This window comes from Pseudarthrobacter albicanus, assembly GCF_018224015.1.
GTDB lineage: Bacteria > Actinomycetota > Actinomycetes > Actinomycetales > Micrococcaceae > Arthrobacter > Arthrobacter albicanus.
Genome location: NZ_JAGPOT010000023.1, coordinates 1 through 56,515, shown reverse-complemented (window position 1 = coordinate 56,515; position 56,515 = coordinate 1). Strand labels below are relative to the sequence as shown.

47 protein-coding genes, 4 tRNA genes, 1 pseudogene and 1 riboswitch are annotated in these 56,515 nt (G+C 69.6%); of the genes and pseudogenes, 24 read left to right on the top strand and 28 right to left on the bottom strand.

Going from position 1 to position 56,515, the window contains the following annotated elements:
• Nucleotides 1-9 precede the first annotated feature (9 nt).
• The 6 genes from J9611_RS07230 to J9611_RS07205 all read right to left on the bottom strand — a co-directional run bounded on the left by J9611_RS07230 (nucleotide 10) and on the right by J9611_RS07205 (nucleotide 5,659).
• Nucleotides 10-477 carry a hypothetical protein gene (locus J9611_RS07230; RefSeq protein WP_211878917.1) on the bottom strand — a complete coding sequence of 156 codons (468 nt, stop codon included), beginning with the start codon at nucleotides 475-477 and terminating at the stop codon, nucleotides 10-12.
• Nucleotides 478-484: 7 nt separating this feature from the next.
• Nucleotides 485-1,183, bottom strand: coding sequence for a bacterial proteasome activator family protein (locus tag J9611_RS07225; RefSeq protein WP_211878916.1), 699 nt, complete (start codon nucleotides 1,181-1,183; stop codon nucleotides 485-487).
• Nucleotides 1,184-1,330: 147 nt separating this feature from the next.
• Complete coding sequence (locus J9611_RS07220) at nucleotides 1,331-1,522, bottom strand: YbdD/YjiX family protein (RefSeq protein WP_211878915.1); 192 nt, start codon at nucleotides 1,520-1,522, stop codon at nucleotides 1,331-1,333.
• A 13-nt stretch (nucleotides 1,523-1,535) separates the two neighbouring features.
• Nucleotides 1,536-3,836, bottom strand: coding sequence for a carbon starvation CstA family protein (locus J9611_RS07215; RefSeq protein WP_211878914.1), 2,301 nt, complete (start codon nucleotides 3,834-3,836; stop codon nucleotides 1,536-1,538).
• Nucleotides 3,837-4,004: 168 nt separating this feature from the next.
• The gene (locus J9611_RS07210; RefSeq protein WP_211878913.1) at nucleotides 4,005-4,541 is read right to left on the bottom strand and encodes a PadR family transcriptional regulator; all 537 of its coding nucleotides are present in this window, start codon (nucleotides 4,539-4,541) and stop codon (nucleotides 4,005-4,007) included.
• Between the two features lie 134 nt (nucleotides 4,542-4,675).
• Nucleotides 4,676-5,659 carry an NAD(P)H-quinone oxidoreductase gene (locus J9611_RS07205; protein WP_211878912.1) on the bottom strand — a complete coding sequence of 328 codons (984 nt, stop codon included), beginning with the start codon at nucleotides 5,657-5,659 and terminating at the stop codon, nucleotides 4,676-4,678.
• A gap of 161 nt (nucleotides 5,660-5,820) precedes the next feature.
• On the opposite strand from J9611_RS07205, the gene J9611_RS07200 reads away from it, so the two are divergent.
• A tRNA-Ser gene (locus J9611_RS07200) sits at nucleotides 5,821-5,908 on the top strand.
• A 177-nt stretch (nucleotides 5,909-6,085) separates the two neighbouring features.
• On the opposite strand, the gene J9611_RS21770 is transcribed toward J9611_RS07200, so the two are convergent.
• Nucleotides 6,086-7,033 (bottom strand): endonuclease domain-containing protein, encoded by a 948-nt coding sequence (locus tag J9611_RS21770; protein ID WP_246527488.1) that lies wholly within the window; start codon nucleotides 7,031-7,033, stop codon nucleotides 6,086-6,088.
• A gap of 336 nt (nucleotides 7,034-7,369) precedes the next feature.
• On the opposite strand from J9611_RS21770, the gene J9611_RS07190 reads away from it, so the two are divergent.
• Nucleotides 7,370-8,167: a VOC family protein gene (locus J9611_RS07190; RefSeq protein WP_211878911.1), complete on the top strand. Its 798-nt coding sequence runs from the start codon at nucleotides 7,370-7,372 to the stop codon at nucleotides 8,165-8,167.
• A gap of 109 nt (nucleotides 8,168-8,276) precedes the next feature.
• Here J9611_RS07190 and J9611_RS07185 read toward each other — a convergent pair whose 3' ends face one another.
• The gene (locus tag J9611_RS07185) at nucleotides 8,277-10,349 is read right to left on the bottom strand and encodes an FAD/NAD(P)-binding protein (protein WP_211878910.1); all 2,073 of its coding nucleotides are present in this window, start codon (nucleotides 10,347-10,349) and stop codon (nucleotides 8,277-8,279) included.
• A gap of 99 nt (nucleotides 10,350-10,448) precedes the next feature.
• Between J9611_RS07185 and J9611_RS07180 the strand changes: the two genes are divergently transcribed.
• From J9611_RS07180 to J9611_RS07170, 3 genes are all read left to right on the top strand, one after another.
• The gene (locus J9611_RS07180; protein ID WP_211878909.1) at nucleotides 10,449-12,752 is read left to right on the top strand and encodes a prolyl oligopeptidase family serine peptidase; all 2,304 of its coding nucleotides are present in this window, start codon (nucleotides 10,449-10,451) and stop codon (nucleotides 12,750-12,752) included.
• A 161-nt stretch (nucleotides 12,753-12,913) separates the two neighbouring features.
• Nucleotides 12,914-13,001: transfer RNA gene (locus J9611_RS07175), tRNA-Ser, on the top strand.
• Between the two features lie 211 nt (nucleotides 13,002-13,212).
• Nucleotides 13,213-14,718: an MFS transporter gene (locus J9611_RS07170; RefSeq protein ID WP_211878908.1), complete on the top strand. Its 1,506-nt coding sequence runs from the start codon at nucleotides 13,213-13,215 to the stop codon at nucleotides 14,716-14,718.
• On the opposite strand, the gene J9611_RS07165 is transcribed toward J9611_RS07170, so the two are convergent.
• The gene (locus J9611_RS07165; RefSeq protein ID WP_211878907.1) at nucleotides 14,663-16,876 is read right to left on the bottom strand and encodes a RecQ family ATP-dependent DNA helicase; all 2,214 of its coding nucleotides are present in this window, start codon (nucleotides 16,874-16,876) and stop codon (nucleotides 14,663-14,665) included. The two genes, J9611_RS07170 and J9611_RS07165, sit on opposite strands and share 56 nt — an antisense overlap.
• A gap of 110 nt (nucleotides 16,877-16,986) precedes the next feature.
• On the opposite strand from J9611_RS07165, the gene J9611_RS07160 reads away from it, so the two are divergent.
• The 4 genes from J9611_RS07160 (at nucleotide 16,987) to J9611_RS07145 (ending at nucleotide 20,726) form a co-directional block, all read left to right on the top strand.
• On the top strand, nucleotides 16,987-18,405 hold the full coding sequence (locus tag J9611_RS07160; RefSeq protein ID WP_211878906.1) for a phosphomannomutase/phosphoglucomutase: 1,419 nt from the start codon (nucleotides 16,987-16,989) through the stop codon (nucleotides 18,403-18,405).
• A 3-nt stretch (nucleotides 18,406-18,408) separates the two neighbouring features.
• Nucleotides 18,409-18,885 carry a hypothetical protein gene (locus J9611_RS07155; RefSeq protein WP_211878905.1) on the top strand — a complete coding sequence of 159 codons (477 nt, stop codon included), beginning with the start codon at nucleotides 18,409-18,411 and terminating at the stop codon, nucleotides 18,883-18,885.
• Nucleotides 18,886-18,905: 20 nt separating this feature from the next.
• A complete protein-coding gene (locus J9611_RS07150) occupies nucleotides 18,906-19,355 on the top strand; it encodes an RrF2 family transcriptional regulator (RefSeq protein WP_211878904.1) in 450 nt (149 codons plus the stop codon).
• A gap of 210 nt (nucleotides 19,356-19,565) precedes the next feature.
• Nucleotides 19,566-20,726 (top strand): globin domain-containing protein, encoded by a 1,161-nt coding sequence (locus J9611_RS07145; protein ID WP_211878903.1) that lies wholly within the window; start codon nucleotides 19,566-19,568, stop codon nucleotides 20,724-20,726.
• A gap of 213 nt (nucleotides 20,727-20,939) precedes the next feature.
• On the opposite strand, the gene J9611_RS07140 is transcribed toward J9611_RS07145, so the two are convergent.
• Entirely contained in the window at nucleotides 20,940-22,766 is a 1,827-nt protein-coding gene (locus tag J9611_RS07140; RefSeq protein WP_211878902.1) for a phosphoenolpyruvate carboxykinase (GTP), read from the bottom strand.
• Nucleotides 22,767-23,043: 277 nt separating this feature from the next.
• On the opposite strand from J9611_RS07140, the gene J9611_RS07135 reads away from it, so the two are divergent.
• Nucleotides 23,044-23,117: transfer RNA gene (locus J9611_RS07135), tRNA-Arg, on the top strand.
• A 108-nt stretch (nucleotides 23,118-23,225) separates the two neighbouring features.
• Here the strand turns inward: J9611_RS07135 and J9611_RS07130 are convergent.
• Complete coding sequence (locus J9611_RS07130) at nucleotides 23,226-23,957, bottom strand: FadR/GntR family transcriptional regulator (RefSeq protein WP_211878901.1); 732 nt, start codon at nucleotides 23,955-23,957, stop codon at nucleotides 23,226-23,228.
• Nucleotides 23,958-24,144: 187 nt separating this feature from the next.
• Between J9611_RS07130 and J9611_RS07125 the strand changes: the two genes are divergently transcribed.
• The 5 genes from J9611_RS07125 to J9611_RS07105 all read left to right on the top strand — a co-directional run bounded on the left by J9611_RS07125 (nucleotide 24,145) and on the right by J9611_RS07105 (nucleotide 29,873).
• Nucleotides 24,145-25,620 carry a dihydrolipoyl dehydrogenase family protein gene (locus J9611_RS07125; RefSeq protein WP_211878900.1) on the top strand — a complete coding sequence of 492 codons (1,476 nt, stop codon included), beginning with the start codon at nucleotides 24,145-24,147 and terminating at the stop codon, nucleotides 25,618-25,620.
• Nucleotides 25,621-25,767: 147 nt separating this feature from the next.
• A complete protein-coding gene (locus J9611_RS07120; protein ID WP_211878899.1) occupies nucleotides 25,768-26,481 on the top strand; it encodes an ABC transporter ATP-binding protein in 714 nt (237 codons plus the stop codon).
• The gene (locus J9611_RS07115; protein WP_211878898.1) at nucleotides 26,478-28,526 is read left to right on the top strand and encodes a YhgE/Pip family protein; all 2,049 of its coding nucleotides are present in this window, start codon (nucleotides 26,478-26,480) and stop codon (nucleotides 28,524-28,526) included. The genes J9611_RS07120 and J9611_RS07115 overlap by 4 nt, the downstream gene beginning before the upstream one ends.
• Complete coding sequence (locus J9611_RS07110) at nucleotides 28,523-29,209, top strand: TetR/AcrR family transcriptional regulator (protein ID WP_211878897.1); 687 nt, start codon at nucleotides 28,523-28,525, stop codon at nucleotides 29,207-29,209. Before J9611_RS07115 ends, J9611_RS07110 begins: the two co-directional genes overlap by 4 nt.
• Nucleotides 29,202-29,873, top strand: coding sequence for a hypothetical protein (locus tag J9611_RS07105; protein WP_211878895.1), 672 nt, complete (start codon nucleotides 29,202-29,204; stop codon nucleotides 29,871-29,873). The genes J9611_RS07110 and J9611_RS07105 overlap by 8 nt, the downstream gene beginning before the upstream one ends.
• A gap of 8 nt (nucleotides 29,874-29,881) precedes the next feature.
• Here the strand turns inward: J9611_RS07105 and J9611_RS07100 are convergent, their stop codons facing one another.
• The 4 genes from J9611_RS07100 to J9611_RS07085 form a co-directional block, all read right to left on the bottom strand.
• Entirely contained in the window at nucleotides 29,882-30,406 is a 525-nt protein-coding gene (locus J9611_RS07100) for a hypothetical protein (RefSeq protein ID WP_211878893.1), read from the bottom strand.
• Between the two features lie 114 nt (nucleotides 30,407-30,520).
• The gene (locus J9611_RS07095) at nucleotides 30,521-31,048 is read right to left on the bottom strand and encodes a SixA phosphatase family protein (RefSeq protein WP_211878891.1); all 528 of its coding nucleotides are present in this window, start codon (nucleotides 31,046-31,048) and stop codon (nucleotides 30,521-30,523) included.
• Nucleotides 31,049-31,383: 335 nt separating this feature from the next.
• Nucleotides 31,384-32,244 carry a winged helix-turn-helix domain-containing protein gene (locus J9611_RS07090; RefSeq protein WP_211878889.1) on the bottom strand — a complete coding sequence of 287 codons (861 nt, stop codon included), beginning with the start codon at nucleotides 32,242-32,244 and terminating at the stop codon, nucleotides 31,384-31,386.
• A gap of 586 nt (nucleotides 32,245-32,830) precedes the next feature.
• Nucleotides 32,831-33,745: a hypothetical protein gene (locus J9611_RS07085; RefSeq protein ID WP_246527486.1), complete on the bottom strand. Its 915-nt coding sequence runs from the start codon at nucleotides 33,743-33,745 to the stop codon at nucleotides 32,831-32,833.
• A 231-nt stretch (nucleotides 33,746-33,976) separates the two neighbouring features.
• On the opposite strand from J9611_RS07085, the gene J9611_RS07080 reads away from it, so the two are divergent.
• The 6 genes from J9611_RS07080 (at nucleotide 33,977) to J9611_RS07055 (ending at nucleotide 43,279) form a co-directional block, all read left to right on the top strand.
• Entirely contained in the window at nucleotides 33,977-34,717 is a 741-nt protein-coding gene (locus J9611_RS07080; RefSeq protein WP_211878887.1) for a response regulator transcription factor, read from the top strand.
• A gap of 3 nt (nucleotides 34,718-34,720) precedes the next feature.
• Complete coding sequence (locus J9611_RS07075) at nucleotides 34,721-36,358, top strand: HAMP domain-containing sensor histidine kinase (RefSeq protein ID WP_211878885.1); 1,638 nt, start codon at nucleotides 34,721-34,723, stop codon at nucleotides 36,356-36,358.
• A gap of 228 nt (nucleotides 36,359-36,586) precedes the next feature.
• Nucleotides 36,587-36,745, top strand: a riboswitch (cyclic di-AMP (ydaO/yuaA leader).
• Nucleotides 36,744-37,541, top strand: coding sequence for an aggregation-promoting factor C-terminal-like domain-containing protein (locus tag J9611_RS07070; RefSeq protein WP_211878883.1), 798 nt, complete (start codon nucleotides 36,744-36,746; stop codon nucleotides 37,539-37,541). It overlaps the preceding riboswitch by 2 nt.
• A 152-nt stretch (nucleotides 37,542-37,693) precedes the next feature.
• On the top strand, nucleotides 37,694-39,157 hold the full coding sequence (locus J9611_RS07065) for a bifunctional glycosyltransferase family 2/GtrA family protein (RefSeq protein WP_211878881.1): 1,464 nt from the start codon (nucleotides 37,694-37,696) through the stop codon (nucleotides 39,155-39,157).
• A complete protein-coding gene (locus J9611_RS07060; protein WP_211878879.1) occupies nucleotides 39,158-41,167 on the top strand; it encodes a glycosyltransferase family 39 protein in 2,010 nt (669 codons plus the stop codon).
• A gap of 6 nt (nucleotides 41,168-41,173) precedes the next feature.
• Complete coding sequence (locus J9611_RS07055) at nucleotides 41,174-43,279, top strand: ArnT family glycosyltransferase (RefSeq protein WP_246527485.1); 2,106 nt, start codon at nucleotides 41,174-41,176, stop codon at nucleotides 43,277-43,279.
• A 38-nt stretch (nucleotides 43,280-43,317) separates the two neighbouring features.
• Here J9611_RS07055 and J9611_RS07050 read toward each other — a convergent pair whose 3' ends face one another.
• The 3 genes from J9611_RS07050 to J9611_RS07040 all read right to left on the bottom strand — a co-directional run bounded on the left by J9611_RS07050 (nucleotide 43,318) and on the right by J9611_RS07040 (nucleotide 45,289).
• On the bottom strand, nucleotides 43,318-43,695 hold the full coding sequence (locus tag J9611_RS07050; protein WP_211878877.1) for a glyoxalase superfamily protein: 378 nt from the start codon (nucleotides 43,693-43,695) through the stop codon (nucleotides 43,318-43,320).
• Nucleotides 43,696-43,813: 118 nt separating this feature from the next.
• Nucleotides 43,814-44,449, bottom strand: coding sequence for a uracil phosphoribosyltransferase (upp, locus tag J9611_RS07045; protein ID WP_211878875.1), 636 nt, complete (start codon nucleotides 44,447-44,449; stop codon nucleotides 43,814-43,816).
• A gap of 12 nt (nucleotides 44,450-44,461) precedes the next feature.
• On the bottom strand, nucleotides 44,462-45,289 hold the full coding sequence (locus J9611_RS07040; RefSeq protein ID WP_307857037.1) for a phosphatase PAP2 family protein: 828 nt from the start codon (nucleotides 45,287-45,289) through the stop codon (nucleotides 44,462-44,464).
• Between the two features lie 61 nt (nucleotides 45,290-45,350).
• Here J9611_RS07040 and J9611_RS07035 point away from each other — a divergent pair, with 61 nt between their 5' ends.
• Nucleotides 45,351-45,869, top strand: coding sequence for a nucleoside deaminase (locus J9611_RS07035; RefSeq protein ID WP_211878871.1), 519 nt, complete (start codon nucleotides 45,351-45,353; stop codon nucleotides 45,867-45,869).
• Nucleotides 45,870-45,892: 23 nt separating this feature from the next.
• On the opposite strand, the gene J9611_RS07030 is transcribed toward J9611_RS07035, so the two are convergent.
• From J9611_RS07030 to J9611_RS07015, 4 genes are read right to left on the bottom strand one after another with little or no spacing between them, the layout of a single operon-like run.
• Nucleotides 45,893-47,221: a DNA glycosylase AlkZ-like family protein gene (locus J9611_RS07030; RefSeq protein WP_246527484.1), complete on the bottom strand. Its 1,329-nt coding sequence runs from the start codon at nucleotides 47,219-47,221 to the stop codon at nucleotides 45,893-45,895.
• 4 nt (nucleotides 47,222-47,225) lie between these two features.
• Nucleotides 47,226-48,386 carry a glycosyltransferase gene (locus tag J9611_RS07025; RefSeq protein WP_211878869.1) on the bottom strand — a complete coding sequence of 387 codons (1,161 nt, stop codon included), beginning with the start codon at nucleotides 48,384-48,386 and terminating at the stop codon, nucleotides 47,226-47,228.
• Nucleotides 48,387-48,393: 7 nt separating this feature from the next.
• Nucleotides 48,394-48,792: a 6-pyruvoyl trahydropterin synthase family protein gene (locus J9611_RS07020; protein WP_211878867.1), complete on the bottom strand. Its 399-nt coding sequence runs from the start codon at nucleotides 48,790-48,792 to the stop codon at nucleotides 48,394-48,396.
• Nucleotides 48,793-48,796: 4 nt separating this feature from the next.
• Complete coding sequence (locus J9611_RS07015) at nucleotides 48,797-49,819, bottom strand: zinc-binding alcohol dehydrogenase (RefSeq protein ID WP_211878865.1); 1,023 nt, start codon at nucleotides 49,817-49,819, stop codon at nucleotides 48,797-48,799.
• Between the two features lie 170 nt (nucleotides 49,820-49,989).
• On the opposite strand from J9611_RS07015, the gene J9611_RS07010 reads away from it, so the two are divergent.
• Nucleotides 49,990-50,079: transfer RNA gene (locus J9611_RS07010), tRNA-Ser, on the top strand.
• A 97-nt stretch (nucleotides 50,080-50,176) separates the two neighbouring features.
• Here the strand turns inward: J9611_RS07010 and J9611_RS07005 are convergent.
• Both J9611_RS07005 and J9611_RS07000 read right to left on the bottom strand, forming a co-directional pair.
• Nucleotides 50,177-51,118 carry an endonuclease/exonuclease/phosphatase family protein gene (locus tag J9611_RS07005; RefSeq protein ID WP_211878863.1) on the bottom strand — a complete coding sequence of 314 codons (942 nt, stop codon included), beginning with the start codon at nucleotides 51,116-51,118 and terminating at the stop codon, nucleotides 50,177-50,179.
• A gap of 189 nt (nucleotides 51,119-51,307) precedes the next feature.
• Nucleotides 51,308-51,646 carry a hypothetical protein gene (locus J9611_RS07000; RefSeq protein ID WP_211878861.1) on the bottom strand — a complete coding sequence of 113 codons (339 nt, stop codon included), beginning with the start codon at nucleotides 51,644-51,646 and terminating at the stop codon, nucleotides 51,308-51,310.
• 262 nt (nucleotides 51,647-51,908) lie between these two features.
• On the opposite strand from J9611_RS07000, the pseudogene J9611_RS06995 reads away from it, so the two are divergent.
• Nucleotides 51,909-52,090, top strand: a pseudogene (locus tag J9611_RS06995) (SMR family transporter); the annotation flags it as partial.
• An 86-nt stretch (nucleotides 52,091-52,176) separates the two neighbouring features.
• Here J9611_RS06995 and J9611_RS06990 read toward each other — a convergent pair.
• The 4 genes from J9611_RS06990 to J9611_RS06975 all read right to left on the bottom strand — a co-directional run.
• Nucleotides 52,177-52,896 carry a sulfite exporter TauE/SafE family protein gene (locus J9611_RS06990; RefSeq protein WP_211878858.1) on the bottom strand — a complete coding sequence of 240 codons (720 nt, stop codon included), beginning with the start codon at nucleotides 52,894-52,896 and terminating at the stop codon, nucleotides 52,177-52,179.
• A gap of 11 nt (nucleotides 52,897-52,907) precedes the next feature.
• Nucleotides 52,908-53,975 (bottom strand): YeiH family protein, encoded by a 1,068-nt coding sequence (locus J9611_RS06985; RefSeq protein WP_211878856.1) that lies wholly within the window; start codon nucleotides 53,973-53,975, stop codon nucleotides 52,908-52,910.
• Nucleotides 53,976-54,067: 92 nt separating this feature from the next.
• Complete coding sequence (locus J9611_RS06980; RefSeq protein WP_211878854.1) at nucleotides 54,068-55,153, bottom strand: phosphotransacetylase; 1,086 nt, start codon at nucleotides 55,151-55,153, stop codon at nucleotides 54,068-54,070.
• 61 nt (nucleotides 55,154-55,214) lie between these two features.
• Nucleotides 55,215-56,515: aspartate aminotransferase family protein (locus J9611_RS06975; RefSeq protein WP_211878852.1), on the bottom strand; the 1,301-nt coding region annotated here is incomplete at its 5' end.

Genomic DNA, 56,515 nt, shown 5'->3' with positions numbered 1-56,515 from the left:
AAGTCCTGCTCAGCCGGACTCCCGGACTCCCGGGGCGCCTTCAGCCAGCCGCCGTTCGGCGTCGTTGACCTGTTCCAGCACGGATTCCGCGCGCCGCCGCACCGACGCGGCGCCCGCAGGGACAGCCCCGAGGCCGAGCCTGAGCATGGCCGCCGCTTCCGCCGTCGTGGCCAGGGAGTTGCCGGCCATGGACAGCGAGCGGTGCACGGCCGCCAGCGCTCCCGGGTTGTCCAGACCGTCGCTGGGTGAGCGCCGCTGCGCCTCGACGCAGATCCGCCGGACCCGGTCCGAGACGGCGGACAGCTCGTCGGCGATGTCCACGAGTTCGGCGTAGTGGGTTTCGTCCTCCACCCCTTCCAGGACCTGGTGGTACCGGTCCAGCCCGCGCGTGAAGCGGCCGTGGGCACGCCGCCACAGGCCCTTGCCGAGTTCGGCGTCGTCTTTCCGTCCCTGCCGGGCGGCACTGAAGAATCCCAAGGGTGTCCTAGAGGTACTGGCCGGGGCCGTGGTCCGGGTCGGCGGGCACCGGACGCTGCGAGGGAGCCGCGCCGGGCCTCGGCGCGGCGGCGCGCTGCGGTTCACCGTTCTCCCCGATGATCACGCCGGGGGCGATCATGGTCCCGGGCGGCAGCTGGCGGAGCTGCATCTGCGCGAAGGCGTGCTCCCGCGCGGCGTGCTGCGCCGCGATCGCCGTCTGGATGCCGTGGAAGAGGCCTTCGAGCCAGCCGACCAGCTGGGCCTGGGCAATCCGCAGTTCGGCGTCCGAGGGGGTGGCGTCCTCGGGGAACGGAAGGTGGATCCGTTCGAGTTCCTCGACGAGTTCGGGGGCGAGCCCGTCCTCCAGCTCCCTGATGGAGCGTTCATGGATTTCGGCCAGCCGGACGCGGGCCGCATCGTCCAGCGGCGCAGACTTCACTTCGTCCAGCAGCTGCTTGATCATGGTGCCGATCCGCATGACTTTCGCCGGTTGGTCCACCAGGTCCTGGAGCTGGCTGCCTTTGGGCACAGCGGCCAGCCCGGCAGCGGCTGCCTGGGCGGAGCCGGGTGGCGTCGGGGTCAGGCGTGGCGTCGGGCTGAGGCCGTGTGGCGTCCGGCGCCCGTCGGCCACGGCCGGGTCGTCGTCCAGGGTGGTGCCTTCGACGGGCACATCGTCGCCGGTCTGGGGTCCGTTCGGATCGCTCATGCTTCATACTCTCACGGTGCGGTACGCACGGATCGTGTCGTCTTCCCCTGTTGCTTTCCCGCGCTGCCAAGCGCGTCACGAAACAGCGGAAGGCGCCGTCGGACACTGTTGTGCCGGACGGCGCCTTCCGGCGGCGGCCTCAACCGGTCAGCAGCACCGGCCCTGCGGGTTGCTGTCCTGGCGGTCGTTCCGGTCCCGCCAGAACTCACGCTCGGTCATCGGCGGATCCGTGTGCCCGGAGGCGGCATGATGCTCCAGGTATTTCTCGTACGCGTCCGCGCCCAGGACCCCGTTCAGGTAGTGGGCCAGCCCCCGGAATCCCGCCAGCATGGCATTCATCGCCGGCTCCGCATCAGTGGCGCCTGGCCGTCTCGAAACGCTGCCCGGCCGGCAGCTTGTCCCACTGCGCCATCAGCTCGCGTTCGGCGGCCGTCGGAATGAGGCCGGCCGGGGCGAACACCCGGGACGCGCGGGCCGGATCCTCGTGGTCGGCGTTCGGAATCCCCTTGGCTGCGTTGCGGAAGGACGTCACGGTGGCCGCGAGCGCAGTGACGATGACGATGATGCTGAGGACCACGAAGATCACCGACAGCCACCCCTGGATCATGGTGTTGCGGACCACTGCCTCCATGGCCGCGACGGTCTTGGCGGTTCCGAAGGACGTCTTGCCTTCCGCCAGCGCCTTGGAGAAGGCGGCGTTGTTGGCGAAGTAGCCCACAGCCGGAGTGGCGGAGAAGATCTTCTGGTAGCTGGCCGTGATGGTGACAACGGCCGCGAACGCCAGCGGGAGGGCCGCGATCCACAGGTACCTGAAGGAGCCTCGCTTGGCCACGATGGCCAGGCAGACGGCCAGCGCAATGGCGGCCAGCAGCTGGTTGGCGATGCCGAACAGCGGGAAGAGCGTATTGATGCCGCCCAGCGGATCCGTGACGCCCATCAGGAGCACGGCACCCCAGGCGCCCACCATGACGGCGGTGCAGAGCCAGGCCCCCGGCCGCCAGGAGTGCTCCTTGAACTTCGGCACGAGGTTGCCGATCGAATCCTGCAGCATGAACCGCGCCACCCGGGTGCCGGCGTCGACCGCGGTGAGGATGAACAGGGCCTCGAACATGATGGCGAAGTGGTACCAGAAGGCCATCATCGCGGTGCCGCCGATGAACTGCTGCATGATGTGGGCGAGGCCCACGGCCAGGGTGGGCGCGCCGCCGGTGCGGGAGATGATGCTCTCTTCACCGACATTGGCGGCCGTCTCAGAGAGCAGGCCCGGGCTGAGGTTCACGCCGGACAGGCCCAGGCTGTTGACCCAGGCGGCGGCGGTTTCCACGGTGCCGCCGGTCAGGGCAGCGGGAGCGTTCATCGCGAAGTAGAGCCCGCGGTCGATCGAGATCGCGGCCACCAGTGCCATGATCGCCACGAAGGACTCCATCAGCATGCCGCCGTAACCGATGTAGCGGCTCTGGCGTTCCTTCTCTATCAGCTTCGGCGTGGTGCCGGAGGAGATCAGCGCGTGGAAGCCCGACAGGGCACCACAGGCGATCGTCACGAACAGGAAGGGGAAAAGCGCTCCCGGGAAGACCGGGCCGTTGTCGCGGCTGGCGAATTCGCTGAACGCCGGGACGGTGATCTCGGGGCGGACCACGATGACGGCAAGGGCCAGCATCGCGATGACGCCGATCTTCATGAAGGTGGACAGGTAGTCACGCGGGGCCAGCAGCAGCCAGACCGGCAGGATCGCGGCGATGAAGCCGTAGACGATGAGGGCCCAGGCGAGGGTGACCTTGTCCAGGGTGAAGAGCGCGGCACCCCATTCGGTGCCGGCGACGGCGCCGCCGCCGATGATGGCCGCCAGGAGGAGCACGAAGCCGATCAGCGAGACTTCCAGGATCTTGCCCGGGCGGAGGTGACGGAGGTAGACGCCCATGAAGAGGGCGATCGGGATGGTCATGCCGACGGAGAAGACACCCCACGGGCTTTCGGCCAGCGCGTTCACGACCACGAGGGCCAGGATGGCAACGATGATCACCATGATCAGCAGGGTGGCGACCAGCGCGGCGGTGCCGCCGATGACGCCGAGTTCCTCGCGGGCCATCTGGCCCAGGGAACGGCCGCCGCGGCGCATGGAGAAGAACATGACCAGGTAGTCCTGGACTGCGCCTGCCAGGACGACGCCGATGATGATCCAGATGGTGCCCGGGAGGTAGCCCATCTGGGCGGCGATGATCGGGCCCACCAGCGGGCCGGCGCCGGCGATCGCGGCGAAATGGTGGCCGAACAGGACGTTGCGGTCCGTGCGGACGTAGTCCTTGCCGTCGGCTTTGTATTCCGCCGGGGTGGCACGGCGGTCGTTCGGCCGGAGCAGGTGGCGCTCAATGAACTTGGAGTAGAAGCGGTAGCCGATCAGGTAGGTGCACACTGCGGCAAACACGAACCAGATGGCGTTGACGGTCTCGCCGCGGACAATCGCCACCATGAACCAGGCAACGGCGCCCAACAGGGAGATCGCCACCCACAGTGCGATCTTTGCGGGCGTCCATTTCCGTTCCTCGGCTTCCCGTACGGCCTCGTCCACGGACGGGGCCGGAAGGGCCGGGTCCGGGGTCGGGCCGTCGTCGAGTCCTGCGCTACGCGGCTTGCCATCAGGCATTGTGCTCATGTCTCCTCCTTGGGGACCCGCTTAAAAAAGGCTAGCCCTCCTGCCGGGCCCATGGCACCCTACCAACCCTGCCTTCCCGGCGGAACGGTCCCGCGCCCGGCGCAAAGGTCCTGCGCCCGGCGGGGGTGACGGCGCGACGAACGGTCGGGGAGGCGCCCGACGGGGGCCCTATCGCGGCGGGTTCGCCAGCTGCATGAGCCGGGCTTCGCAGAGATCCAGCCAGCGGACCTCTGCTTCGGTCTGGAAGACGAGGGAGTCCAGGACCAGGAGCCTGGCGGTGTCGGCCGGCCGCTGCCGCGCCGACATGTCGCGCCGGGACTTGGTGTAGTCCTGCAGGGCCTTGATGGAGACGCTGCGCTGGGTCTGGATGATGGCTCCGACGTCGACTCCGGGAATGGTCAGGCCGAGGGCCAGTTTGATGGCCAGCTCGTTCCGCGGCGGATTGGTGCGGGCCACGGGGGAAGCGAACCAGCCGCCGGCTTCGGCCAGGCCGTCCTCGGTGATGCTGTAGATGACGTGGCCTTCGCCGTCGCCGCCCTCTTTGCGGACGAGGCCGTCACGCTCCAGACGGTCCAGGGTGGTGTACACCTGCCCGATGTTCAGCGGCCAGGACGAGCCGGTGCGGTCCTCGAATTCGGCCCTGAGCTGGTAACCGTAGCGCGGCCGGTCCTGCAGCAGGGCCAGGAGGCTGTGACGGATGGACATTGTGCTCCCGGAGGTAGCCGGACGACGGTATACACGCGCCCCAAGACGCGTGTATACCGCGTATATGCTCACAGTAGCGTCATTCAGGACGCCGAAGCAAAACGGGCGGCCGGACGCGTGGACGCCAGGCGGTCCTACATCACCAGCAGGACCTTGCCCACATGCTCGCCGGAATCGAAGTACTCGTGTGCGGCCCGGACCTGCTCCAGCGGGAAGGTCTTGGCCACCAGCGGCCTGATCCGTCCATCCGCAAGCAGCGGCCAGACGGCGTCGCGCACCGCGTTCATGATCACCGTCTTCTCCTCGACCGGGCGGGGACGCAGCGACGTGGCGATGATGGCGGCCCGCTTCTTCAGGAGCTTCCCCAGGTCCAGTTCCCCCTTGGCCCCGCCCTGCAGCCCGATCACCACGAGCCGTCCGTAATCGGCCAGGGCATCGACGTTCTGCTTGAGGTATTTGGCCCCGACGACGTCGAGGATCACGTCCGCGCCCTTGCCGCCGTTCTGCGCGCGCAGGCTCTCCGGGAAGTCCTCCTCGGCGTAGTTGATGGCGATGTCCGCTCCGAGGAACGCCTTCGCCGTGCCGACCTTCTCCGCGGTGCCGGCCGTGGTGGCCACGCGGGCGCCTAAGGCCTTCGCCAGCTGGATGGCCATCGTGCCGATCCCGCCCGTCGCCCCGTGGATGAGCACTGTTTCCCCCGGCTGCAGCTGCGCCGTCATGATCAGGTTGGAGTAGACGGTGGCGGCGATTTCCGGCAGCGACGCCGCGGTGACCAGGTCCACGCCGTCGGGAATCCTCAGCACCTGCCCGGCCGGAACGGCCACCTGCCCGGCGTATCCGCCGCCGGCGAGGAGCGCCACCACCTTGTCCCCCACCGAGAACGGTTTGCTCACTCCCGGGCCGAAGCCCGCGATCCGGCCGGAAACCTCCAGGCCGGGAATTTCCGAGGCGCCCGGGGGCGGCGGGTAGTGGCCCTGGCGCTGGTGGACGTCGGCGCGGTTAAGCCCGGCGGCAACGACGTCGATCAGCACCTCGCCGGGGCCCGGCACCGGGGCCGGGACCTCACGGACGTCCAGGGCCTCGGGGCCGCCGGGCTCTGAGATGTAGACAGCCTTCATGGAGAACTCCGATTTCTAACTCATTTCGTGCAGGAATGCGCCGGCGGCACACCGTGTCAGGAACGACGTCCCTCAAGACTATGTGGAGCGGCCGCGCCCGCCCGCGAGCCCGGCCGCGTTTTTTTGTTGCAGCCGACCGCCTATGGAACACTACTCGGTAGGGAAGGTTGTCCGAGCGGCCGATGGAGCTGGTCTTGAAAACCAGTGTGCGGTAACCCCGTACCAAGAGTTCGAATCTCTTACCTTCCGCGAACAATGCCCCAGGCTGCTGCGATTCCCGCAGGAGCCCGGGGCATTTTTGCGTCCGGGAGCGGCCCGCGGGACTGACGCGGGAGCGGGCACGGGTTGCGGGCAGATCAGGGCGGATAGGGGCCGCCGATTCGCCCTGATCTGCCCAGCCTCGACCGGTGGCATGGCATTCCCGGCTTATCCGGTCCAGCCCTGCGCCCGCAGGGCCAGCCGGACGCGGGTCAGCACCCAGTCCTCACCGTTCCGGACATCGACTTTGTTGATGACCAGCTGCCGCCAGCCGGCATCGGCAGTACGCTCGCGGCGCAGGGCATCGAGCTGCTGCTGGGCGGGCGTCAGGTGATGGGCGCCGTCGTACTCCACCGCCAGACGGTATTCCGGGCATGCCAGGTCTACCCACAACGGAGTGCCGAGGGAGTCCATGAGGACGTAGTTCGCTTCAAAGGCCGGCAGGGCGGAGCGTCCGAACAGCAGTCGGAGCCGGGTTTCGGGCGGCGAATCGGCGCCGACCCGAACCAGCTGGAGTGCGCTCCGAAGCAGCGGAAGCCCTGCCACGGGGCGTTTCTGCTCTGCGTAGCGAAGAAGCTCCCGCAGCGGTATCCGCGCTGCCCGCGGGTACCGGGCGCGCGAATGTTCGCAGATGAGGTCGTCGACAATGACCACGATGTCATCGCGGCTCAAGGTTCCCGTTCCCGCCAGATCGAGCAAGGTGCGGGGAATGGAGGTGACCGGAACGCCCTGCAGAATCACGATTTCGGTGGGCGCCAATTCGGAGCGGTGGCCGACGACCCCCTTTCGGCGCGGGGCGGCGGAGCCGTTTCTGGTCAGATGCAGGAGCCTTGCCGAAGGCGCCGACCCGGCGTTCACCGGGTCGCCGGGTAACTTGAAGCGGTGGATGTCGGCGGCCGAGTCGAAGCTGACGGTGTCGGCCGTCCCCAGCCGCGTGTAGGGGCGGGCCCGCGCCAGGAGCGGCTGTTCCCGCCCGGCCGGCACCCTGATCCCGCGGCTTGGCACGTGGATGTCCGCGGCCTTGGCCCGCCACGGGGAGAGTCCGTGGAGCCTGGCTTCGCCGATCGTGAACGAGGCCGCCGCCAGTGCCTCGGGCAAGGGTTTCGCTGTCGCCATTCGAACATTAGGCCACAGTCCGGCTGCCGGTGCCGCCGGTTATCCACAGACGCAGCGACAGGACGGCAGCGCGGAGGCAGCGCACGGCAGCCGTCGCGGGAAGTTGGCCGGCAATGTGGGCAGATCAGGGCGGATACGGACCGGTCCACCGCCCTGATCTGCCTCCGACGCCGGGTCCGCTGACGCGCGAATCGACCCGCGAACCCGGCGGCAATTCCGCCGGTCCATTGAAACCGTCAGTGCCCCGGCATAGTCTCTCTGTTGTCTCCACCCACCACCCGAAGCTGGCGGCCGCCACAACAAGTGACCGGCCGCAGGACAGAGCAGGAGCCCTACATGCCTACACCCGAGCACTCCAACGGCGCACCGTGCTGGATCGACCTGATGACATCGGACACTGAAAAGGCCAAGTCGTTCTACGGCGAACTTTTTGGCTGGACATTCGAGGCCGGCGACCAGGAGAAATACGGCGGCTACATCACCGCCTCCAAGGACGGAAAGTCCGTCGCCGGCGTCATGCAGAAGATGGAAGCCCAGGCCGCGATGCCGGACATGTGGTCCACCTACCTGCAGACCGGCGACGCCGCGGCCGCCGCCGCTGCCGTGACCGCGAACGGCGGCCAGGTCTACATGGAACCGATGCATGTTCCCGAACAGGGCCACATGGCCATCTTCGGCGACCCGTCCGGCGCCTCGATCGGCGTCTGGCAGCCCCTGGAACACAAGGGCTACCAACTGGCCGCCGAGCCCGGTGCCCCCGTCTGGCATGAGCTCCACACCAAGGACTATGACAAGGCGGTCAAGTTCTACCAGGACGCCTTCGGCTGGGACACCGCCGTCCTCAGCGACACCCCCGAGTTCCGGTACACCACCCTCGGCGCCGGAGACGCGGCCAAGGCCGGGATCCTGGACGCCTCCGGTTTCCTCCCGGAAGGCGTGCCCTCCAACTGGATCGTCTACTTCGGCGTGGAGAACGCCGACGCCGCCATCGCCAAGGCCGTTGAGCTGGGCGGCAGCGTTGTCCGGCCACCCGAAGACACCCCCTACGGCCGGAATGCCACCCTGACCGACCCGACGGGCGCCATTTTCATGATCAGCCAGGAACTGCCCCGCGGAGGCGGCGAGACCCCGTAGCGGGAGCCTGATTTCCAAACCCTTCACCCAGTGAGCATGCCCTCCCCCGGGCCGCAGCAGTGGACATATTGCCCAAATGTCCACTGCTCAGCCCGGGGGTGGGGCATGCTCATTTTTCGTGGGCGCGTACGTGGGGCATGCTCATTTTTTGGTGCGGCTGGAAACCGAGGATGCCGCGGGCGATCTCGTCGGCGTCGCGCAGGGTGCGCTGGCCGCTGCGGTAGGCCGGGCCGTTCTTCTGCCGGGCCTCGGCCGCGATCGCGGTGCCCCACTGTGCGGCGGAGAGCTGGAGCCCCAGAACGTACAGGCCCTCCGTCACGGAGCCGTTCGCGCCCAGTGGCCGGTACGGGTGCGGGGTGACGTCCAGGCCCGAGGTCTGCACCGGGGTGCCCTCCGCCGTCATCATCAGGCGCGGGCGCACGAGTCCCTCGGCGAGCAATTGTTCCAGCAGCGGTGACTTGTTGACGCTCACGCGGTTGGCCGGCGCGAGTGCCTCGATCATGGCCGCGGCCGCCACCGGATCGCCCACGACGACGCCGCCTTCCGCCCCGGCGTCCGGGCCGCCGCCGACCCACGGCGAGGCCGCGGTAAAGGTCCCCGCCTTGCGGTCGACGCCGAACTTGGGGTCCGGTCCGACGAACCGGACGACGCCAGCGCGGACCAGGGCCGCGAGCTGTTCGGCACGCAGCGCGGGCGGACCGCTGGCGAGGCCTTCGACGAACGATTCGAACCAGCCGCGGAGCCCCGCGACCCACGACTCGTCCGTGATGCCGCCGTCCGCCACGGCTGTTTTGAGCACCGCTCGGCCGTGATGCAGGGCGCCGATCGTCATCTTGACCGGGTCGTCCTCCCCCACCGCCGAACGCCGGGCGTCGTCGAGCAGATAGTCGACGACCGCCGCGTCCAGCTCCGCCCGGGAGCCGAAGGACCGCCCGGCCAGGGGCGCCGCGAGGCCCAGCAGGTCCAGGCGGTGGGCCGGCCGGACGTGCACATCGATCACGGAGTCCACGGCGCCCTCCCATTTGGCCGTGGTGTGCGCGTGCGGGCGCAGGGCCGCGTCCAGGGCGCGCAGGAATTCCGCGGGATCGGTGAGGATGGCCCCGGGCTGCGAGCGCGCCAGCGTGGAGTAGTAGGCCCAGAGCGCGTCCCGGTGCAGGAGCGGCCAGAGGTCGTGGTCGAAGGCCGGCCGGATCCCCGCCGCGGCGAACCTCGCCAGGGCGGCCTCCGTGCAGTACCGCAGCGACACGGCGGCAGGGTAATACCCGGACAGGGCGGCCTTGGCCCGGTACGGGGTGCCGCGGCGCGAGGCGGCGATGATGAGCGGTTCGCGGCCCGACGGCAGGTACCTCAGCCCCGCGCCTCCCTCCACGGCTGTGTCTGCAGCCAGGAACGTGCCGCCGCGCCCCTCGGTCAGCTGGCCCATCATGTCGAAGAAGTTCAGGCCCATGCCACGGACCAGGACCGGTTTGACCGCCGGGATCCGGGACCAGTCGACGTCGGCCGGGGCGGCCGGCGGGAAGTAGAGCAGCCCCAACTCCTCCGCCGCGGCCTGCAGCTCCCGCTGCTCCGGGTTCAGCCGCGCGTCAAGATGGCCCAGGGCCAGCACGACGGAGCCGACCGTGAGCACCGCGCCGTCCGCGAGCCCGACGTCGAACCTCACGTCCCCGTTCTGCCCGGCGCCTGCGCGCCGGACGGACGTCGCAGCGGTCTCGTGGAAGTCCACCGTGACGCCGGCCGGCAGGCGCGTGAGCAGTTCCTCGACGGTGCGGCGGAGGTAGCGCCCGTACAGGGCGCGGCTGGGGAAGTCCGCCGGGCCCAGCCCGGACAGTTCGTGACGTTCCTGCGCGGCCAGCGAGGGATGGGGGTGCCGCTGCTGCAGTTCACGCCAGCGGTCGAAGGTGTGTCCGGCCAGCGGTTCCGCGAGCTCCGGGTCCTCCGGGTCCTCCGGGACGACCGTGGGATAGAAGGACTGCGTGTTCATCAGGTACAGCCGGGACTGGCCGGGCTGCCACACGTGGCCGGGGCCCGCGGGATACGGGTCGATCACATCGATGTGGAGGGCCTGCGCGCCCCCGTGCCCGGCGCCGGCCTGTGCCCAGTTGGCCAGCAGCCGCTCCAGCACGCTCGTGCCCCGGGGACCGGCGCCTATCAGTGCCGTCCGGATATTCTGCGCTGTGCCCACGGGCTCCAGCGTATCGGCATCTGTGGTCCTGGCCTGACGTTCCACCTGGCCCGCCGTGTGACTTGCTACCGGCGCGAAGATGTTGCTTGGATGGGGGCCATGACCACCACTGAAGCTGACCATCAGCCCGCGTCCGGCCCCAACACCGCATCAACAGCGGGCGCCGGGGCCGGCTCCGAACCCGTCGACGAGAACATCTGGCTGGAGGACATCTACGGCGAGGAGCAACTGGCCTGGGTACGGGAGCAGAATGCCCGGACCGAGGAACTGCTGGAGGATGCGGACTACGCCGGACTTGAAGCCAGCATCCTCGAGGTGCTCGATTCCACGGACCGGATCGCCATGGTCGGCAAGCACGGCGAGTGGTACTACAACTTCTGGAAGGACCGGGAGAACCCCAAGGGCCTGTGGCGCCGCACCGGCTGGGAGAGCTACCGGGGCGGGTCACCCGAATGGGACATCCTCCTGGACGTGGATGCCCTGGCCGCGGCGGAAGGCCAGGAATGGGTCTTCCACGGCGCCACCTTCCTCCGCCCGGCCGCCGGGGAACCGCACCGGCGGGCACTGCTGGCCCTCTCCCCCGACGGCGGCGACGCGAACCGCCACCGCGAGTTCGACGTCGAGCGCCGCAGCTTCGTGGACCCGGCGGCGGGCGGCTTCGACCTGCCGACGGCGAAGGGCAACGCCTCCTGGCTGGACGCGGACACGCTGCTCGTGGCCAGCACCGCCGACGGGCTGCCCAGCACCACCTCCTCCTATGCCCGGACCGGCGTGAAACTGCGCCGCGGCGGGTCGCTGGCCACGGCCGAGCGGCTGTTCGAGATCCCCGAAGAGCACATGATGGCGCTGGTGGCCCACGATTCCACCCCCGGGTTCGAGCGGACCTTCGCCGTGGACTGGATCAGTTTCTTCGAGAAGAACACCTCGGTGCTGCGCGGGAACGAGTGGGTGCAGCTCGACGTTCCGGCCGACGTGAACCTGAGCTCACACCGCGAATGGCTGCTGTTCCGGCCGCAGCGTGACTGGACCGTCAACGGCGCAACCTACCCGGCCGGATCCCTGCTCGTGGCGGATTTCGAGGCGTTCCTTGCCGGCGAACGGGACCTGTCCGTGCTGTTCACCCCCGACGCGAACACCTCCCTGCAGTCCTGGAGCTGGACACGGGACTTCCTGCTGCTGAACCTGCTGCGGGACGTGTCCTCGGAGATCCGGGTGCTGGATCCGCAGCGTCCCGGCACGGACGCGGCCTGGGCTGCCACCGTGCTGGACGCCTGCCCACCGCTGCATGACGTGACGGCCTACGCCGTCGACGACGAAGACGACGCGGAGGGCTCCGACGACGACGGTACCGGGGGCGCCCGCGCGGTGACGGAGGAGGTTGCCCCCGGCGCGGGGAACGACTTCTGGCTCGTGGCCACCGGCTTCACCACGCCGAGCACGCTCACCCGTGGCACCCTGAAACGCGCCCCTGACAGTGCATCTGGCGATGCCGGCGCCGGCATCGCCAGCACGCACGAGGTGATCCGCTCCTCGCCGTCGTTCTTCAATGACGAGGCCTACGAGGTCCAGCAGCACTTCGCCGTGTCCACGGACGGCACCCGGGTGCCGTACTTCCAGGTGGCTTCCAAGGACCTCGTGCTGGACGGCCAGAATCCCACCCAGCTCTCCGGCTACGGCGGCTTCGAGATCTCCCGGACGCCGGCCTACAGCGGCGTGATCGGGCGGGCCTGGCTGGAACGGCGCACCGCGGAATCCGCCGGCGCCGACGGGGAAGCCCCGCATTCCCGCGGCGGGGTCTACGTCGTGGCGAACATCCGCGGCGGCGGCGAATACGGGCCGGCGTGGCACCGGGCCGCGCTGCAGGAGAACAGGCACCGGGCGTACGAGGACTTCGCGGCCGTGGCGCAGGACCTCATCTCCCGCGGGGTCACCTCGCGGCAGCGGCTCGGGTGCGTGGGCGGTTCCAACGGCGGCCTGTTGGTGGGCAACATGCTCACCAAGTACCCCGGGCTGTTCGGCGCCGTGTCCTGCGGGGTGCCGCTGCTGGACATGCGCCGGTACAGCAAGCTGTCCGCCGGGTACTCCTGGATCGCCGAATACGGCGACCCCGATGTGCCGGAGCAGTGGGACTTCATCAGGACGTTCTCGCCCTACCACCTGCTCAAGGACGGCGTGGACTATCCGGAAACGTTCATCTGGACCGCCACGTCCGATGACCGGGTGGGGCCTGTCCAGGCCCGCAAGATGGCCGCGAGGATGCAGGCGATGGGCATCCCCAACGTCTGGTTCCACGAGTCGCTCGAAGGCGGCCACGCGGGCGCCTCGGACAACCGCCAGGCGGCGGCGCTGCAGAGCCGCAGCCAGCACTTCCTCTGGCGTTCGCTGGCCGGCCGGGGCGCCTGACCCGGCGCCTGACCCGGCGCCTGACCCGCGTCGAGGGAGGAACGCGGGGTCAGATCCTGCCCATACGGCGGGCCGGCATGGGCGCGGAGTGACCCCGCGTCGGCCGTTTTGCACTGCGTGGCACCTTCTGCGTATCCTTGGTTGGCTACTTAGTAGCAATTGGAGACGTGCCAGAGCGGCCGAATGGGCTTCACTGCTAATGAAGTGTGGGGCACAACTCCACCGGGGGTTCAAATCCCCCCGTCTCCGCGTTTGGCCCCGGTCCTGGACCGGGGCCTTTTGCGTACCCGGGGATTTGCCGGCATCGATCCCGGGCACCGGGCGCTGCTGATGTCCGCGGGCAGATCAGGGCGGATGGCAGGCCTCCATCCGCCCTGATCTGCCCGCGCCTCCGGGCGTAACGCGTCCGGGGGCCGGACGCGTTGCGCCTTCGGCCGCGCCCGGATGGCAGGATAGGCCCATGCCGAGCAACAACGACCCTGACGCGACCACCGGAGGCGGCGGCCACAACGGCGCCGCCGCAGCGCCGGAGGCGTGGAGCCCGCGCCTGGCCCTGCTCGTCGCCGCAACATTCTTCATGGAATTCCTCGACGGGACGGTGCTCACCACCGCGATGCCCAGCATCGCCGCGGACTTCTCGGTGGCGGCCGCAGACGTCAACATCACCATGACCGCCTATCTCATGACGGTGGCGATGGGGATCCCGCTCAGCGGCTGGCTGGCGGAGCGGCTCGGGGCACGCCGGGTCTTCTGCCTGGCCATCGCCACCTTCACCGCCGCGTCGCTGCTCTGCGCGCTCAGCCAGGACCTGACGATGCTGACCCTGAGCCGGGTGCTGCAGGGCGCGGGCGGCGCCATGATGGTCCCGGTGGGCACCCTCGTGGTGCTGCGCGGCACGCCGAAGAAGGATCTGCTGCGGGCCACCGCCTACCTCGTATGGCCCGGGCTGCTGGCGCCGGTCCTCGCACCCCTGGTGGGCGGGGCACTCACCACGTACCTGTCCTGGCACTGGATCTTCCTCATCAACCTCCCGCTCGGGCTGGCCGCGTTCCTGGCCGCCCTCCGCCTCGTGCCGTCCGCCGCGGGTGACGGCAACCGCCGCCTGGACTGGCCCGGCCTGGCCCTCACCACCCTGGGTGTCGGCGCCCTGGTGGTGGGCCTGGAGCTTGCCGGCGGCCAGGCATCCGGGACGCCGGCGGCCCTCAGCATCGCCGCCGGACTGCTTTCCCTGGCTGGCGCCGTGCTGTGGATGCGGCGGGCGCGGAACCCCCTGTTCAACCTCTCGGTCTTCTCGACCCGCACGTTCCGCGCGACCGCCACCGGCGGCTTCGCCTACCGCCTGACCATCAGTTCCGTGCCGTTCCTGCTGCCCCTGATGTTCCAGAACGGTTTCGGCTGGGACCCGCTGCACGCCGGGATCCTGGTGGCCGCGGTGTTCGTGGGCAACATCGGGATCAAACCGGCCACCACTCCGCTCATCCGGCGCTTCGGGTTCAGGCCGGTGCTGGTGTTCGCCTCGCTGGCCTCCGCTGCCACGTTCGCGCTGTGCGCACTGCTCGACGCCGGAACTCCGGAGCCGCTGATCTTCGCCCTGCTGGTGGGCAGCGGCGCATTCCGGTCCATCGGGTTCTCGGCCTACGCGACGGTCCAGTACGCCGACGTCGTTCCCGCCGAACTGCCGTCCGCCAACGCCGTCTCTGCCACCCTGGTGCAGCTCGCGACCGGCGCCGGGATCGCCGTCGGGGCGCTGCTGCTCCGGATTTTCGAGTCAGCGGGCGCCCTGGCGGGCCCGGGTGCCGCCGGAGGCGATCCGGTGGCACCGTACCGGGGCGCGTTCCTGGCCATCGCGGGGGTCATGCTCCTGAGCACCCTGGACAGCCTGGCGCTTCCCCGCCATGCCGGATCCGCGGTCAGCCGGCCTGGCCGAGCACCAGCGGCAGCACGGCCCCCGCGCCCGCGAGCCTGAGCGCCCGGCCGGCGACCGTGACCGTCCAGCGGCTGTCGACCAGGTCATCCACCAGCATCACGCTCTGGCCCCGGATCCCGGCCAAGGCCGCTTCCAGCTCCGGCCCGACGACGAGCCTGTCCCACACGCCCGCGAGCCGGTACGCGCTGTTGCCGCCGCGGCCGCCCGTCGGGCCGCCGTGTCCGGGCTGCAGCTGGCCCAGATACGGGATGCGGCCGATCCCGGAAATGCCCCGGGCCAGGGAATCGACCAGTCCCGGCCTGCTCCGGGAGGGAACGCTGATGATCGCGGCAGGACGGCCGGCCCCGCTCCAGCCAGGGTTGCGGGCGTCCCCGGTTCCCCACTCGCGCAGGACCTGGACGCAGGCCTGCAGCATGCCGGGGTCCACGGGGCGGTCCGGTGCGCCCGCGGCGAAGGTCTCCCGCAGCGCACCGCCCCAGCCCAGGTCCGTCAGCCGCGCCAGCGCCCGGCCGTCGGCCACGCTTTCCCCGGGCTTGATCTTGCCCTTCACGGACACTCCCAGCCGGTCCATCCCGCTGGGCCACTGCAGCCGCGGCTCCAGGACGATGCCCGCGCGGCTCAGCGTCTGGCCGGCGGCTTCCGTGGCGGAGGAGGCAATGTCGGTGGGGAACCAGCGGCCCGCGCAGTTGTCGCAGCGGCCGCAGGCGCGGGCGGTTTCGTCGTCGAGGACCGAGGTGATGTACTCCATCCGGCAGCCTGCCGTGTCCTGGTAGATCACCATGGAGTCCTGCTCATCCACCCGGGCCTCCGCGATCCGGCCGTACCGGTCGGCGTCGTACGTCCAGGGCCGGCCGGTGGAACGCCAGCCGCCGCCGACCCGTTCCACGGCGCCGTCCACGGCCAGGACCTTGAGCAGGAGCTCCAGCGGCGTCCGGCGCAGGTCCACCCGCGCCTCGAGGGCCACCGTGGACACGGCGGATCCGGCGTCGGCGAGGGCACCCAGCACGGCGGCCGCCTTCGCTTCCGAGGGCATGGACGCGGTCGCGAAGTACTGCCAGATGTCGCGGTCCTCGGAACCGGGCAGCAGCAGCACGTCGGCGTTCGCGGCGCCACGGCCGGCGCGGCCCACCTGCTGGTAGTAGGCCACGGGGGACGACGGCGCCCCCAAGTGCACGACGAAGCCGAGGTCCGGTTTGTCGAAGCCCATGCCGAGGGCGGACGTGGCCACGAGGGCCTTGACCTGGTTGTCCTTGAGGAGCTGCTCCGCGCGTTCCCGGTCCGCGGGGTCGGTGCGGCCGGTGTAGGCGAGCACCTCGTGGCCGGCTTCGGCCAGCAGGCGGGCGGTATCCTCGGCGGCGGAGACGGTGAGGGTGTAGATGATGCCGCTGCCGGGCAGGTCCGCCAGGTGGGTCAGCAGCCAGCCGAGCCGGTCGCGGGAGTCCGGCAGGTCCAGCACGCCGAGCCGCAGCGACTCGCGGCCCAGGGCGCCGCGGATGGTCAGCACGCCCTCGCCGAGCTGTTCCTCGATGTCGTGGACCACCCGGGAGTTGGCGGTGGCTGTGGTGGCGAGCACGGGCACCGTGTCCGGAAGCTGGGTGATCAGGTCCGCGATGCGCCGGTAGTCCGGACGGAAGTCATGGCCCCAGTCCGAGATGCAGTGGGCCTCGTCGATCACCAGGAGCCCGGTGCGGCGGATCAGCTCGGGCAGCTGGTTCTCGCGGAAGGACGGGTTGGTGAGCCGCTCGGGCGAGACCAGCAGCACATCGACCTCGTCGCCCGCCAGCTGCTCCCGGACGGTGTCCCAGTCCAGCTGGTTCGCGGAGTTGATGGCCACGGCCCGGACCCCGGCCCGGGCGGCCGCGGCCACCTGGTCGCGCATGAGCGCCAGCAGCGGGGAGACAATGAGCGTAGGTCCGGCCCCGCGGCGCCGCAGCAGCAGGGAGGCGACAAAGTACACGGCCGATTTTCCCCAGCCGGTGCGCTGCACCACCAGGGCCCGCCGGCCGCCGTCGACGAGCGCCTCGATGGCCTCGAACTGGCCGTCGTGGAACTCGGCAGCCGGGTGCCCCACGAGCTCCCGCAGCACCGCCTGGGCCTGTTCCCGCGTCCCCGGGTCCACCGCCGGGCCGCCGGCCGCGGCAGCCGGGGCGGAGGGGTCGGAAACGGAAAGGACGGCAGCGTTCTGGGTATTGGCCATTGCTTCAGTATCCCAGCCCCTTCCGACAGCCACGAAGCAGGGACTCCGCCATGTGGACAAACCGGCTTTCCCTCCACAGGGCTTTTCGGGTTCAACGTAAGATAAGACCCGTGACTACGGACAAGACAAAGACCTATGACCTCTCGGCTTCGTTCAAGGCCTACGACGTGCGCGGAATTGTGGGCGATTCCATCACCGCGGAAATCGTCGAAGCCGTCGGTGCAGCCTTCGTGGACGTCCTGGAACTCGCCGGCGAGACCGTGCTGGTGGGCGGCGACATGCGCCCCTCCTCCCCCGAGTTCGGCAAGGCCTTCTCCGATGGCGCGGCCACGCGCGGAGCCAACGTCCAGCTCCTGGACCTGATCTCCACGGACGAGCTCTACTACGCCTGCGGTGCCCTCAATGCAGCGGGCGTCACGTTCACCGCCAGCCACAACCCGGCCGAGTACAACGGCATCAAGATGGCCAAGGCCGGCGCGGTGCCGATCTCGTCCGAAACCGGGCTCAAGGAAATCCAGGCCCGCGCCGAGGAGTACCTCAACGCCGGCACCATCCCCGCTGCCGGCACCCGCGGCCTGATCGGCGTGCACGATGTCCTGAAGGGCTATGCGGAGTACCTGCGCAGCCTGGTCGACCTCCGCGGCTCGCGGCCGCTGAAGGTGGTCGTCGACGCCGGCAACGGCATGGCGGGCCTGACCACCCCGGCGGTGCTCGGCGATGCCCTGCTGCCCGGGCTGCCCTTCGAGATCGTCCCGCTGTACTTCGAGCTCGACGGGTCCTTCCCGAACCACCCTGCCAACCCGCTGGATCCGGCCAACCTGCGCGACCTGCAGGCCGCCGTCCTCGAGCACGGCGCGGACCTCGGCCTGGCGTTCGACGGCGACGCCGACCGCTGCTTCGTGATCGACGAGAAGGGCGAGCCGGTCTCGCCGTCGGCCATCACCGGGATGGTGGCCCGCCGCGAGATCGCCCGCGCGCAGGGCCTCGGCGAGGAAACCCCCACCATCATCCACAACCTGCTGACCTCCCGGGCCGTGCCCGAACTCGTCGAACGCCACGGCGGCCGGGCCGTCCGCACCCGGGTGGGACACTCGTTCATCAAGGCAGTGATGGCCGAGGAAGGGGCAGCCTTCGGCGGCGAGCACTCGGCGCACTTCTACTTCCGGGACTTCTGGAACGCGGACACCGGGATGCTGGCGGCCATGCACGTCCTGGCCGCCCTCAGCGAACAGGACGGACCGCTCTCCGAGCTGTGCCGCGAATACGAGCCCTACACGTCCTCGGGCGAGATCAACTCGGAAATCGAGGACAAGGCCGCGGCCGTGGAACGGGTCCGGGCGGACTTCGAGGGCGAGGACGTCGAGGTGGACCACTTGGACGGCAGCACGTTCATCGCCACGGACGGCAGCTTCTGGTTCAACCTGCGCCCCTCCAACACCGAGCCGTTCCTCCGCCTGAACGTGGAGGCCACCGACACCGCCACGATGGAACGCGTCCGCGACCGGGTCCTGGCGCTGGTGCGGGGCTAGGGCATGACGGAATCCCCCGCGAACGTCGGCTCCTGGCGCCGTTCGGTGCCGGAGGCCAGCGCCACGGACCTGGAAAACCTGCTGGGCACCGGCGTCGGTGCCGCGCAGGAGCAGCTGGAACGCAACGGCGGCTTCCTGCCGTTCGCGCTGGTCGTCCAGAACGACGGCGAGGTCCGGCTCGTGGCCGTGACCCCCGCGGATGCCGCCGAGGGCACGGACGCCGACTTCGATGCGGACGCCATGATCGGCGACCTCAACGAACTGCTCCGGCAGAACCGGGACGACTTCCGCGCGGCCGCCGTCGTCTGCGACATCACGCTGCTGGAAGAGGCCACCGACGCCATCCATGTGGCCGCCGAGCACCGGGACGGCTCCCTGTTCGCCGCGGTCCTGCCGTATGCCGCAAACCCCGCGACGCACGAGTTGGAGTTCGGCGAGCTCGCCGCGGACACCAACGAGCCCGTCGTCTGGGTGGACTAGACCGGCCGTAAGCTGGTGTCATGAAGATCAACGCCTTCGCGGACGTGAGCCTGCGCGCCATGATGGTGCTCGCCGCCGCACCCGGCGGCGGCCTGCTGACCACCCAGAGCATCGCCGACGCCGTGCGCACGCCGTACAACCACGTCAGCAAGGCGATGGCGAAACTGCGCGAACTGGGCATGATCGACGTCGAGCGCGGCCGCACCGGCGGTTCCCGGCTCAGCAGCGCGGGCCGCGCCGCCACCGTGGGCCAGCTCCTGCGGCAGCTGGACTCCCGGCTGGACCTGGCCGACTGCGTGGCGGACGCCGGGGCATGCCCGCTGATCACCGAATGCCGGCTCAGGGTAGCCTTGTCCCGCGCCCGCGAGGCCTTCTACCGCGAACTCGACGACGTCGTCGTCGCCTCACTGCCCACGTCCAGCCAGATGACCCCCGTGTTCCAGGCGATCGGCCTGCGCGCCGGGTTGTGAACCGCCGCTGACCCGGTTCTGAGCTGGTTCCAAACGGAGCTGCACCCCGGTCCGGGATCCGGGCCTCCCTCCGCCACGCCCGGGAACACCGCCGATTTGGAAATGTTTTCTACGCCCGGTAGAACTTAGGTGTAGATACTCGTATTTAAAATGCAGGTATTTCGGCACGGTCCGGTTCCAGACCCCGGACCACTAATCTCAGGAGTCAGCATGCTCTCGGACAAGTCCTTCCCCGTCATCGAGGCCACCCTGCCGCTGGTCGGTTCCCGGATCGGTGACATCACCCCCAAGTTCTACGCCCGCCTCTTCGCCGCGCACCCCGAACTGCTGGACGGGCTCTTCAGCCGCTCGAACCAGCGCTCCGGCGACCAGCAGCAGGCGCTGGCCGGAAGCATCGCCGCTTTCGCCAGCCACCTGGTGAACAACCCCGGCACCCTGCCGGAGACCGTGCTGTCCCGCATCGCCCACCGCCACGCCTCCCTGGGCATCACCGAACCCCAGTACCAGGTGGTCTACGAGCACCTCTTCGCCGCCATCGCCGAGGACCTCGCCGAGGTCATCACCCCCGAGATCGCCGAAGCCTGGACCGAGGTCTACTGGCTGATGGCGGACGCGCTGATCAAGCTCGAAAAGGGCCTCTACGCCGCCCAGGCCAACGGCAGGATGTGGAGCCCCTGGCGGGTCGCCGCCAAGTCCCCCGCGGGCACCGGCTCCATGACCTTCACCCTGGAACCTGCGGACGACACCCCCATCACCCCCGCCCTTCCCGGCCAGTACGTCAGCGTCAAGGTCACGCTCCCGGACGGCCTGCGCCAGGTCCGCCAGTACTCGCTCTCCGGCGCTGCCGGCACCGGCCGCACCTTCACCACCAAGCTGGACGACGGCGGCGAGGTCTCGCCGGTGCTGCACCACAGCGTGAAGGTCGGCGACGTCCTGGACATCTCCAACCCCTACGGCGAGATCACGCTCAAGGAGGGCGACGGCCCGGTGGTGCTCGCCTCGGCCGGCATCGGCTGCACCCCCACCGCCTCCATCCTGCGCTCCCTGGCCGAGTCCGGCTCGGACCGCCAGGTCCTGGTCCTGCACGCGGAAAGCAGCCTGGACAGCTGGGCGCTGCGCGGGCAGATGACGGACGACGTCGAGCGCCTCGAGGGCGCGGACCTCCAGCTCTGGCTTGAACAGCCGGCAGCCGGCGCGAAGGCGGGCTTCATGTCCCTGCGCGAAGTGGACCTGCCGGCGAACGCCTCGTTGTACCTGTGCGGGCCGCTGCCGTTCATGAAGAACATCCGCAATGAGGCCATCAACGCCGGCATTCCCGCCACGAAGATCCACTACGAGGTCTTCGGCCCGGACATCTGGCTCGCCAGCTAGGTCCTGGCCCGGCCGGTGGGCAGATCAGGGCGGATGCGGCGTCGCCATCCGCCCTGATCTGCCCCCAGGCGCGCCGCCGGGACCGCGCCAAATACGACGGGCGGCCCCGCACCTTTCAGAGGAAAGGTGCGGGGCCGCCGTCGTTGTAAACGGGGCCTCCGCCGCCGAGGGTTCCCTGGCTGAGCGGAGCGAAGCGAGGGAGGCGGTGGGGACTCAGCTGAGGCGGGCCTTCAGCCCGTCAAGCTCGGACCGCAGCGCCGCCGGAAGGGAATCGCCGAACTGCCCGTACCATTCCTCGATCGAGGCGAGCTCGGTGGCCCACTCCCCGGGGTCCACCCGGACCGCGTCTTCCACATGGGCGTGGCTGAGGTCCAGGCCGGTGAGGTCCAGCGAGTCGGCGGTCGGCACGAAGCCGATGGGGGTCTCGACGGCGTCGGCCTTGCCTTCGATGCGCTCGATGGCCCACTTCAGGACGCGGGCGTTGTCGCCGAAGCCCGGCCAGGCGAAGCCCCCGTCGGCGGTGCGGCGGAACCAGTTCACCAGGAAGATCCTGGGCAGGCGCGCCTGGTTGGCCTTGGCGGACAGGTTGACCCAGTGGTTCAGGTAGTCACCGGCGTCGTAGCCGATGAACGGCAGCATGGCCATCGGGTCGCGCCGCAGCACGCCGATCTGGCCGGCGGCGGCAGCCGTGGTTTCCGAGGACAGCGTGGAACCCATGAAGACGCCGTTGGACCAGCTGCGGGCCTCGGTCACCAGCGGAATGGTGGTCTTGCGGCGTCCGCCGAACAGGATCGCGGACAGCTCCACACCGTCCGGGCTGTAGTACTCCTCGGCCAGCATGTCGATCTGGGAGATCGGCGTGCAGAAGCGGGAGTTCGGGTGGGCTGCGGGCTTGTCCGAACCGGCGGTCCAGGAGTTGCCCTGCCAGTCGGTCAGGTGCGCCGGGACTTCCTCGGTCATGCCTTCCCACCAGACACCGCCATCGTCCGTGAGGGCAACGTTGGTGAAGATGCTGTGGCCCTTGGCAATGGCGCGCATGGCATTGGGATTGGTACCCCAGCCGGTCCCTGGAGCGACGCCGAACAGGCCGGCCTCGGGGTTGGTGGCGCGCAGTTCGCCTTCCTTGCCGATCCGCATCCAGGTGATGTCGTCGCCGAGGGTCTCGACCTTCCAGCCTTCAATCGTCGGATCCAGCAGGGCGAGGTTGGTCTTGCCGCACGCGGACGGGAAGGCCGCGGAGACGTAGTACTTCTTCTGCTCCGGCGAGGTGAGCTTGAGGATCAGCATGTGCTCCGCGAGCCAGCCTTCGTCGCGGGCCATCACCGAGGCGATGCGCAGGGCGTAGCACTTCTTGCCCAGCAGGGCGTTGCCGCCGTAGCCGGAACCGTAGGACCAGATGGAGCGCTCTTCGGGGAAGTGCACGATCCACTTGTCCGGGTTGCACGGCCACGGGACGTCGGCCTGCCCGGGGGCCAGCGGCGCGCCGAGGGAGTGGAGCGCGGGGACGAAGAACGCGTCCGTGGCGGTGATGCGGTCCAGGACCTCGGTGCCGATCTGGGCCATGATGCGCATCGAGGCAACCACGTAGGCGCTGTCGGTGATTTCGACGCCGAACTTGGGATCCTCGGCGTCGAGGTGGCCCATGACGAACGGGATGACGTACATGGTGCGGCCGCGCATGGAGCCTGCGAACAGGCCACGCAGCTTCGCCTTCATGTCAGCCGGGGCCATCCAGTTGTTCGTGAAACCGGCGTCACGCCTCTTCTCGGAGCAGATGAAGGTCTGTTCTTCCACACGGGCAACATCGGCCGGATCCGAGAAGGCCGCGAAGGAGTGGGGGAAGAGCTCCTCGTTCAGCCGGGTCAGCGTGCCCGCTTGAACGAGCTCATCTGTCAGCCTGGTGTTCTCTTCTTCCGTACCGTCAACCCAGTGGATCCGGTCCGGCTGGGTCAGTCCTGCAACCTCTTCAACCCATGCCAGCAGGCCGGCATGTGTGGTGGGTGCTTTCTCAAGCAGCGGCAGTCGAGCCAGATCGCCCATTGCGGTTCCCTTCCTCGGGTTCAGTCGTGTGTCCTAAATGCTAGGTGGCCCAGGGCCCCGCTTTCCGGGCCCGGAGATAGGATGACCACGCGGCGGGGAAGCAAAATCCGCGTGAATTCAAGGAAGTGTCGGTGCAGAAATGCGCCTCTTTGTGACCAAGGTCACGTAGACCGGTCTAGTCAGCCAGATTACACCTGTTTCGATTTGTAACTGCGGCTCCCCTCGCGTAAAGTAATTCGAGGTTCGGGGAGCGAGAAGTTCTCCAAGAGCCGGGAATGCGCCCATAGCTCAGCTGGATAGAGCGTCTGTCTACGGAACAGAAGGTCAGGGGTTCGAATCCCTTTGGGCGCACAGAGAAAAAGATCCGCACCGGTCCGCCGGTGCGGATCTTCGCTTTAAGCGCCTGGTGAAGGCGCAGGTGTAAATGTCCGGGGTAAGCGCCGGCAACTGCGGATCCCGTTACATCGAAACAGCCTGCGCGATGCGGCCCCGGATCCCGTCGAAGTGCGTGGCGAGCCGCCCGGCGGCCAGCACCTTGTCCGCCGCTGCCGCGGCCTCGTAAATTCCCCGGTGCGTTGAGGCCTCCTCCACCAGGTCCACCGTGTCCGTGCCGCCGAGTTCGAAGTGGATCCTGCGGTAGACCGTCCAGAAGACCCCCAGCAGGCTGATCAGCAGTTCGTTGTTCAGCGGCTCGAACAGCCGGCGGTGGAACTCGGCGTCGGCCTCCAGGAAATGCTCGCCGGCCGCGGCCAGGGTTTCCATCCGGAGCACGGACTCCTCGACGGCGGCGAGCTGTTCCCGCGTGATCTTGTCGATCGCGCCGCCGATCAGCCCGACCTCGAGTGCCTGCCTGGCGTCCACCAGCTGCAGGGCCTCCTGCCCTTGGTGCCGCAACGACAACCGGCCCCGGAAGGTGAGCCCGTCGGTGAGGGCATCGAAGTTGCTCGGGGCCACGAACATGCCGAAGCCGTGGCGGATCTCGATCACGCCCAATGCCTGGAGCACCTTGAGTGACTCCCGCAGCGTATTCCGCCCGACGCCGAGCGCAGCGGCGAGCTCATTCTCCGTAGGCAGCGGGTCCCCCGTGTCCAGCTCGCGCTCCAGAATCAGCTCCATGATGTCCGACTGCAGGGCGCGAAGCCGGGCCTGTGCGCTGAACCTCGCCTGCGTCACCGCGCTGGCTGCGGTCATGATGTGTCCCCTCGCCGTTCTGTGTTCCTTACAGTAGCGAAGGTCCCACGTCCTGCACAGGCCGTATCGGGCTGGAGTTCCTGCCGCCTGAATTCGAGGCGCGCCGGACCCCGCCGGACGCGGGCTCCGGACGCGGGCCGGCCGCGGGCTCCGGAACCGGGTCACAGCCCCGGCGTAGGCTGTTGCCATGACGGCACAGCGTGAGCGTGAATTCGATGTCATCGTGATCGGCGCGGGCGCCGTGGGCGAGAACGTGGCGGAACGTGTGGTCCGCGGCGGACTGACCGCGGTGCTGATTGAGGCTGAACTGGTGGGCGGTGAATGCTCGTACTGGGCCTGCATGCCGTCCAAGGCACTGCTCCGGCCCGGAACGGCCCTGCATGCCGCCCAGACCGTCCCGGGCGCGACGGAGGCCGTGACCCGGACCCTGGATGCCGCCGCCGTCCTGAAGCGCCGGGACTATTTCACGTCCAACTGGCAGGATGACAGCCAGGTCAAGTGGGCCGAGGATGCCGGGATCGAACTGATCCGCGGCCACGGCCGGATCACCGCCCCGCGGAACGTGGAAGTGGCCGGACGGGACGGCAACAGCTACCTGCTGTCGGCACGGCACGCCGTCGTGGTCGCAACAGGTTCCCGCCCGAATGTGCCGCCGATTGACGGGCTGGCGGACCTCAAATTCTGGACCACCCGGGAGGCCACATCAGCCAGGGAGATCCCCGGACGGCTGGCCGTGCTCGGCGGCGGCGTGGCCGGCACCGAACTCGCGCAGGCGTACGCGCGGCTCGGCGCGGCGGTCACGGTCGTGGCGCGGCACGGGCTGCTCGGCATGTTCCCGGCGGAGGCGGCAGACCTCGTCGCGGCAGGCCTGCGCGCCGACGGCGTCGAACTCCACCTGCAGACCGGCACCCAAAGCGCCCGCGGGGATGCGGACGGGACCCTCACCCTGACGCTCGACGGCGGCAGCACCGTCACGGCGGACAAACTCCTCGTGGCGACCGGCCGGCACCCGGCACTGGAGGGGATCGGTCTTGAGAGCGTGGGGCTCGGCGCAGAAGACGGCAAACCGCTGCGGCTCCGGACCGATTCCACTGGGCTGGTCGCGGGGGCCGCCGGAAACGCCGCGGCCACACCGGGCGGCGGGGGGCCCTGGCTCTACGCCGCGGGCGACGCCGCCGGCAAGGTGATGCTGACCCATCAGGGCAAGTACGAGGCCAGGGCCACCGGGGACGCCATCGCCGCCCGGGCCAAGGGCGGGCTGGCCGGCGAGCCCGCCCCGTGGAGCCGCTACGCGCAGACGGCCGACGAGCACGCCATTCCGAATGTGGTGTTCACCGACCCGGAACTGGCCAACGTGGGGCGGACCGTGGAGCAAGCGGAAAAGGAGGGCTTCAAGGTTTCCTCGGTCGAGCTGCCCATCCAGGTGGCCGGCTCCTCGCTGCACGCCGAGCATTACGAGGGCTGGGCCCAGCTCGTAGTCGATGAGGACCGCAAGGTCCTGCTGGGTGCTACGTTCGCGGGCCCGGACGTGGCCGAACTGCTGCACGCGGCCACCATCGCCGTCGTGGGCGAAGTCCCGCTGGACCGCCTCTGGCACGCGGTGCCGTCGTACCCCACGATCAGCGAAGTGTGGCTCCGGCTGCTCGAGGACTACGGCCTCTGAGCCCGAACGGACACTTGGCGCCCCGAATCCGCTGGTTTTTGGGCGCCAAGTGTCCGTTCGTGCGACCCCTGGGGCATGGATTCTATTTGAACTGACCGGTCAGTTCGGTTAGGCTTGAAGCAGATCATCCCCTGCGAAAGGCCGCTCTTGCTCTCCGTACACCAGCTCCATGTGAAGGGCCGGCGGGACGATCTGCTCCCGCCCACCTCGCTGCAGGCCGGCCGCGGCCGGCTCCTGCTGGTTTCCGGCGCCCGCCAGGATCACCGGACTGCCCTGGCCCTGGCCCTGAGCGGCCGCATGAAGCCCACCGGCGGGACCGTGGCCTGGGACGGCAGCGCCCGGCTCACGGACCTCCGCCTGGCGAGCGCCGTCGTGGACGCCCCCGGCGTCAACGATCCCGAGGAGCACCTGAGCGTCCGGGATCTCGTCACGGAAGACCTCGCGTTTATCCCGCGCCGCTACCGCGGCGCGCTGCCCGGCTCCGGATGGTTGACGGCCAACCGCTTCGAGGACATCGCCGGGCTGTGGACCGAGCAACTGCCGGCCGGCCGGCGGATCGGACTCCTCACGGCCCTCGCCCTGGCGGATCCGCGCGTCGACCTCCTCGTAGCCGACTCCCCGGACCGGCACGGCGGGGATCCCGCGGACTGGCTGCCGCGGCTGGAGGAACTGGCGTACGACGCCGACCGGCCGCTCGCCGTCGTCGCCACCGTCGCCCGCATCCCGGCGGACTGGACCGGCCCCGCCGCCGTGATCGGCAATGCCGCCCCGCCGGCCGGCGGCGGCCTTCCCCGCGAACTTACCGAACCCAACGAACTGCCCCAACCACGCCGACCGCTCGAAACTGAGGATGCCAAGTGACTGTGCTGCGGCTCGCCCGCTCCGAACTCAAGCGCCTGACCGGCGGGCTGCTGCCCAGGCTGACCATCCTGGCCCTGGCCATGGTCCCGCTGCTCTACGGCGCCGTGTACCTTTATGCCAACTGGGATCCGTACGGCAAACTGAACCAGATCGACGCGGCCCTCGTGGTCCAGGACTCGGGCGCCACCTCCGCCGACGGCACCCGGCTGGAGGCCGGCCGGAAGGTCGCCGAGAGCCTGGTGGACGGCCATGTCTTCAACTGGCAGACGGTCCCGGACCCGGCGGAAGCGGACCAGGGCGTGCGTTCCGGCAAGTACGCCTTCGCCCTGAAGATCCCCAAGGACTTCTCCGCGAACCTCGTCTCCCCCGGCAGCTTCGACGCCGCCAGCCAGGCCATGCTCAACGTCACCACCAATGACGCCAACAACTACCTCCTGGGCACCATCGTGGACAAGCTCACCACCGCCGTGCACTCCACGGTCGCCACGGAAGTCGGCGAGGAAACCGCCAACCGGCTCCTCACCGGATTCGGCACTATCCACTCCCGGATGCTGAAGGCCGCCGACGGCGCCGGACAGCTGGCCGACGGCGCCGCGACGCTGCACGACGGGACCGTGACCCTGCACCAGGGCACCGGGGAGCTAAGGAACGGCGCCGCGGAGCTCCATGACGGGCAGCTCCAGCTCCGGGACGGCGCCGCCACGCTCGGCGCCGGGGCCGGCCAGCTCAGCACCGGCCTGGCGCGGCTCACGGACAAGACGGCCACGCTGCCTGCCGACACCCAGCGCCTGGCCGACGGGGCCGCGCAGGTGGCCGCGGGCAACGCCGCCCTCAACACTGCTGTCCAGGGCCTCGCCGGCCAGCTCGCCGCCTCCGAACAGGCCGCCGGGCAGGCACGGCGCGGCCTGGTCGTGGCGTCAAACGCCCGGCTTGTCGCGGCCGGGGTCATCACTCCTGTCCAGGCGGAGGCGATCCTCGCCGACGTCGATGCCCACCCCGCCCCGGCCACATCCACGGGCTCCGCGGCCACGCTCAAGACGGCGGCGGTCCAGGTCCGGCAGTTGGCGGACGGTTCGGCAGCCGTGAGCGCCGGCGCCGCCGGCCTGGCGGGCGCCGCGCCTGCCCTGAGCGCCGCCGTCGGACAGGCCTCCGCCGGCGCCGACCAGCTCGCAGCCGGCGCCTCCGCGCTGGCCGCCGGCCAGCAGAACGCGCTGGACGGCGCCGGCAGGCTCGCCGGGGGCGCCCAGCAGCTCGACGACGGCGCGGCGCAGCTTGAGAGCGGGGCCGCCGCGGCGTCCGCGGGCGCCAGGAACCTGGCCGATGAACTCGCCAAGGGCGCCGGGGAAATCCCCAACCCCGACGATGCCCAGAAAGGCAGCCTCACCAAGGTCATGGCGGACCCTGTGTCCGTCAGCAACGTCTCGCAGGCCACCGCGGGGTCCTACGGCGCCGGGCTCGCGCCGTTCTTCCTCCCCCTGGCCCTGTGGATCGGCATCTTCATGCTGGTCCAGGCGATGCGGCCCGTCACGCAGCGGGCGCTGGCGTCCAACGCGCCGTCGTGGAAGATCGCGGCCGGAGGCTGGCTTCCGTTCCTGGCGGTCTCGGCCGTGCAGGCGAGCTTGCTCACCCTCGTGGTGGATGTGGGGCTGGGACTCGATCCTGCCCACCCCGTGCTGATGTGGTTCCTGATGCTGGCAGCGGCAATGGCGTTCAGCGCCATCATCCAAGGCGTCGTGGCACTGCTCGGAACTCCCGGAAAGCTCGTGGTGCTGATTCTGCTGGTGCTGCAGCTTGTCTCCTCCGGCGGCACGTTCCCGTGGCAGACGACGCCGGAGCCGCTCCACGTGGTGCACCGGCTCCTGCCCATGGGCCATGTGGTCAGCGGCATGCGGCACCTGATCTATGGCGCCGACCTGGCCACCATCGTGCCCACGATGCTGGGCCTCGTTGGCTACACTTTGCTGGGACTGGCAATGTCCACCCTTGCCGCCCGGAAGCGCAAGTACTGGACACTCAAGTCCCTGAAACCGGAGATCGCCGTATGAGCACGACCCCAACGGGAAGCAGCGCCGCTGCCTCCGGCGAGGCGGACAGGAAACTCCGTCCCGGCCGAACGAATGCCACCAAGCAGAAGCTCTTCGAGGCTTCCATGGTGCTGATCGGCGAGCGCGGCGCGGCGGGTGTCACGGTCGATGAGATTGCGGCCGCCGCGGGGGTTTCCAAGGGCACCGTCTATTACAACTTCGGCAGCAAATCCGACCTCATTGCCCAGCTTCTCCGTCACGGCGTGGACATCCTGCTGGGACGGCTCCTGAACGCCAGGGACGAGACCGGAGATCCCCTCACCGCGATGGAGGAGATGGTCGGCCAGGCCATCGACTTCATGGACGAGTATCCCTCCTTCGCGCGGCTGTGGGTCAGCGAGAACTGGCGGACGCCGAGCGAATGGCAGGACACCTTCACGGAGCTCCGCGGGCGGCTCCTTGCCGTGATTGGAGCCGCGATTGAGGGCGTGGAGGCCGTCTACCCCGTGGATCCGGCCGTGTCGCGGGGCAGCCTGGAAACGGCTGTGTTCGGGGCCTGCTTCGTGGTGGGCCTGGACCGCCAAACGTACAATCCCGAGCGGACCCGGGAACAGAGCGTCGCCGCAATCATGGCCTCCATGCGCGGCTACGTGGTGAAGCGGCCCCTCGTCAGGGATGATTATTCACATGCGTCACATGGGTAACAGCGGCAAGTTTGCCATCGGAGCGATGCTCGCCGCCCTGGCCCTGCTGGTACTGACAGGCATCACCCTCCACGAGACGGTGTTCATGTGGTTCCTCGCCGTCTGCGCCGCGGCCTACGTCGCGTGTGTGGCGGAGCTGCTGATCCGCCGGAGGCACAAGACCCTGGCCGCGACCGGGCTCGGCAGCATCCTCTTCATTGCCTTCGGCATCGCATTCCTGCGACAGTGGGGGCTCGCCTTCAATCCCGATCCCGATGCCTTGTCGACCCGTGTCGATGCCGATCATCCGGACCTGTATTTCTACCTCGCGGCGGTGTCCGGCGCGGCCACCCTGCTGCTGCTGTTCGCCGGCACAGTCCTGCCCGGCAGGGGCAACGGCTACGCGTCGCGCCGGCGTCCGGGCTCCCGCCCCGCTCGCCGGGGCCCGGCGAGGCGGCCCGCCTCCAACTCCGTCTCCTCCCGGGGATCCGCACCGCGGGGAGCCACTACGCGGGCATCCAGGACATCAGCAGCCGGCCCATCGGCGCCGAGGAACCCGGCCCCGGCCTCGAAGCGTCCGTCGTCGGCGACACCATCGGCAGCCAAACCCGTCGCGAAGTCACCAGCCAAACCAGCTGCCAAGTCCCCCACCCGGACGGCAGCCAGGGCCTCCGGCCGCCGCTGAGCGCGCGGTCAGAGATTCCGCGGCCGGTCGCCCCGGTTCTGATCGTCCCCCGGGTTGTGGGTGGTGCCGTCGCCGGCGGCGTTTTCCCGCGCGGTACGGTCCCGGCGCGGTTGCTCGCCGGCCGCGTCGTTGCGGGCCTCGCCGCGGGTCTGTCCTCCGCTGGTGTTGCCTTCGTCTGTTCGGGCGTCCCCGTGTTCGGCGGTGACCACGTCCGGATCCAGTTCATCGGCTTTCCGCAACTGCTCCTGTGACCCGGCCCGGGCGCTCTCGGCCTCCTGCTGGCGGCCGAGGGCTTCTTTACGCAGCCGCTGCGCGTCAACTTCAGCCTGCTGGGCGTCCGCCCCGGCGCGTGCCGCCTTCGCCTCGCCCTCCCGTGCAGTGAACTCGTCCGCCTTGGCCTTTTCCCGGATTTCCGCGGCTTTGTTCCGGTTCGCCGTCACTTTGCGCTTGCGGCTGAGGAAGATTGCTACCGCAACGATCGCCAGCACCACGACAATGCCGACGATGATCCCTACGAGCTGCCCTGAATCCACGACGATCCGCCTCTTCTCTCGGTCGAAACAACCACAGGTGTATTCAGGACCAGTAAAGCGCAGAATCGGGCGTCTGACTATGGATTCCGGCACTGGCCAGCGGCAGGAAGGCCGCTATTTGGCCCGGGGTACCTTGAACCGCGTCAGCCGGGCGTCCTGGCCATCCAGCTCAGCCCAGGGCTTTTCCGTCTCCATGACGGTCAGGGCGCTGGTGGGATACCGGGTGGCAGCATCCATGTAGGCATCATGGTTGGAATTGCGGGACGCCAGGTGCATGGCCAGGTCCTGCACTCCCGGCATGTGCGAGATCACCATGAGCGTGGTGACGGTATCCGGGACATGGTTGATGACGGTCAGCATCCGCTGCGCCGAGGCGGCGTAAAGGCCGTCCTCAAGCTTCGGCGTCGGGGCCTTGTCTCCGAGTTCGCTGCACACCCAGGTGCAGGTCTGCCGGGTGCGGAGTGCGCTGGAGCAGAGGATGAAGTCCGGTACCACGCCGTGTTTGAGCAGCCATTTGCCGGCCATCGGGGCGTCCCGGTGGCCGCGCTCTTCGAGCGGCCTGTCGTGATCCGCGACGCCGCCGGGCCAGTCGGCCTTGGCATGCCTCATGATCACCAGCCGTCTGATGTGATGCGCGCTCATGGCCCAAGCCTAGCGCCGCCGTCGCGCCGAGCACGCTTTTAGCAGCACCAACAGTTCAGTCCCGCGGAATGCCGGGCCGCGCATACGAAGGGGGACGCCAAAAGAGTGCCCTGCGTGACACCCCAGCCGCGCTAACCGGGCAGCGGAGGCACATAGTCTGCGAGTCCGGCCGCCCAACAGCGACTGTCTGCAAGGTAAGGGCGCTGCAGCGTAGCGGCACATCCCGAAAGCGCCGTTGTTGCGTGAGGAACGAGCGCAGGCGCCGAGGGATCGTGCCGCGAAAGCGAAAGCGCCCGCCCATGCAACAGGAACGGACGCTTTGCGCGAAGGTAAGGCTAGATCGAGTATTCCGGAGCGGCCCAGACGACGACCTCGGGGTGCTCGTAGAACCGGTAGCCCTGGCCGCGCACGGTACGCACGGTGTTGGCCAGGCGTCCGAGCTTGGAGCGCAGGCGGCGGATGTGGACGTCGATGGTGCGCTCGTTCGGCACCTCTTCGGCGTTGCGCCAGAGTCCTTCCAGTAGCTCGTCACGGCCCACGGTGCGGGTGCCGTTTTCGACGAGGTAGTTCAGGAGCTCGAATTCCTTGAATGTGAGGTTCAGGGATTCGCCGTCGAGGTGTACCTCACGGCGGGCGAGGTCGATCAGCACGCCGGAGGGGCGCGCGTCCTGCGGCTGCGTGCGTGCTGTCTCCGTACGCTGGCGGGGGCCGGCTGTCGGGTCACCGAAGGTGGAACGGACGACGTCGAGGGCGGAACCCGGGGCGCTGGCCGGTGCCACGGCGACGGCGGCGTAGCTTTCGGCGCCGGAGACGAGGGACTGTGCGTAGGCGCGGATCTCCTGGGCGAGCTTGGCAATGGAAGTGCCGGCAGCCGCCGCAGTATCTTCGTCGATACCCATGTACAGCACGAAGCCGCGGGCAACGTTGTCGGCCGCAGCCGGACGGTCCGCGCCGGCGGCACCGGGGGCAATCACGGGGGCGGGCGCTGTGGCCGGCGCGACGGGAACGGCGCGCAGCTGGCCGTACGAGTTGGGGTTGTAGCCCTGGGCTGCGTAGCCGGGCGCCGGGAAGCTGTTGCCAGAGCCGGCGGGGGTGAAGGCCGCGCCGCCGCCGAAGCCCTGGCGGATGCCGGAGGCCTGGCCGGCCTTGCCGGCATTACGGACGGAGATGTGGACGTATCCAGATGCAACTGACATGAATGCTTACCTCAATGTGAATGGCCGTCATCGCGGCTCGAATGCTGTTATTCCCCGCAATGAAAACTGGGGAGGGGCGCCCGACGCTGGGCTGGGGGCGAATGCCTAGAAACCTTTGGGGTGTAAAAGTTAGGCGTACATTCGACAACAGCGCATCTCGGTTACAGCGGGTGTGCTGATCCAGGAAGCTGCGGGTGCAGGTGCTGTTGAGTTCTTGTTCACAATTGAAGTGTGCATCGTAACAATGAGAACTTGCAAGTAACAAAGGGCTACAGGTTCCACATCCTGAGACAGAATGCCGAAATGTAGTGCAAGTCACAATTCGATAGGGACTGCGAAATAAGACCTATTTAATGCCTCTAAGGGGTCGAACGGGATCATCGTCGAACATTGTTCGGCGATGACCCCCGTTGTCTTCGGAATCCTTCACTGTAATGTAACTCGGCGAAACTGTCCCTGCCCGCGCAACCTCTGTCCACCGTCCACGGAGTGGTCGCGCTGCCCGGCACGGGCCTGGCTCCGGGCTGCGGACTGCGGGCTGCGGGGGATGTTTTCTCCGGCCCGGGCCCGTCAAGGCTGTGCTGACTCAGTTGGTCTGGCCGGTGGCCGCGGCCGTTGCCGCCACCACCACCGACTCGGCTGCGTAGTCAGCACCGTTCGTGACGGCCACGATCCGCACCGACGCCCCGGCGACGATGTCCGCCACGCCCAGCTGGCTGCCGGTACTGCCTCCGCCTTGCTGGCGCCTTTGTTGCTGCCTGCCCACGGCCACATCGGTGCCCAGGAGGTAACTGCGCGTGAAGCCGTCGCTGCTCTTCACGGTGACGGAACCCGGGCTGATCTCGGTCACGGTGCCGAACTGTTCGGCCTTGACGACGTAGGCGCCACCCTGCAGGACGACGTATTCGGCGTGCACGGCAGCGGTAAGCCCCCCGCCCACCCCGCCGGGCGCGAAGTTGCCGGCGCCGCCCTGGGCGGGCATGCCGCCCCCGGCAAAGCCATCCGGGGCAAGGCCGCCCGGGGCAGAGCCTTGCCCGCCGGCGCCGCCCGGGGCGAAGCCCTGGCCGCGGGGGCCGGCGGGTGCCGTTCCGGCAGCTGCCGTTCCATCAGCTGCCGCCGAACTGGACGTCAGGGCATAGACCCCGAATCCGGCACCGGCCGCGAGCACCACGGCGGCACCGGCGACGACGAGGCCGCGCTTGAGGGTCCAGGGTTTCGCGGTCGTTCCCCGTCGAGGTGCCCCCGCCCCGCCCCAGCCCTGGGCCGGCCCGGCCAAATCCTGCGGCGGTGCGCCCCAACCGGGCCCACCCCGCCCGGGCCCACCCCAATCCGGAGCCGCAGCCTGCGCCGGCGCACCCCACCCGGGCGCCGCAGCCTGCGCTGGCTGCCCGGCGCCGTGCGGTGCGTCCGCGGGACCGGTGACCGGCCAAGTCACCGGCGCGGGCGCCGCAGCGCCGTCCGGGGTGGTTTCCGGCACGGGCCCGGGCTGCTGTCCGCTCATGGCGTTCTCCTTCAATGGGGACGGAATCGAGGTCCCCATCAGGGTGCTGGGCAATCCTGTGCCTGCGCTGTGCGGCTCACCAGCCGTGGCTGTGACCTGCCGGCCGCCGGTGCACCCGCTGCCGGCTCAGCAGATGCCCAGCGGATCCACCCAGCTCGCTACGCTGGGATTCACAGGCGCTGCACAGGATCCGCAAAGCCGCACCTAACGCCCAGAACAGAGAGTTGTCCCATGGCCACTTCACACTCCATGACCAACAACCTTCCCCAGCTCACGCATCCGGACGGCTCGCCCATCCGCGCGCTGGTCGTGGACGACGAGCCCAGCCTTTCCGAGCTCATGAGCATGGGCCTGCGGATGGCAGGCTGGTCCGTGGCCGTCGCCGCCGACGGTCCCGAGGCGGTCAAGCTTGCCAAGGAGTTCCGCCCGGACGTGCTGGTGCTCGACGTCATGCTTCCCGGGTTCGACGGCGTGGAGCTGCTGGGCAGGATCCGCGCCTTCGCGCCGGAGGTGCCCGCCTTGTTCCTGACCGCCAAGGACGCCGTGCAGGACAAGATCACCGGCCTGGCCGCCGGCGGCGATGACTACGTCACCAAGCCGTTCAGCATGGAGGAAGTTTTGCTGCGCCTGCACCGGCTGGTGCAGCGCTCCGGTGTCGCCGCCATGGACACCGCGGAACTCGTCGTCGGGGACCTCGTCCTCAACGTCGACACCCGGGAAGTCACGCGGGCCGGGGAGGAGCTGCACCTCACGGCGACGCAGTTCGAGCTGCTGCGCTACCTCATGGAGAACCCCAAGCGCGTCATCAGCAAGGCCCAGATCCTGGACCGGGTCTGGGACTATGACTTCGGCGGACAGGCCAACATCGTCGAGCTGTACATTTCCTACCTGCGCAAGAAGGTCGACGCCAACCACGCGCCCATGATCCATACGGTGCGCGGGGCCGGCTATGTCCTGAAACCGGCGGAGTAGCCGGTGCCCACCCTCTCCGGCGCCAGCCGCCCCCCGGGCCGCGACTGGCGCAACCCCTCCACCTGGCATCTGCGCACCCGCCTGGTCCTCGTTGCGATGGCCCTGCTCGTGGCCATCTGCGGCGCTGTCGGACTGTTCAGCTATGCCTCCATGGATCTCTTCCTCACCCGTCAGCTCGACACCCAGCTTGACCAGGCCTCCGGCCGCGCGCGGGAATTCGGCCGTCCGGCCCCGGGCAACCCCGGCGGCGGCCGGCTGGATCCCCTCGAGGCGCGTGGCCAGGGCGTCGGCACCCTCAACGCCCGGATCCTGGGCGGCGCGGTCAGCAGCGCCGGTTTCCTTGCCGAGGACGCCACGCGGAAGGGCCTGTCCCCCGACGACGGCCATGCCCTCCTCGCCCTCACGCCCAACGGCATCCCCGTGGACCGCACACTGTCCGCCGGCGCCTACCGGCTGACCGCCGTGCAGGCACCCTACGGTGACGTGATCGTCACCGGCCTGCCGCTGGCCGACAAGCAGAACACCCTGACCTCACTGGTCTGGACCATGGTGGTGGTCTCCGCCGGCGGCCTCGTGCTGATCGGCCTCGCCGGGACCGCGCTGATCCGGCGGACCATGAAGCCGCTTGAGCAGCTGTCCGAGGTGGCCACCAAGGTGTCCCGCCTCCCGCTCGACGCCGGCGAGGTGGCACTCGCGGTGCGGGTCCCGGCGTCGGCCGCCCATCCCGGAACGGAAGTGGGCAGCGTGGGCTACGCGCTGAACCAGATGCTGGAGAACGTCTCCAGCGCGCTCGAGGCGCGGCAGGTCAGCGAGATGAAGGTGCGCCAGTTCGTGGCCGATGCCTCGCACGAGCTGCGCACCCCGCTGACCGCCATCCGCGGCTACACCGAGCTGATGCGGATGACCGAGCATTTCACGCCGGACGGGGAAAGATCCCTCGCGCGGGTGCAGAGCCAGTCCGTGCGGATGACCACCCTGGTGGAGGATCTGCTGCTGCTGGCGCGTCTGGACGAGGGCCAGCCGCTGAAGCTCAGTGACGTCGACCTCACGCAACTGGCGATCGAGAGCGTCAGCGACGAGAAGGTCATGGCCCCGGACCGCGTCTGGCAACTGGAGCTCCCGGAAGAACCGGTGACGGTGCGCGGCGATGCGACCCAGCTCCACCAGGTGCTGGCCAACCTGCTCTCGAATGCGCGCAAGCACACAGCCCCCGGGACCACCGTGGTCACCGGCGTGATGCGTTCGGCGGACGGCAGCGCCGTGCTGACGGTGACGGACAACGGCAGCGGGATCGCGCCCGAGTTTATCGGCCGGGTCTTTGCCCGCTTCGCGCGGGCAGACGCGGCACGGAAGAATCCGGCGGTCACGACGGCGGCACCCGCCAGGGCGGAGGCGGCAGTCACGGCCGGGGCGCCGGGGAGGACGGCCGCGATGTCTGCCGGCGGGACCCCTGCCGCCGCGGTCCCACCCACCGCGGTCCCGCCCACCGCCGTCTCGCCCACCGCCGAGGGGACCAGCGGGCTGGGGCTGTCCATCGTGCAATCGATCGCGGAGGCCCACGGAGGTACCGTCGAGGTCACCTCCCGGCCGGGCCGCACGGAGTTCGCCGTGCGCTTTCCGCCGGCCGCGCCGGCCGGGTAGCGGGCGCAGGCCATCGCGCCGTTTCGACGGTTGACTGCCCACTGGACGTATCGCGAGGTCGACTGGGCGCGGAACCGTCGAAACGAAAGCGTGGCGGGCGCAAGCCGACGCACCGCCGCCGTGGTTCCTGTTATCAAAATGTGACTTAAGCTCCCGGCTCCTGTACCGTTTTTAGGGTGCGGCCGCCATTGGGGCCGTATATCCGGACGGACGCCAAACTCTGCCGCTTCCCGGATTCCGCTGGACCAGGCAGAGGTGGGGGACCCAGAAGTCCCGGGCATTTGCACGCATGCGCCCTTGGGGTGAAGCCGACACGTGAGATTCCGTGCGGCCGGACTTCCCATCCGAACCCGACAGCTAACTCCGCCGGCGTTGAGAGGCGACCATGACTGAATCCAAGGTACAAACGCGCCCCGAGGGCGCCTTACCCAAATCCCGTTCCACCCACTCGCGCCACCGCGCCGAACCGGCCCGGCCCGCTTCAGCGCTGTCCCGTTTTGCCGCCGGAATCGGCTCCACCGGCCGCCGCGCTGCCGTCGTCACCGCCGCCGCCTGCGTGGTGCTGGTCGGAGTCAGCGCTGCCGTCCAGGCCTCCGACACCGCCGCCCCGAACGCGGGTACTGCGGCCTCCGAGGCGTCCCCCACGGCCGCAAATCCGCTGCCGAAGCTCAACTTCGAGAAGGCCCAGATCGCGGCGCAGCCTGCCACCGCAGCCGGAGGCAGCATCGCACCCCAGTCCGCCGAAGTGAAGCCCGCGGAAACGCCGGCACCGGCACCGGTTCCGGCTCCGGCCCCTGCACCAGAGCCGGCTCCGGCCCCTGCACCAGAGCCGGCTCCGGCCCCGGCCCCGGCTCCGGCACCCCCCGTTGCCGTCGATGACCCCGCCGGGGCGCAGGCTTACGCCGCCGCCCAGCTCCCAAGCCACGGCTGGGCCGCAGGCGAGATGCAGTGCCTGATGAAGCTCTGGACCAAGGAGTCCGACTGGAAGACCACCGCCACGAACGCCAGCAGCGGCGCCTACGGTGTGGTCCAGTCCCTGCCGGCCGAGAAGATGGCAAGCGCGGGCGCTGACTACCTGACCAGCTACCGGACCCAGATCAACTGGGGCCTGGACTACGTCAAGGACCGCTACGGCTCCCCCTGCGGCGCACTGAACTTCCACTACGCCCACAACTGGTACTAAGCCGGCAACAGCCAGCCCCTCAACCCGAGGCCCCGGATCCCCGTGATCCGGGGCCCTGGCGCTCCCGCCGGAAACTGCCACGCACGGACTTGCACAGCTTGTCCACAGCTTGGCGCTAGAGCCCTCATAAGGGCCTGCGGCAAAGTGGAGGCATGACGTTCACAGACCAGGCCGCAGGAACCCTGCCGTCGTCCGGAACGGCGGCAGGCGGGCTGGCCCTCGACGCCGGGCCGGCCACGCCCGCCGGCCCCGCCGCAGTGCCGGCCGCAGTTCCCGCCGCAGTGCTTATCGCCGGGCCGGGACCCCGGTGTTCCCCCGTCAACACGCGCACGGCCGTCCCAGTGCTGGACGTGACCATCCCGGTCTACAACGAGGAGCGGGACCTGGAAGCGTGCCTGCGCGGGCTGCATGCCCATCTGCTGGCCTCCTTCCCCCATGCCTTCCGGATCACCGTGGCGGACAACGCCAGCACCGACGGGACGCTGAAGACGGCAGAGCGCGTGGCGCGGGAACTCCGCGAGGTGACGGTGGTCCATCTGGCCGAAAAGGGCCGCGGAAACGCGCTGCGGCAGGTCTGGCTTGCGTCGCCCTCGCCGGTCCTGGCCTACATGGACGTGGACCTCTCCACCGACCTGGCGGCGCTGGCGCCTCTGCTTGCCCCGCTGATTTCCGGGCACTCGGACCTCGCCGTCGGGACGCGGCTGACGCGCAGTTCCCGCGTCGTGCGAGGTCCCAAGCGTGAATTCATCTCCCGCAGCTACAACTTCCTGCTCCACTCGTTCATGGGCGCCCACTTCAGCGATGCCCAGTGCGGTTTCAAGGCCATCCGTGCCGACGTCGCGCGGCAGCTCCTCCCGCACACGCTGGACAATGCCTGGTTCTTCGACACCGAGCTGCTGGTGCTGGCCGAAAAATGCGGACTGCGCGTCCACGAGGTGCCGGTGGACTGGACCGACGATCCCGATTCCAGCGTCGACATCGTCCAGACGGCGGTGGCCGACCTGCGCGGCATGGCGCGGCTGAGCCGCGACCTGGTCTCGGGCCGCATCCCCGTCCCGGAACTGCGCGCCGCGCTGGCCCGCGGCCCCCTCCCGGCTGCCGCCCGGGCCCAGGAACAAAGCTCCGGCGGAAGCTTGTTCGGGCAACTCGTCCGCTTCGGCAGCATCGGGGTCGCGTCCACCTTGGCGTACCTCGCGATCTTCCTGTTCTGCCGCGGCCTGATGGACCCCCAGCTCGCCAACTTCCTGGCCCTGCTGACCACGGCGGTGGCCAACACCGCCGCCAACCGGCGCTTCACGTTCGGCATCCAGGGGCGCCAGCAGGCGGCCCGCCACCACTTCGAGGGGCTGCTGGTATTCAGCATCGGCCTGGCGCTCACCGCCGGCGCCCTCGCCCTCGTGCACGGCAGCCCGGGCAGCCCCCCGGGCCCCTGGCTGGAGATCGTCACCGTGACCGCCGCGAACCTGGCCGCGACCGCGGTGAAATTCCTGCTCTTCCGGCTCGTGGTGTTCCGTTCCCGCGGCACCCGCGGCCCCCGCACGGCCTCGGCCGCCAGCAGCACCGCCGCCGCCAGCACCACCGGCACTTCCCGCTCCCGCACAGAAACGGCCCAGTAAATGACCGCCACGACCAGCACCCCCGCCGGGCCGGCCGCCGGAGCACCGGTAGGCTCCCCGGTCGCGGCCCCCTCGCCGGCTCCATCCCCCGCCCCGGCCCAATCGGCCCAGCCTGCCCGGCCCGGCCGGCGTGAACGGCTGCTCTTCGGCGCGCAGCCGCGCTGGGTCCGGCCCTCGGCAGCCCTGCTGCTGGCGCTCACGGCGGTGCTGTACCTGTGGAACCTGGAAGCCACCGGCTACGCCAACTCCTTCTACGCGGCGGCCATCCAGGCCGGCACCAAGGACTGGACCGCCCTGCTGTTCGGCTCCCTCGATGCAGGCAACGCGATCACCGTGGACAAGCCCCCGGCCTCGTTGTGGTTCCCGGCGCTGGCGGGGCGGATCTTCGGATTCTCGGCGCTGAGCATGCTCATTCCACAGGCGCTCATGGGGGTCGCCGCCGTCGGCCTCCTCTATCTGGCGGTCAGGCGCGTGTCCGGCCCGGCAGCAGGCCTGCTGGCCGGCGGCGCCCTGGCGCTGACGCCGGTGGCGGCGCTCATGTTCCGCTTCAACAACCCCGACGCCCTGCTGACCCTGTGCCTGGTGCTGGCCGGCTACCTGACCACGCGGGCCATCGAGAAGGCCGGCTGGAAATGGCTGGCCGCGGCCGGCGCCGTGATCGGGCTGGCCTTCCTGGCCAAGATGCTGCAGGGATTCCTGATCGTGCCCGGGCTGGCGCTGGCGTACCTGTGGGCCGCCCCCGCCACCCTGGGCCGGCGCCTGCTGCACCTGCTGGGCGCGGCCGCCGGGATCGCCGTCGTCGCGGGGAGCTACATCGCGCTGTTCCAGCTGACCCCGGCGTCGGCCCGTCCCTACATGGCGGGCTCCGAAAACAACAGCTTCCTGGAGCTCACCTTCGGCTACAACGGACTGGGCCGGATCACCGGTTCCGGTGGCGGCATGCCCGGCGGCGCACGGGGCGGCGGCGGCAACGTCGGCTTCGGCGGAGCAGCAGGGATCACGCGCATGTTCGGCACCAGTTTCGGCGGCGAGGTGTCCTGGCTGCTGCCCGCGGCCCTGGTCCTGCTCGGCGCCGGTCTGTGGTTCACCCGGCGCGAGGCTCGGACCTCGACGACCCGCGCGGCCCTCCTGCTGTGGGGCGGCTGGCTCGCGGTCACCGCTCTGATCTTCAGCTTCATGAGCGGCACCGTGCACCCGTACTACGCCGTGGCCCTGGCTCCGGCGGTCGCAGCCCTGGTGGGCATCGGCTCGGTGGAACTGTGGCGGGGACGGGCCTACCGGCCGGCCCGGATCGTCCTGGCCGCCACCGTGCTGGCCGGCTCGGTCTGGTCCGCGGTGCTCCTGGGCCGCGACCCGGCCTGGCTGCCCGGGCTCCGCGTGGTCGTCGTGGCGCTTGGACTCCTCGCCGCCGTGGCCCTGCTGCTGCGGGCAGACAGCCTCCCGGGCCTGCCGGCACGGTTCCGCACGGCGGCCGCGGCCGGCGTCGTGACCCTGTCGCTGCTGGCCGGCGGCCTGGGGACCGCCGCCTGGACGCTGGCGACGGCGGCGCAGCCGCACTCCGGTTCCATCCCCACCTCCGGGCCTACCGGCTCGGCGATGGGCGGCGCCCGGACCGCCGCCCGCCTCGGCGGCGCGCCCGGCGGCATGGGCCCGGGCGGTACAGGCCCGGGCGGCATGGGCGGCGAAAGCGCCTCGTCCGAGGTGACCGCGCTGCTCCGGGCCGCCGGGACGAAATGGTCCGCCATTGTCTCCGGCGCCACCCAGGCCGCGAATCTGGAACTCGCAACTGGCACCAGCGTGATCGCCCTGGGCGGCTGGAACGGCGGGGATCCCTACCCCACCCTGGCCCAGTTCCAGGGGATGGTGGACCGCGGCGAGATCGGCTACTTCATCTCCGGCGGCGGCATGGGCGGCGGCCGCGGCGGCAGCTCCGAGGTGGCAGCCTGGGTCGCGGCGAACTTCCAGGCCGAGACCGTGGGCGGCTCCACCGTCTACAGGCTCGGCGCGTAGGCCGCCATGACCGACACCGAGCACCTCGCGTCCTCCCCGGCTCCGCAAAGCACCAGGCCGCAGCACACCCTGCCGGCGGCCACCCCGGCGAACGGCACACTGCCGCCGGGTCCCGGCCCGCTGCCCACGGGCCGGAACGCGGCCCGGGCTTCCCGGAGCGGGCGGGTCCAGAGGCTGACGGTCCCGCGGCTGACGCTCCCGCGGCTGGAACTGGCAGTGCTGCTGCTGGCCACCGGCGCCCTGTACCTGTGGAACCTTGGCGCCTCCGGCTGGGCCAACGCGTTCTACTCCGCCGCGGCCCAGGCGGGATCGCAGGACTGGACGGCCTGGTTTTTCGGCTCCTCCGACGCCGCCAACGCCATCACGGTGGACAAACCCCCGGCCTCGCTCTGGGTGATGGGCCTGTCCGTCAGGCTGTTCGGGCTCAGTTCCTGGAGCATCCTCGTGCCGCAGGCGCTCATGGGGGTCGCGACGGTCTGGCTGGTCTACATTGCGGTGCGCCGGGCCGCCGCACCCGCCACCGCGGACGCCGGGCTGGCCCACCGGGCCGGGCTGCTGGCCGGCGGGGTCATGGCCCTGACCCCGGTGGCCGTGCTCATGTTCCGCTTCAACAACCCGGATGCCCTGCTGGTGCTGCTCATGACCGCGGCCGCGTATGCAGTGCTCCGTTCCATCCAGGACGCCACCGCCGCGAAAGCTGCCCTGCGCTGGCTCCTGCTGGCCGGGGTGTTCCTGGGCTTCGGATTCCTGGCGAAGCAGCTGCAGGTCCTGCTGGTGGTCCCGGGCTTCGCGGTGGCCTACCTGGTTGCCGGCCCGGCCGGTCCCGCCAAACGCCTGCTCCACCTCCTGGCCGCCGGCGCGGCGCTGGCCGTCTCGGCAGGGTGGTGGCTGGCCGCCGTCGAGCTCATCCCCGCGGACTCCCGGCCGTATATCGGCGGCTCGCAGAACAACTCCATCCTGGAACTGACGCTCGGCTACAACGGCCTGGGGCGGCTGAACGGCGCGGAGACCGGAAGCGTGGGCGGCGGCAACGGCTGGGGCACGCCCGGACTGTTCCGGCTCTTCAACAGCGAGTTCGGCGGCCAGGTCGCGTGGCTGCTTCCGTCCGCGCTGCTGCTCGGAGCCGGCCTGTTGTGGCTGGGCCGGCGGGCCCCGCGCACCGACGCCGTGCGGGCCTCGGTGATCGTCTGGGGCGCCTGGGTGGTGGTCACGGGACTGACGTTCAGCCTCATGGCAGGCATCATCCACCCGTATTACATGGTGGCCCTGGCCCCCGGGATCGCAGGACTCGCTGGCCTGGGCGGCATCCTGCTCTGGCAGCGCCGTGCCCGGCCGGTGGCCGCCGCGGTCCTCGCCGGAGCGCTCCTGGCCGCCGGCCTCCTGGCGTCGGAACTGCTGGGCCGAACCGCGGCGTTCCTGCCGTGGCTGCGCTGGGTGGTGCTTCTCGGGGCGATCGCCGCCGGCGTCCTGGTGCTGGCCGGCGCCGCGGTCCCCCGCCTCGCGGCGCCCGGCATCCTCACGCGGACGACGGCGGCCCTCGCCGTCGCCGCCGCGCTCGCGGGCCCGCTGGCGTACTCACTGGCCACCGCGGCAACGGCCCACAGCGGCGCGATCGTCAGTGCGGGACCGGCCGCCGCGGGCAGGGGCGGGCCCGGAATGCCGCCGGCGTTCGCCGGGCAGGGCAACACCACGGGCAACACCAACGGCAACGCCAACGCGACCGGCTCAGTCCGTGGGCCGGGCGCGGGCGGAGGCGGCATGGGTGGCCTGCTGGGCGCCAGCACGCCGTCGTCCGCCGTGGTCACCGCGCTGAAGACGAACGCGGGGAAGTACACCTGGGCTGCCGCCGTCGTCGGATCCAACAACGCCGCCGGGTACCAGCTGGCGACGGAGCTCCCGGTGATGGCCGTCGGCGGGTTCAACGGCACCGACCCTGCCCCGACGCTGGAGGAGTTCCAGCAGTTCGTGGCCGAGGGGAGGATCCACTACTTCATCGCAGGGCGGATGATGCAGGGCGGAACCGGATCGGACTCGGCGGCCCGGATCGGGGCGTGGGTGCAGGCGAATTTCACCGCGCAGACCGTGGGCGGCACCACCATGTACGAGCTGTAACCGACCTGAGGCAGGGGCCGGCGTCCGGCGGTGCGCGCCTAGCCGTTGGGCCGGTTGGGGATGTACTGCACCGCCCATTTGTTGCCGTCGGGATCAGCGAAATAGACGAAGTGCCCCCAGTCCTGGACGTCGACATCGCTGACCTCCACGCCGTTGTCCTTGAGCTGCCTGTGCGCGGCCTGGATGTCGCTGACCACGAGCTGAAGGCTGGGGGCGGTGCCGGGAGGAGCATCGTTGAGGCCCTCCCCGATGGCAATCGAACAGCCGGAGCCGGGCGGGGTCAGCTGGACGAAGCGGATGCCGTCCATGGGCCGCTCGTCGTAGTCGGGGTTGAAGCCGACCTGGTTGACGTAGAAGTCCTTGGCGCGGTCCACATCGGATACGGGGACGATGACGAGTTCGAGTTTCCAGTCCATGGTGCACAGGCTAGCCGTGGACAGGACGATCCGGAAAGCCCGGCGCCCAGACAAGCCAGGGGTCCAGGCCTCGGCGCCCGGAACGGTCCGGCAGCAAAAACCGGCCCTTGGCGGGAATCTACCCGGCCACGCCGTAGAGCCGGTCCCCGGCGTCGCCGAGGCCCGGCACGATGTAGGACTTCTCATTGAGTTTCTCGTCGATGGAGGCCAGGACGATGGTCACGTTGGCGTCGGCGAGTTCCTCCTCCAGCTTGGCCAGGCCCTCGGGGGCTGCCAGGAGGCAGATGCAGGTGACGTCGGAGGCGCCGCGCTTGAAGAGGAACTTGATGGCCTCGCGCAGCGTGCCGCCGGTGGCCAGCATGGGGTCCAGGACGAAGATCTGGCGGTCCGTGAGGTTCTCGGGGAGGCGTTCGGCGTACGTGATGATGTCCAGGGTCTCTTCATCGCGGGCCATGCCCAGGAAGCCGACCTCGGCGGTGGGGACCAGCTTGGTCATGCCCTCGAGCATGCCAAGGCCGGCGCGGAGGATCGGAACCACCAGCGGGGTGGGCTTGGTGAAGGCGGTGCCGATGGTGGTGGCGACCGGCGTCTCGATGGAGACCGGCTCGGTGCGGACCTCGCGGGTGGCCTCGTAGGCAAGGAGCGTGACGAGCTCCTCGGTGAGCTGGCGGAAGACCGGGGACGGGGTGTTTTTGTCCCGCAGAACGGTGAGCTTATGGGCGACCAGCGGGTGGTCCACAACGAGGATGCGCATGCGTCAAAACTATCATCCGGCCGTCGGCGGCCCTCCCGTGGGGCGGCGCGCAGCGCCGTCGCCCGGTGCGCCGTCCGCAGCTCCGGCGGTTTCCCGGAGGGGATGGTCAAACGTCGGCGCCGGACCCGCATGTTCGCGGTGCAGGATCACGTGGAAGAGCCTGTGCGCGAGGATCACGATCCCCACCCAGGCCAGCCCCAGCAGCCAGCCGACGATCACGTCCGTCATCCAGTGGTGGCCCAGGAAGACCCGGCTCAGGCCCATGGCCACGATGAAGATCACACCCGCGGTGATCAGTCCGACCCGGGCGATGGTCCGTTTCACCTGCAGGCACGCGAGGTACACCACCACGCCGATGACCACGGTGGTGTTGAGGGTGTGCCCGCTGGGGAAGGAGGGCGACGTCTCGTAGGGCGGGACGGCGTCGGCGTGGTCCGGCCGGGTGCGCCCGACGAGCTTCTTGCCCAGGGTGGTGGCCGTCACCGAGAAAGCCGCGGCGCCGCCGACCAGGATCAGCGCCCGCCAACTGCGGGTGACGAAGGTCAGCCACGCGGTCAGGATGGTGGCCAGGATGGGCATGCCGATTCCGCCGCCGATATTGGTGAATGCTGTCACGGCGGAGTCCAGCGCGGGACTGCGCAACTGCTCGGCGAAGGCCAGCGTGGGCTTGTCCAGGCTCGCCAGCCCGACGTCGTCCACCACGTTGTCGTACACCTCGGCGCCCAGCAGCGCGAGGATCACCACGACCACGCCGCCCACCAGCAGGGTGATCCACAGGGCCGCGTACGGCACCACCCAGCGGCCCCAGCGGTCGGTGAAGTGCTCCGGCACTGTCCTCACGGCTGCCTCCCGGCTCCTCGCCATTTCACGGCTTCCCTTTCCACGAAACTATCATTGAGCAATGACCGCCCCGGAGCCCCGCCATGCCGCCTGGATGGGCCTTGCCCTCGCCGAGGCGCGCCGGGCGCTTGCCACCGCGGATGTGCCGATCGGCGCCGTCGTGATCGGGCCCGACGGCGGCGTGCTCGGCTCCGGACGGAACGAACGCGAAGCGCTCGGGGACCCGACGGCGCACGCCGAGATGGTGGCCATCCGCGAGGCCGCGGCGCGGCTGCGGGAGCTGCGGGCGGCGGCCCGGGAATCCGCAGGCGCCCCGCGGCCTAGCGGATGGCGGCTGGCGGACTGCACCCTGGTGGTGACGCTGGAGCCCTGTGCCATGTGCGCCGGCGCGGTGGTGCTGGCCCGGATCCCGCGGGTGGTGTTCGGCGCGTGGGATGAGAAGGCCGGGGCCGCCGGATCCGTGTTCGACATTCTCCGCGAGCGCCGGCTCAACCACTGGGTGGAAGTGTATGCGGGGGTCCGGGAGCCGGAGTGCGCGGCGCTGCTGCGGGACTTCTTCGCCGGACACCGCACCGGTTGAGCCATGTCGGTCCACCCGCCGGTCTAGTTGGCGCCGGCGGACGCGGCCAGGCCGTCGATCCGCTGCTGCCGGGAGGCAGGTGAATCCAGGCTGTAGGCGCGGAAGTCGCCGAGGTCCTCCCTGATCCAGGCCTGGACCTCGGCGATCCGCCGGTCCACCGCCGGCGTCCGGTTGCGGAAGACCCGGGAAACGATCCGTTCCTTGCCCGGATCGTACTGCCAGAACCCGATGATCCGGCCGCGGTCCAGGATGGGGTGGTCCGGAAGATCGGCCTGCAGCGCCAGCGAGCCGAGGGCCTGCCTGACGGTGTTGTCCCTTTCAGGGGCGGCCCTTTCAAGGGCGTCCCCCTCAGGGGCGGCCCCGTCAGGGGCGTCCTCGGCCAGCAGCTCCGCCGCGTTGCGCCGCAGCAGCATCAGTGAATCCGTCCCGGCGAGCAGCTGGATCTGCTCCTCGGCGGGTTCCTCGAAGGCGGCGAGGCGCTCGACGTCGTCGGGCAGCATCCACAGCGTCCCGCCCCCGCCGGTGGTCACCTCAGTGGTCACCCCGGCGGCCACCTGCACGGCGCCGACGGCGGCCAGCGCCGCCTTGCTCTGCGCCACGGTGAATCCGGTGAACCACTGGGACTGTTTGAGGGTGGCGCCGCCGGTCCAGCCCAGGTAACGGCAGATCAGCTCGGTGCGGGCCCCGTCGTCGTCCAGGGGGCCCCGCGGCAGCCCCCACAGCTCGTACGCGTAGCGCTGCTGGTCAAGGCGCCCGTTGACGGGGACGCGGCGGATCCTGCCCTGCGCCTGCAGTATCCCGAGGGCGGTGGGCAGCGTGGTGGCGGCGCCCTTCTTCTTGCCTTCCTCGCCGAGGCTGCGCACGGAATCGCCCAGCTCCTCCTTGAGCTGCTTGGGATCCAGCGGCGCGGAAGCTTCGGCGAGGGTGTGCAGGACCTGTTCCTCGAGGAGCGTGATTTCGCTGCGGTCCACGCCCAACCGGCCGAGGATCCGGAACGCCTCCTCGGCATCCTTGCCCAGCTGCAACGCCCAGGCGAAGTCGTCACGGCCCAGGACGTAGGTGCAGCCGCGGGCGGTGGGGAGTTCGAGGATGCGGTGGGAGAGGACGTCGGCGTCGACCTGTTCGCGGCGGATGCCGGCACGGGCGAAGAGCGTGAGATAGGGATTCGCGCCGCCCACGGACCGCGCCCAGCCGGCCCGGGCAAAGACCTGCTCCGCGGTGCGGCCGGCCAGCGAGCCGTCCAGGCCCTGTTTGTGCCAGGCCCAGGCGCGCAGCCGCCCGGGCGTGAGGGTCCCGGCGGGAGGCACCCCGGCTGTCATCGGCTCGATTGTCATGGGCTCCTCGATTGTCATGCGCTCATTCTCCAACAGCTTGTCCGCCAGCGGAATGAACCCGGCCGGGTCTGCCGTCCGGCACGTCGGCCCCGAGAATCGCCAGCACCGTCCGGGCCGTGGCGTCCCAGCCGGGCAGCCGGTCCCGTGCGGCCACGGCGGCATCCCGCCAGCGCGCCTGGAGAGCGGGATCCGTGAGCCAGCGGCGCAGAACGTCGGCCAGCGGGGCCGGGTCTGCCGCAAGTGCGACGGCGGTGCCCGGCACGGGTGCTGTTTCCCCGCCGGCGAGCGCCTCGACGGCGCCCGCCCGAACGCCGCCGGCGGCGAGCGCCTCGACGGCGCCCGTGCCCTCGCGCACCACCACCGGGATGCCGCGGGCGAGCGATTCGGTGACCACCAGTCCGTAGGCCTCCGCGCGGGAGACGAGCAGGCTGAGGTCGGCCGCGGCCCATTCGGATTCCAGCGCGGCGCCGCGCAGCTCGCCGGGCACGGTGATGCGGTGCCGCAGCCCCAGGCGCTCCACGGTGTCCCGGAGCCGGGCGGCGTAGCCGGGGTCTGCAGTGTCGGAGCCTGGGAGGGACGCCGTCCAGGGCAGCCCGGCGAGCCGGGCGAGCGCGGCGATCAGCAGCGACTGGTCCTTGTTCGGCAGCAAGGCCGCGGCGGCGATGAGGTGCGGGGGCCGCGAGCCCGCGGCCAGCGGGGCCGGGTCGGTGCCCGGCAACGCCACCTTGGCGCGGTCGAACCCATGCCTCGCCCGGATGCCGGCCGCGGCGGAGCTGCTGGTGCAGATGACCCCGGCCGCGGCGTGCAGGGCGCGGCGTTCCAGTTCCGGGTGCTGGTCCAGGGGCATGTGCAGCAGGATCCAGACGGGCCGGCCGGCGGCCGCGGCCCTTTCCAGCGCGTCCGGCGCCCCGCAGGCGAGCAGCCCGTCCACGAGGACTATCTCCTCCCCCGCCTTGTCCCCTGCCTGGTCCTCCCCGCCGGCGGGGGCACGCAGCACGGCGGCCAGCCGCCGCCGGTCCCCGGCGCTGCCGACGGGCCAGCCGCCGTCGAGCGGGCAGGTCTCCACTTCGGCGCCGGCGGCGGCCAGCTCCCGGGCCAGGGCGGCGTTGTAGACGTTGCCGCCGGAGTTGTGGCGCACGTTGCCGGGCACCACCAGGCGGATGCGGGGGCCGGGCGGCTTCACCGGATTCCTAGCTGGCGTCGAAGTCGAGCGAGTAGCCGGCCCAGGCGTCCGGTGTCTCGCGCAGGGTGACGTCCAGGCCCGCCAGCCCGCCTCCGTCCGGGCCGGGGCGGATCTGCGCCGCCACGGCGTCGGCGATGTACCGGGCCAGGGCCTCGGTGGTGCTCAGCTTGCCCGCGAAATCGGGGTGCTCGTCGAGGTTCTTGTAGTTCAGGCCCGCCAGGACCGACTCCAGCACCTTCCCGGCCTCGCCGATGTCCAGGACAATCGAGTCGTCATTGAGCGCACGACGGCGGAACGACACCTCCGCGACGAAGGTCGCCCCGTGCAGGCCCTGGGCGGGGCCGAACACCTCACCGGGCAGGCTGTGGGCAATCATGAAATGGCTGCGGACAGTCAGGCTGAACACGGTCTTACCTCGTGGCTTCTGTTGATGGGTATTCGATGACGGGGTATTCAATGACGTGGCAGAGCGCGCCCAGCGCGCCGTCGGACAGCTGCTGGACGACGCCGGGCAGCTCTTCGAACGGGGAGGCCCCGGTGAGGAAGACGTCGAACGCGGGATCGTTCAACAGGGACACGGCGAGCCTGAGCCGGTCCGCGGCGGTGCGGCGGTGCCGGCGGGCCCGGGCCACCACCCCCACCTGGCTGGCGCGGACGGAGAGCCGGCGGGCGTGGAAGTCCTCCCCCAGCGGCAGGGTGACCTTGCGGTCGGCGTACCAGGACATCTCGATCACGTCGCCCTCGTCACCGGCCAGCTGCAGGCTCCGCTCGAGGCCCTCCTGTGAGGCGGAGCAGTGGATCACGATGTCACAGTCCGGCAGGGCGTCGTCAGGGTGGCAGAACTGAACGCCGAGAGCCTCGGCGAACGTGCGCTTGGCCGGGTCGACGTCGACCAGCTGCAGGCGGGCCAGCGGAAAGGCGCCCAGGAGCTTCGCCACCATGCCGCCGACGAGTCCGGCGCCGATCACGGCGACGCGGTCGCCCAGCCGCGGGCCGGCTTCCCAGAGCCCGTTGACGGCGGTTTCGACGGTGCCGGTGAGCACCGCGCGGCGGGCCGGGACGTCGTCGGGGACCACGGTGAGGGACTCCACCGGGACGATGTAGCGGTCCTGGTGCGGGTACAGGCAGAAGACCGTCTTGCCGGGCCAGTCCGCCGGGCCCTCCTCCACGATGCCGACGGAGAGGTAGCCGAATTTCACGGGCGAGGGGAAGGCGCCTTCCTGGTGCGGCGCGGCCATTTCCCGGGCCACGCATTGCGGCACGCGGGCGTTGTGCACCACGAGTTCCGTGCCCTTGCTAATGCCGGAGTAGAGGGTGCGCACGAGGGCCTCGCCGGGGCCGGGGGCGGGCAGGTCCTCGCGCCGGAGCTCGCCCTTTTCGGGTCCGACGGTCCAATAGGCGGTGGCTGCGGTGGGCTCTCCTGGAATGATCATCTTGCTGATGAATCTAGTGCCCATGACGGTGCGCGGGGAAGGGCTCCCGGCCCCGGGCGGGTCGCCGGGGTCGTACGGACGGCGGAGCCGTCCGCTACGGGCGGCGCCGGGGGCCGTGGTTTTAGGGCCGTTTTGGGATGCGGGCCATGCTCGGGTACCCTATACAGGTTGGTGACGTGTCCGAGCGGCCGAAGGTGCAACACTCGAAATGTTGTTTGGTGTCAAAGCCAACGTGGGTTCAAATCCCACCGTCACCGCCAAGTGAGCAGGCGTCTACATCGTTGATAACACAGCGAAGTAGGCGCCTTCGCTTTTTGTAATTCAGTCCCGCGGGGGCACTTTGAGCGCAACCGGTTGCTACGGGAATGTAGCGGTGGTGTAGATCAGGTCATGGTCGGACGGCGGCCGCCCAACGACAATCTGATTGCCGTATGGCGTCCAGTTCTCCCAGTGCTGGACCGAGATGTTGCTGGCGGCACCGACGTACACCTGATCAATACGCTGGTCACCCACCGCCGGAACCGTGTATCCGTTGTAGGTGTTGTAGTCAGGGTGCATCCTTGCAGCAGCAATCCCGTAACTGTCCGTGTAGCCGATAGCGTTGAGCTGGGTTTCCTGCGGGGCGGAGATGCTTGCCTGGGCGTTGAAGTCTCCAGTCACAAAGGCCGGCAACCCGCCGGGATTGACCCGCTTGATCTCTGCCGCGAGCATTGTTGCCTCGGAAATGCGGGCAGCCTGCTCGTCGGCGCCGACCTCAAAGTGGGTGTTGAAGACGAAAAACTCTTTGCCCGTCGCCTTGGACTTCAGCCTGACCCATGTCATCGCGCGACCGTAGTCCGGATAGGGCTTGAACTCGAAAACCTTGTAGCCGGAAGCGGTCATCTGGAACAGCCCCCCGCGCCACATGATCGGGATGGGCACCGTCGCGCCGTCGGCAGGCTGGTACATGGCGTATCCGGTCATCCGCTGAATATCGGACGCCTGCGTGTAAGTGCGCAGGCCAACCGTGATGTTCCGCGCTTCCTGAATGCCGATCACATCAGGCTTTACGGTATTGATGACATTCTTGACACCGACAACGCGTGAATCCCAAGTGGGGACTTCGGGCTGGGACACCTCCCGCCACGCCGAGTCGACGTTGTAGGAGGCGACTTTGACGGTTGTAATGCCTGCCGCATTTGACGGTGCCGCGCCGAGCACGGACGCGGCAAAGGCAAACATGATGACCGATGCAGTGGTGGCGGCAGTCGGCTTCCTGGATTCGCTGCGGTCTGGATTTCCCTGCTGGAAAGATAGCAATGTATTCCCCGTTCGCCTGTCCCCAGCCCCTTGAAGAGCATCCCGATATCGCTGCTCATGAGGACTCGATTGTAGGGCGTAAAGGTAGCCGGATACAGAGCGCCGGCCTTGCTGTCTTTCCGGCTCTGGATAGGAAGAGCACGCCAATCCCACCGTGCCGCGCTTTGCCCGCAGGACGGGGCGCCGGCGTTACATGGTGTCCGGCCGATGGTCCCCCTTATGGCCCCGCAGATTGTCCTGGACCTTGCCGAACAAGTCCTTGATGGTGGACTCGGTGTTGGTGAGCATGTCGGGCTGCACATACACCTGGTGGGCCGGGGGCAGGCTGTAGTGCGAGGGCAGGCCGCCGGTGCCGTCCACCCCTTCCAAGGCGATGGTCACTCCGCCCTCCTTGCGTGCGATCGCGCCGATCCGGCCGAACACCACAGTGAATTCGTCCGGCTCAAAGCTCACGCTCAGTCCCACATGTGTCCGGTTAAGATCACTCGCTGTGACGGCTTTCTCGTTACCGGTCCCTGAATAGCTCATGTCCATCTCCTGCGACGTTGTTGGCAATGTACGCCAGCAGTCTACGTCCGCGACGGATCGCCGGATAGGAACCGCGTTGACTCGTCTAATACCTCCGCGTAGCCGGATACGTTGCCTCAGCTGAAAACCTCCGCCTGGACAGTGCTTTAGGGCTCGGGTGCGGGTACGCCTGATCCATGGAGCTTTCCATGAGTGAGCGCAGGACAGTGACGAGGAAAATGGCCCCTGACTATGCCCACGCGAAGCGGGTGCGCCGGCACCGGGCGGCCCCGCAGTCGCCATGCAGTCCATCCCCACGGGTACAGCCTATGCGGTGTGGGTGGGTGCGGGCGCCGTACTGGCGTCCGCCTACGCGATCACCAACGTGGAACGCCCGACGGCGGCGCGGCTGCTGCTGCTCGGCGGGTCGCCGCGTGCGTTGCCGGCCTGAAGGCGGTGGCGTAAACATGCTGTCGAAGCCGTGTATTGCCGGAATTGTCGGGTGCGCCGCAGGGCTGAAGCTACTTCCGGTGGGTGATCCCGTGCACCCGTCAGGCAAGAGCGCCTTTGATAAGCAAGCTCACCCCGACCGCAAGGCAGAGGCTGAGGGCCGCGGGACGGATGGCGGCGGCGGAAATCCGCTTCACCACCGGCCATGATGCCAGGGCACCGAGAACTACACCCGGCAGCATCCAGCCGGAGAGCAGCAGATCCGAGGTGTCGAAGGAACCGGACCCGATGAGGACCAGCAGCGAGACCAGGCACGAGACGAAGAAGAACAGCGAGAGGTTGGCGCGGTAGCGGTCCGCGTCCTCGGTGCGGTAGACCGCCACGAGCGGCGGCCCTGAGGTCGAGGCAACCGTCCCCAGGACCCCGCCGATCACTCCGGCGACGAACAGGGAGAAGCGGCTTTGCGGGGCGCGGAACCGTGTGAGTGCGGCGAGCACGCTGGCCACCACCAGCCCGCCGATGATCATCCCCGTCCATTTGCCGTCCAACAGGGGCAAGACGAACAGTCCGGCAAATGCACCGGGCAGACAGCCGGCAATGGCCGACTTGAGGTCCAGATGCCGCAGGCCCCTCCGATTCTGCCACGTGACAAACAGCATGACCACGACAGAGATGAGCAACAGAGGGCCGGGCACCAGACGCGGGCTGATCATCAGCAGGAGCGGGGACGCCACGATGCCGAAACCGGACCCGGTGCCAGCCTGTGCCACTACGGCGATGGCAACAACGAACGCCGAAATGATGAGTTCCGTGGTGGTCATGGCGTCCACTCCTAGATAAGTTGCACTCCCACATAGGCGAGTACTCCGATGAGGCCCCACGAGAGCATAGCGGCGACAATGGCCCTGCCGCTGGTGTGAAGCAAGGACCGCATCTGCACCGATGCCCCCAGCCCGAAGAGGGCTGCGGCCAGCAGAAGATCCTGGGCGATGGCGGCACCTTCCAGGGCCGCGTGCGGCAGGATTCCCAGCGTCCGCAGCACGATCATCGCCATGAATCCGGCCACGAAGAGCGGGATCAGCGGCGGGAACTTGAGGTTGCTTTTTTCGGTGCCGCTGGCCGCCGCCCGGCTGCGGTAGCGCTGCACCAGTGCGGCTCCGGTGACCATCGGGGCAAGCATCAGGACCCGGGTGAGCTTGATGATCAGTGCTCCGGCCAGGGCCGTGGCACCGGCTGTCTGCGCGGTCGCCACAACCTGCCCCACATCATGGACCCCGGCCCCCACCCAGTGCCCGAACTGGACATCGTCCAGGCCGAGAGGACCCTTGAGGGCGGGCAGCACGGCAATGGCAAGCGTTCCGCACAATGTCACGAGCGCGATGGGGACGACGGTGCCGCGGTGGTCCGTCTTGGTCACCCCGCTCATGGCGCCGATGGCGGAGGCGCCGCAGATGGAAAAGCCTGCGGCCAGGAGCAAGGGCTGGTCGCCCGGAAGTTTCAGAGCCTTGCCCAGCAGCAGTGTCCCCACAAAGGTCAGCAGGACGATGCCCACCACGATCCCCAGCGTCGCCCAGCCGAGCGCGGCCACGTCAATGAGGCTGAGCTTCAGGCCGAGCAGCACGATGCCGAGCCGCATGAACCTCTTCGCGGCCAGCACCAGCCCGGGCTGCATGACTCCTTCAACTGCAGTGCTGATCCCGGGCAGGTTCGCGGAGAGGATGCCCAGGATGACGGCCACCGTGAGGAAGGGCAGCACGGGGACGGCCGCGTGGATGAGCCACGCAGCGGCGACGGCGGCGGCTGCCAGCGCGAGCCCGGGCAGCCGCTTGTACCGCAGGCCCCGGGAAAGAAGTCCACCCTGCTTGTCGCTTCCTACGGGTGTGGCAACGTCTTGTGTCATGGTCGTCTGCGATCCATCCGGAGCCGGCACGCGCCAGGCCCAGGCCGGATCTCCTTTCTTTCGAGGCAGCAATTGAAACGGTGGCCGGATGCTCAGGCCGCTGAGGGCGGAAGCCCGGGCCGGCTGGTGGCAGCGGCGGCGGACAGCGATTGCATGGCGCTTAGCAGGCCCACGGAGGCGATGTCCTCCGCGCTGCAGCCCCGGGACAGGTCGTTCAAGGGTACGGACAGGCCCTGCAGGATGGGGCCCACGGCGACGGCTCCGCCGAGGCGTTCGGTGATCTTGTAGCCGATGTTCCCGGCATCCAGGCTGGGGAACACCAGGACATTCGCCTGGCCGGCGACCTCCGAGCCGGGCGCCTTCGACGCACCGATCGTGGGGACAAGGGCAGCGTCGAACTGCAGCTCGCCGTCCACCTGCAGCAGCGGGTGAAGGGTCCGCAGGATCCCCACCGCGGCCCTGACCTTGTCCACGTGCGGATGGACGGCGCTGCCGCGGGTGCTGAAGGACAGCATGGCCACCTTCGGAGTCTGCCCGGTCAGCGCCTGGTGCGAGGCCGCCGCCGAAGCGGCGATGTCCGCCAGCTGTTCCGCGGACGGATCCGGCACGACGGCGCAATCGCCGAACGTCAGTTCCCTGCCGTCGGGAAGCAGCATCAGGAAAGAGCTGCTCAGGGTGGTGCAGCCGGGAGCCAAGCCCACCACGCGCAGCGCGGCACGGAGCACCAGGGCTGTGGGAGCGCCCGCCCCCGCCACGCAGGCATCAAGGTACCCGGCCCGCAACGCGGCCGCGGCAACATGGACAGGCTCCTGTTGGGCCTGGGGCAGCTGCCGGGGCTTGCGGGCATAGGCCTCGCCGATCAGCGCGGCCACCGCGCTGTCGCGGGCCAGCGCACCGACGTCGAGGATGGCATCCCCGGGCAGGGCACAGCCCAGCCCGGCGGCCAGCCGCCGGATTTCGTCGTTCCTGCCGATCAGCCGGGGCTGGAGAATCCCTTCGGCCGCCAGCATACTGGCGGCGCGGACGGCGCGTGCGTCCTCGCCGTCGGCGAATCCCACCACCCGGCCGCGGCCGGAAAGTTCCTGTCGCCAGCGCTCAAACGCTGCACTCCCCGCGGGCCGCGCTGCCTGCGATCCCCGCTGGTTAATAACCGCCGTCGCCATCGTCTTACCTCTCATATCGAGCCCTGCGGAGACCCCGCCAGGGAGGTCTCCGCAGGGGGAACCGGAAGCCGCGGCTTTAAGGCTGGATGGCCTTTTCGACGTCGTTGAGCATGCCGTCGACGCCGTGCAGCAACGCGGACAGGACCTCGGCGTCGGCCACGAGCGGCGGGGAGATCATGATCATGGTGGCGCCGCGGTCGTCTCCGCGCAGGATCACCTTGGTCCGCTTGAAGGACTCGGGCAGGACTTCGCGCAGGACCTTCAGCGACTCGGCCTCGGTCAGTTCGCGGCCGCTGAAGCTGTCCGCCATGAGTTCGATCGCGTAGAAGAAGCCGGTGCCCCGGACCGCCTTGACGCAACGGTGCGAGGATTTCAGGGATTCCAGGGCCTCCCTGATCTTGGGGCCCTGTTCCTGGACGTTGCCCAGGACGTTTTCGTCCCGCATGGCGGTGATGTTGGCGACCGCGACGGCGGTGGACACCGGGTGCCCGCCCCAGGTGGCGCCGTGGGTGAAGACTCCGCCCGTGGAGGAGTTGAACAGCTCCTGGACCAGCTGTTCACGGACGATCAGGCCGCCCAGGGGTGCGTAGCCGGAGGTCGAGCCCTTGGCGAAGGTGACCATGTCCGGGACGACGCCGGTGACGCCGTAGCCGAAGAAGTGGCCGAGCCGGCCGAAGGAGCAGATGACTTCGTCGGAGACCAGGAGGATCCCGTACTTGTCGCACAGGGCGCGCAGTGCCGGCCAATATCCGTCCGGTGCCACGAGGGCTCCGCGGCCGTTCTGGACCGGTTCGGCAAAGATCGCCGCAACGGTTTCGGGGCCCTCTTCGAGGACCACACGCTCAATGGCCCGGAAGCAGTCGAGTTCGGTGACCGGGCCGCAGTCGCCGGTGAAGCCGAGGGTGTTCGGGACGCTGCGGATGCCCGGCAGGAGTTCGCCGAACGGGTCCTTGATCTTGGGCAGCTGCGTGATCGACAGGGCGCCCATGGTCGTGCCGTGGTAGGCCATGTCGCGGCTGATGACCTTGGTGCGCTGCGGCTGGCCCTGGCTGCGGAAGTACTGGCGGGCAAACTTCAGGGCAGTCTCCACGGCTTCGGAGCCGGAGTTGACGAAAAACGTGGTACCCAGGTCGCCGGGGGCCAGGTCCGCGATGAGGGCGGCGGCCTCGATGGCCGGCGGATGCGCCGAGCCCCAGTTTGAGGCGTAGGCCAGGGTGCTGATCTGTTCGCTGGCTGCCTTGGCGATGTCCTTGCGGCCGTGGCCCATGTTGACGCAGAAGAGGCCGGCGAGGCCGTCCAGGTAGCGGCCCCCCTCTGTGTCGATGAGGTAGCTGCCTTCGCCACGAACAAAAATGGGGAACTCGCTGTCCCAGGTGT

Bases quoted from the DNA above. Each gene is read 5' to 3' on its own strand.
- J9611_RS07225 (WP_211878916.1), bottom strand. From the start codon at position 1,183: ATGAGCGATCCGAACGGACCCCAGACCGGCGACGATGTGCCCGTCGAA.
- J9611_RS07220 (WP_211878915.1), bottom strand. From the start codon at position 1,522: ATGAATGCCATGCTGGCGGGATTCCGGGGGCTGGCCCACTACCTGAAC.
- J9611_RS07215 (WP_211878914.1), bottom strand. From the start codon at position 3,836: ATGAGCACAATGCCTGATGGCAAGCCGCGTAGCGCAGGACTCGACGAC.
- J9611_RS07210 (WP_211878913.1), bottom strand. From the start codon at position 4,541: ATGTCCATCCGTCACAGCCTCCTGGCCCTGCTGCAGGACCGGCCGCGC.
- J9611_RS07205 (WP_211878912.1), bottom strand. From the start codon at position 5,659: ATGAAGGCTGTCTACATCTCAGAGCCCGGCGGCCCCGAGGCCCTGGAC.
- J9611_RS21770 (WP_246527488.1), bottom strand. From the start codon at position 7,033: ATGGCGACAGCGAAACCCTTGCCCGAGGCACTGGCGGCGGCCTCGTTC.
- J9611_RS07190 (WP_211878911.1), top strand. From the start codon at position 7,370: ATGCCTACACCCGAGCACTCCAACGGCGCACCGTGCTGGATCGACCTG.
- J9611_RS07180 (WP_211878909.1), top strand. From the start codon at position 10,449: ATGACCACCACTGAAGCTGACCATCAGCCCGCGTCCGGCCCCAACACC.
- J9611_RS07170 (WP_211878908.1), top strand. From the start codon at position 13,213: ATGCCGAGCAACAACGACCCTGACGCGACCACCGGAGGCGGCGGCCAC.
- J9611_RS07165 (WP_211878907.1), bottom strand. From the start codon at position 16,876: ATGGCCAATACCCAGAACGCTGCCGTCCTTTCCGTTTCCGACCCCTCC.
- J9611_RS07155 (WP_211878905.1), top strand. From the start codon at position 18,409: ATGACGGAATCCCCCGCGAACGTCGGCTCCTGGCGCCGTTCGGTGCCG.
- J9611_RS07150 (WP_211878904.1), top strand. From the start codon at position 18,906: ATGAAGATCAACGCCTTCGCGGACGTGAGCCTGCGCGCCATGATGGTG.
- J9611_RS07145 (WP_211878903.1), top strand. From the start codon at position 19,566: ATGCTCTCGGACAAGTCCTTCCCCGTCATCGAGGCCACCCTGCCGCTG.
- J9611_RS07140 (WP_211878902.1), bottom strand. From the start codon at position 22,766: ATGGGCGATCTGGCTCGACTGCCGCTGCTTGAGAAAGCACCCACCACA.
- J9611_RS07130 (WP_211878901.1), bottom strand. From the start codon at position 23,957: ATGACCGCAGCCAGCGCGGTGACGCAGGCGAGGTTCAGCGCACAGGCC.
- J9611_RS07125 (WP_211878900.1), top strand. From the start codon at position 24,145: ATGACGGCACAGCGTGAGCGTGAATTCGATGTCATCGTGATCGGCGCG.
- J9611_RS07110 (WP_211878897.1), top strand. From the start codon at position 28,523: ATGAGCACGACCCCAACGGGAAGCAGCGCCGCTGCCTCCGGCGAGGCG.
- J9611_RS07105 (WP_211878895.1), top strand. From the start codon at position 29,202: ATGGGTAACAGCGGCAAGTTTGCCATCGGAGCGATGCTCGCCGCCCTG.
- J9611_RS07095 (WP_211878891.1), bottom strand. From the start codon at position 31,048: ATGAGCGCGCATCACATCAGACGGCTGGTGATCATGAGGCATGCCAAG.
- J9611_RS07090 (WP_211878889.1), bottom strand. From the start codon at position 32,244: ATGTCAGTTGCATCTGGATACGTCCACATCTCCGTCCGTAATGCCGGC.
- J9611_RS07085 (WP_246527486.1), bottom strand. From the start codon at position 33,745: ATGAGCGGACAGCAGCCCGGGCCCGTGCCGGAAACCACCCCGGACGGC.
- J9611_RS07080 (WP_211878887.1), top strand. From the start codon at position 33,977: ATGGCCACTTCACACTCCATGACCAACAACCTTCCCCAGCTCACGCAT.
- J9611_RS07070 (WP_211878883.1), top strand. From the start codon at position 36,744: ATGACTGAATCCAAGGTACAAACGCGCCCCGAGGGCGCCTTACCCAAA.
- J9611_RS07065 (WP_211878881.1), top strand. From the start codon at position 37,694: ATGACGTTCACAGACCAGGCCGCAGGAACCCTGCCGTCGTCCGGAACG.
- J9611_RS07060 (WP_211878879.1), top strand. From the start codon at position 39,158: ATGACCGCCACGACCAGCACCCCCGCCGGGCCGGCCGCCGGAGCACCG.
- J9611_RS07055 (WP_246527485.1), top strand. From the start codon at position 41,174: ATGACCGACACCGAGCACCTCGCGTCCTCCCCGGCTCCGCAAAGCACC.
- J9611_RS07050 (WP_211878877.1), bottom strand. From the start codon at position 43,695: ATGGACTGGAAACTCGAACTCGTCATCGTCCCCGTATCCGATGTGGAC.
- upp (WP_211878875.1), bottom strand. From the start codon at position 44,449: ATGCGCATCCTCGTTGTGGACCACCCGCTGGTCGCCCATAAGCTCACC.
- J9611_RS07035 (WP_211878871.1), top strand. From the start codon at position 45,351: ATGACCGCCCCGGAGCCCCGCCATGCCGCCTGGATGGGCCTTGCCCTC.
- J9611_RS07030 (WP_246527484.1), bottom strand. From the start codon at position 47,221: ATGACAATCGAGGAGCCCATGACAATCGAGCCGATGACAGCCGGGGTG.
- J9611_RS07015 (WP_211878865.1), bottom strand. From the start codon at position 49,819: ATGATCATTCCAGGAGAGCCCACCGCAGCCACCGCCTATTGGACCGTC.
- J9611_RS07000 (WP_211878861.1), bottom strand. From the start codon at position 51,646: ATGAGCTATTCAGGGACCGGTAACGAGAAAGCCGTCACAGCGAGTGAT.
- J9611_RS06990 (WP_211878858.1), bottom strand. From the start codon at position 52,896: ATGACCACCACGGAACTCATCATTTCGGCGTTCGTTGTTGCCATCGCC.
- J9611_RS06985 (WP_211878856.1), bottom strand. From the start codon at position 53,975: ATGACACAAGACGTTGCCACACCCGTAGGAAGCGACAAGCAGGGTGGA.
- J9611_RS06980 (WP_211878854.1), bottom strand. From the start codon at position 55,153: ATGAGAGGTAAGACGATGGCGACGGCGGTTATTAACCAGCGGGGATCG.